The organism is Paraburkholderia sp. 40 (assembly GCF_050434105.1).
GTDB classification, from domain to species: Bacteria; Pseudomonadota; Gammaproteobacteria; order Burkholderiales; family Burkholderiaceae; genus Paraburkholderia; species Paraburkholderia tuberum.
Genome location: NZ_JBNPVY010000003.1, coordinates 1,260,821 through 1,317,214 on the forward strand (window position 1 = coordinate 1,260,821; position 56,394 = coordinate 1,317,214).

General features: G+C 62.3%; 56 protein-coding genes and 3 pseudogenes (2 of these 59 only partly in view). 29 read left to right on the top strand and 30 right to left on the bottom strand.

Annotated elements, in window-relative coordinates:
- From OKW28_RS21395 to OKW28_RS21415, 5 genes are all read left to right on the top strand, one after another.
- Window positions 1-519 carry the 3' portion of a RecT family recombinase gene (locus OKW28_RS21395; protein WP_429448626.1) on the top strand. 594 nt of this gene lie to the left of the window's left edge, so 519 of the gene's 1,113 nt are visible here — the last part of the coding sequence; its start codon lies off the left edge, out of view; it ends in the stop codon at window positions 517-519.
- Window positions 520-523: 4 nt separating this feature from the next.
- Complete coding sequence (locus OKW28_RS21400; protein WP_429448627.1) at window positions 524-781, top strand: hypothetical protein; 258 nt, start codon at window positions 524-526, stop codon at window positions 779-781.
- Window positions 778-1,293, top strand: coding sequence for a hypothetical protein (locus OKW28_RS21405; RefSeq protein ID WP_429448629.1), 516 nt, complete (start codon window positions 778-780; stop codon window positions 1,291-1,293). The genes OKW28_RS21400 and OKW28_RS21405 overlap by 4 nt, the downstream gene beginning before the upstream one ends.
- Entirely contained in the window at window positions 1,290-1,523 is a 234-nt protein-coding gene (locus OKW28_RS21410; protein WP_429448631.1) for a hypothetical protein, read from the top strand. Before OKW28_RS21405 ends, OKW28_RS21410 begins: the two co-directional genes overlap by 4 nt.
- A gap of 97 nt (window positions 1,524-1,620) precedes the next feature.
- Complete coding sequence (locus OKW28_RS21415) at window positions 1,621-1,899, top strand: hypothetical protein (protein WP_429448633.1); 279 nt, start codon at window positions 1,621-1,623, stop codon at window positions 1,897-1,899.
- A 48-nt stretch (window positions 1,900-1,947) separates the two neighbouring features.
- On the opposite strand, the gene OKW28_RS21420 is transcribed toward OKW28_RS21415, so the two are convergent.
- The 5 genes from OKW28_RS21420 to OKW28_RS21440 all read right to left on the bottom strand — a co-directional run bounded on the left by OKW28_RS21420 (window position 1,948) and on the right by OKW28_RS21440 (window position 11,177).
- Window positions 1,948-3,663 (bottom strand): recombinase family protein, encoded by a 1,716-nt coding sequence (locus tag OKW28_RS21420; protein WP_429448635.1) that lies wholly within the window; start codon window positions 3,661-3,663, stop codon window positions 1,948-1,950.
- Between the two features lie 41 nt (window positions 3,664-3,704).
- Window positions 3,705-5,432, bottom strand: a complete 1,728-nt coding sequence (gene treF, locus OKW28_RS21425) for an alpha,alpha-trehalase TreF (protein ID WP_429448637.1) — start codon at window positions 5,430-5,432, stop codon at window positions 3,705-3,707.
- A gap of 353 nt (window positions 5,433-5,785) precedes the next feature.
- Entirely contained in the window at window positions 5,786-7,282 is a 1,497-nt protein-coding gene (locus OKW28_RS21430) for an alkaline phosphatase family protein (RefSeq protein ID WP_429448639.1), read from the bottom strand.
- Between the two features lie 349 nt (window positions 7,283-7,631).
- Window positions 7,632-9,548, bottom strand: a complete 1,917-nt coding sequence (locus OKW28_RS21435) for a potassium transporter Kup (RefSeq protein ID WP_429448641.1) — start codon at window positions 9,546-9,548, stop codon at window positions 7,632-7,634.
- A gap of 360 nt (window positions 9,549-9,908) precedes the next feature.
- Entirely contained in the window at window positions 9,909-11,177 is a 1,269-nt protein-coding gene (locus OKW28_RS21440) for a glycosyltransferase (protein WP_429448643.1), read from the bottom strand.
- Window positions 11,178-11,543: 366 nt separating this feature from the next.
- On the opposite strand from OKW28_RS21440, the gene OKW28_RS21445 reads away from it, so the two are divergent.
- The 5 genes from OKW28_RS21445 (at window position 11,544) to OKW28_RS21465 (ending at window position 16,865) form a co-directional block, all read left to right on the top strand.
- Window positions 11,544-12,239: a TetR/AcrR family transcriptional regulator gene (locus tag OKW28_RS21445; RefSeq protein WP_429345838.1), complete on the top strand. Its 696-nt coding sequence runs from the start codon at window positions 11,544-11,546 to the stop codon at window positions 12,237-12,239.
- Window positions 12,236-13,201: an HlyD family secretion protein gene (locus OKW28_RS21450; RefSeq protein ID WP_429448644.1), complete on the top strand. Its 966-nt coding sequence runs from the start codon at window positions 12,236-12,238 to the stop codon at window positions 13,199-13,201. Before OKW28_RS21445 ends, OKW28_RS21450 begins: the two co-directional genes overlap by 4 nt.
- A complete protein-coding gene (locus tag OKW28_RS21455; protein ID WP_429448646.1) occupies window positions 13,198-14,178 on the top strand; it encodes an ABC transporter ATP-binding protein in 981 nt (326 codons plus the stop codon). The genes OKW28_RS21450 and OKW28_RS21455 overlap by 4 nt, the downstream gene beginning before the upstream one ends.
- A 32-nt stretch (window positions 14,179-14,210) precedes the next feature.
- Window positions 14,211-15,326 (top strand): ABC transporter permease, encoded by a 1,116-nt coding sequence (locus tag OKW28_RS21460; RefSeq protein WP_429448833.1) that lies wholly within the window; start codon window positions 14,211-14,213, stop codon window positions 15,324-15,326.
- A gap of 81 nt (window positions 15,327-15,407) precedes the next feature.
- Window positions 15,408-16,865, top strand: coding sequence for an efflux transporter outer membrane subunit (locus OKW28_RS21465; protein WP_429448647.1), 1,458 nt, complete (start codon window positions 15,408-15,410; stop codon window positions 16,863-16,865).
- 1 nt (window position 16,866) lies between these two features.
- Here the strand turns inward: OKW28_RS21465 and OKW28_RS21470 are convergent, their stop codons facing one another.
- The 5 genes from OKW28_RS21470 to benA all read right to left on the bottom strand — a co-directional run bounded on the left by OKW28_RS21470 (window position 16,867) and on the right by benA (window position 21,941).
- Window positions 16,867-18,084 (bottom strand): benzoate/H(+) symporter BenE family transporter, encoded by a 1,218-nt coding sequence (locus OKW28_RS21470; protein WP_429448648.1) that lies wholly within the window; start codon window positions 18,082-18,084, stop codon window positions 16,867-16,869.
- Between the two features lie 165 nt (window positions 18,085-18,249).
- Window positions 18,250-19,041, bottom strand: coding sequence for a 1,6-dihydroxycyclohexa-2,4-diene-1-carboxylate dehydrogenase (locus OKW28_RS21475; protein ID WP_429448649.1), 792 nt, complete (start codon window positions 19,039-19,041; stop codon window positions 18,250-18,252).
- Complete coding sequence (gene benC, locus OKW28_RS21480; RefSeq protein ID WP_429448651.1) at window positions 19,038-20,060, bottom strand: benzoate 1,2-dioxygenase electron transfer component BenC; 1,023 nt, start codon at window positions 20,058-20,060, stop codon at window positions 19,038-19,040. The genes OKW28_RS21475 and benC overlap by 4 nt, the downstream gene beginning before the upstream one ends.
- Before the next feature lie 25 nt (window positions 20,061-20,085).
- On the bottom strand, window positions 20,086-20,577 hold the full coding sequence (gene benB / locus OKW28_RS21485) for a benzoate 1,2-dioxygenase small subunit (RefSeq protein WP_018422598.1): 492 nt from the start codon (window positions 20,575-20,577) through the stop codon (window positions 20,086-20,088).
- Entirely contained in the window at window positions 20,574-21,941 is a 1,368-nt protein-coding gene (gene benA / locus OKW28_RS21490) for a benzoate 1,2-dioxygenase large subunit (RefSeq protein ID WP_429448653.1), read from the bottom strand. Before benA ends, benB begins: the two co-directional genes overlap by 4 nt.
- A gap of 458 nt (window positions 21,942-22,399) precedes the next feature.
- Here benA and OKW28_RS21495 point away from each other — a divergent pair, with 458 nt between their 5' ends.
- The 5 genes and pseudogenes from OKW28_RS21495 (at window position 22,400) to OKW28_RS21515 (ending at window position 26,665) form a co-directional block, all read left to right on the top strand.
- On the top strand, window positions 22,400-23,317 hold the full coding sequence (locus OKW28_RS21495; protein WP_184069460.1) for a LysR family transcriptional regulator: 918 nt from the start codon (window positions 22,400-22,402) through the stop codon (window positions 23,315-23,317).
- A 287-nt stretch (window positions 23,318-23,604) separates the two neighbouring features.
- Window positions 23,605-24,378: an ABC transporter substrate-binding protein gene (locus OKW28_RS21500; RefSeq protein WP_429448655.1), complete on the top strand. Its 774-nt coding sequence runs from the start codon at window positions 23,605-23,607 to the stop codon at window positions 24,376-24,378.
- A gap of 83 nt (window positions 24,379-24,461) precedes the next feature.
- A pseudogene (locus OKW28_RS21505) lies at window positions 24,462-25,150 on the top strand (ABC transporter permease).
- On the top strand, window positions 25,147-25,860 hold the full coding sequence (locus OKW28_RS21510) for an ABC transporter permease (RefSeq protein WP_429448657.1): 714 nt from the start codon (window positions 25,147-25,149) through the stop codon (window positions 25,858-25,860). Before OKW28_RS21505 ends, OKW28_RS21510 begins: the two are co-directional and overlap by 4 nt.
- A 37-nt stretch (window positions 25,861-25,897) precedes the next feature.
- Window positions 25,898-26,665 carry an ABC transporter ATP-binding protein gene (locus OKW28_RS21515; protein WP_429448659.1) on the top strand — a complete coding sequence of 256 codons (768 nt, stop codon included), beginning with the start codon at window positions 25,898-25,900 and terminating at the stop codon, window positions 26,663-26,665.
- A gap of 100 nt (window positions 26,666-26,765) precedes the next feature.
- Here OKW28_RS21515 and OKW28_RS21520 read toward each other — a convergent pair whose 3' ends face one another.
- The 12 genes from OKW28_RS21520 to OKW28_RS21575 all read right to left on the bottom strand — a co-directional run bounded on the left by OKW28_RS21520 (window position 26,766) and on the right by OKW28_RS21575 (window position 36,764).
- Complete coding sequence (locus tag OKW28_RS21520; protein ID WP_429448661.1) at window positions 26,766-27,224, bottom strand: hypothetical protein; 459 nt, start codon at window positions 27,222-27,224, stop codon at window positions 26,766-26,768.
- Window positions 27,225-27,552: 328 nt separating this feature from the next.
- Window positions 27,553-27,885 (bottom strand): Rieske (2Fe-2S) protein, encoded by a 333-nt coding sequence (locus tag OKW28_RS21525; protein WP_429448663.1) that lies wholly within the window; start codon window positions 27,883-27,885, stop codon window positions 27,553-27,555.
- Window positions 27,886-27,888: 3 nt separating this feature from the next.
- A complete protein-coding gene (locus OKW28_RS21530) occupies window positions 27,889-28,200 on the bottom strand; it encodes a YciI family protein (protein WP_429345846.1) in 312 nt (103 codons plus the stop codon).
- 5 nt (window positions 28,201-28,205) lie between these two features.
- Complete coding sequence (locus OKW28_RS21535) at window positions 28,206-29,078, bottom strand: intradiol ring-cleavage dioxygenase (protein WP_429448664.1); 873 nt, start codon at window positions 29,076-29,078, stop codon at window positions 28,206-28,208.
- A gap of 45 nt (window positions 29,079-29,123) precedes the next feature.
- The gene (locus tag OKW28_RS21540; protein ID WP_429448665.1) at window positions 29,124-30,191 is read right to left on the bottom strand and encodes a maleylacetate reductase; all 1,068 of its coding nucleotides are present in this window, start codon (window positions 30,189-30,191) and stop codon (window positions 29,124-29,126) included.
- A 7-nt stretch (window positions 30,192-30,198) separates the two neighbouring features.
- Complete coding sequence (locus OKW28_RS21545) at window positions 30,199-31,665, bottom strand: aldehyde dehydrogenase family protein (protein WP_429448667.1); 1,467 nt, start codon at window positions 31,663-31,665, stop codon at window positions 30,199-30,201.
- 46 nt (window positions 31,666-31,711) lie between these two features.
- Window positions 31,712-32,731, bottom strand: coding sequence for a hydroxyquinol 1,2-dioxygenase (locus OKW28_RS21550; RefSeq protein ID WP_429448669.1), 1,020 nt, complete (start codon window positions 32,729-32,731; stop codon window positions 31,712-31,714).
- Window positions 32,732-32,862: 131 nt separating this feature from the next.
- Window positions 32,863-33,357 carry a hydroxyquinol 1,2-dioxygenase gene (locus OKW28_RS21555; protein ID WP_429448671.1) on the bottom strand — a complete coding sequence of 165 codons (495 nt, stop codon included), beginning with the start codon at window positions 33,355-33,357 and terminating at the stop codon, window positions 32,863-32,865.
- Window positions 33,358-33,485: 128 nt separating this feature from the next.
- Complete coding sequence (locus tag OKW28_RS21560) at window positions 33,486-34,415, bottom strand: LysR substrate-binding domain-containing protein (protein ID WP_429448673.1); 930 nt, start codon at window positions 34,413-34,415, stop codon at window positions 33,486-33,488.
- A 144-nt stretch (window positions 34,416-34,559) separates the two neighbouring features.
- Complete coding sequence (locus tag OKW28_RS21565; protein WP_429448675.1) at window positions 34,560-35,831, bottom strand: MFS transporter; 1,272 nt, start codon at window positions 35,829-35,831, stop codon at window positions 34,560-34,562.
- Window positions 35,832-36,260: 429 nt separating this feature from the next.
- The gene (locus OKW28_RS21570) at window positions 36,261-36,476 is read right to left on the bottom strand and encodes a hypothetical protein (protein WP_429448677.1); all 216 of its coding nucleotides are present in this window, start codon (window positions 36,474-36,476) and stop codon (window positions 36,261-36,263) included.
- 6 nt (window positions 36,477-36,482) lie between these two features.
- Entirely contained in the window at window positions 36,483-36,764 is a 282-nt protein-coding gene (locus OKW28_RS21575; protein WP_429448679.1) for a DUF2817 domain-containing protein, read from the bottom strand.
- An 85-nt stretch (window positions 36,765-36,849) separates the two neighbouring features.
- Between OKW28_RS21575 and OKW28_RS21580 the strand changes: the two genes are divergently transcribed.
- Window positions 36,850-37,347, top strand: a complete 498-nt coding sequence (locus tag OKW28_RS21580; RefSeq protein ID WP_429448681.1) for a LysR substrate-binding domain-containing protein — start codon at window positions 36,850-36,852, stop codon at window positions 37,345-37,347.
- Window positions 37,348-37,572: 225 nt separating this feature from the next.
- Entirely contained in the window at window positions 37,573-38,478 is a 906-nt protein-coding gene (locus OKW28_RS21585; protein WP_429448682.1) for a cation diffusion facilitator family transporter, read from the top strand.
- Window positions 38,479-38,487: 9 nt separating this feature from the next.
- Here OKW28_RS21585 and OKW28_RS21590 read toward each other — a convergent pair whose 3' ends face one another.
- A complete protein-coding gene (locus OKW28_RS21590; RefSeq protein WP_429448683.1) occupies window positions 38,488-38,760 on the bottom strand; it encodes a hypothetical protein in 273 nt (90 codons plus the stop codon).
- 302 nt (window positions 38,761-39,062) lie between these two features.
- Here OKW28_RS21590 and OKW28_RS21595 point away from each other — a divergent pair, with 302 nt between their 5' ends.
- Window positions 39,063-39,878 carry a class I SAM-dependent methyltransferase gene (locus tag OKW28_RS21595; protein WP_429448685.1) on the top strand — a complete coding sequence of 272 codons (816 nt, stop codon included), beginning with the start codon at window positions 39,063-39,065 and terminating at the stop codon, window positions 39,876-39,878.
- A 24-nt stretch (window positions 39,879-39,902) separates the two neighbouring features.
- Here the strand turns inward: OKW28_RS21595 and OKW28_RS21600 are convergent, their stop codons facing one another.
- From OKW28_RS21600 to OKW28_RS21610, 3 genes are all read right to left on the bottom strand, one after another.
- Window positions 39,903-40,208, bottom strand: coding sequence for an acylphosphatase (locus OKW28_RS21600; RefSeq protein ID WP_429448686.1), 306 nt, complete (start codon window positions 40,206-40,208; stop codon window positions 39,903-39,905).
- Between the two features lie 109 nt (window positions 40,209-40,317).
- Window positions 40,318-41,406 (bottom strand): hypothetical protein, encoded by a 1,089-nt coding sequence (locus tag OKW28_RS21605; protein WP_429448688.1) that lies wholly within the window; start codon window positions 41,404-41,406, stop codon window positions 40,318-40,320.
- Window positions 41,407-41,428: 22 nt separating this feature from the next.
- Window positions 41,429-41,869 carry a hypothetical protein gene (locus OKW28_RS21610; protein ID WP_090810764.1) on the bottom strand — a complete coding sequence of 147 codons (441 nt, stop codon included), beginning with the start codon at window positions 41,867-41,869 and terminating at the stop codon, window positions 41,429-41,431.
- 459 nt (window positions 41,870-42,328) lie between these two features.
- Between OKW28_RS21610 and OKW28_RS21615 the strand changes: the two genes are divergently transcribed.
- Together OKW28_RS21615 and OKW28_RS21620 are read left to right on the top strand one after the other, a co-directional pair.
- A complete protein-coding gene (locus tag OKW28_RS21615) occupies window positions 42,329-42,568 on the top strand; it encodes a hypothetical protein (RefSeq protein ID WP_429448690.1) in 240 nt (79 codons plus the stop codon).
- 317 nt (window positions 42,569-42,885) lie between these two features.
- A complete protein-coding gene (locus OKW28_RS21620; RefSeq protein WP_429448692.1) occupies window positions 42,886-44,520 on the top strand; it encodes an NADP-dependent glyceraldehyde-3-phosphate dehydrogenase in 1,635 nt (544 codons plus the stop codon).
- A 250-nt stretch (window positions 44,521-44,770) separates the two neighbouring features.
- On the opposite strand, the gene OKW28_RS21625 is transcribed toward OKW28_RS21620, so the two are convergent.
- The 3 genes from OKW28_RS21625 to OKW28_RS21635 all read right to left on the bottom strand — a co-directional run bounded on the left by OKW28_RS21625 (window position 44,771) and on the right by OKW28_RS21635 (window position 46,422).
- A complete protein-coding gene (locus OKW28_RS21625; protein WP_429290767.1) occupies window positions 44,771-44,950 on the bottom strand; it encodes a hypothetical protein in 180 nt (59 codons plus the stop codon).
- 10 nt (window positions 44,951-44,960) lie between these two features.
- Window positions 44,961-45,137 carry a hypothetical protein gene (locus OKW28_RS21630; protein WP_184005448.1) on the bottom strand — a complete coding sequence of 59 codons (177 nt, stop codon included), beginning with the start codon at window positions 45,135-45,137 and terminating at the stop codon, window positions 44,961-44,963.
- Between the two features lie 838 nt (window positions 45,138-45,975).
- The gene (locus OKW28_RS21635) at window positions 45,976-46,422 is read right to left on the bottom strand and encodes an SRPBCC family protein (protein ID WP_429448694.1); all 447 of its coding nucleotides are present in this window, start codon (window positions 46,420-46,422) and stop codon (window positions 45,976-45,978) included.
- Between the two features lie 340 nt (window positions 46,423-46,762).
- On the opposite strand from OKW28_RS21635, the pseudogene OKW28_RS21640 reads away from it, so the two are divergent.
- The 5 genes and pseudogenes from OKW28_RS21640 to OKW28_RS21660 all read left to right on the top strand — a co-directional run bounded on the left by OKW28_RS21640 (window position 46,763) and on the right by OKW28_RS21660 (window position 51,557).
- Window positions 46,763-47,790: pseudogene (locus OKW28_RS21640) on the top strand (IS110 family transposase).
- Window positions 47,791-47,934: 144 nt separating this feature from the next.
- Window positions 47,935-48,525: pseudogene (locus tag OKW28_RS21645) on the top strand (DDE-type integrase/transposase/recombinase); the annotation flags it as partial.
- A gap of 184 nt (window positions 48,526-48,709) precedes the next feature.
- Window positions 48,710-49,570 carry a sterol desaturase family protein gene (locus OKW28_RS21650; RefSeq protein ID WP_429448696.1) on the top strand — a complete coding sequence of 287 codons (861 nt, stop codon included), beginning with the start codon at window positions 48,710-48,712 and terminating at the stop codon, window positions 49,568-49,570.
- On the top strand, window positions 49,570-50,724 hold the full coding sequence (locus OKW28_RS21655) for an acyltransferase family protein (protein ID WP_429448697.1): 1,155 nt from the start codon (window positions 49,570-49,572) through the stop codon (window positions 50,722-50,724). Before OKW28_RS21650 ends, OKW28_RS21655 begins: the two co-directional genes overlap by 1 nt.
- Before the next feature lie 98 nt (window positions 50,725-50,822).
- Entirely contained in the window at window positions 50,823-51,557 is a 735-nt protein-coding gene (locus OKW28_RS21660) for a haloacid dehalogenase type II (protein ID WP_429448699.1), read from the top strand.
- On the opposite strand, the gene OKW28_RS21665 is transcribed toward OKW28_RS21660, so the two are convergent.
- Entirely contained in the window at window positions 51,540-52,139 is a 600-nt protein-coding gene (locus OKW28_RS21665; protein WP_429448701.1) for an NUDIX domain-containing protein, read from the bottom strand. The two genes, OKW28_RS21660 and OKW28_RS21665, sit on opposite strands and share 18 nt — an antisense overlap.
- 79 nt (window positions 52,140-52,218) lie before the next feature.
- Here OKW28_RS21665 and OKW28_RS21670 point away from each other — a divergent pair, with 79 nt between their 5' ends.
- From OKW28_RS21670 to treA, 4 genes are all read left to right on the top strand, one after another.
- Complete coding sequence (locus OKW28_RS21670; protein ID WP_429448703.1) at window positions 52,219-52,974, top strand: DeoR/GlpR family DNA-binding transcription regulator; 756 nt, start codon at window positions 52,219-52,221, stop codon at window positions 52,972-52,974.
- Window positions 52,975-53,029: 55 nt separating this feature from the next.
- Window positions 53,030-53,668: a substrate-binding domain-containing protein gene (locus OKW28_RS21675; RefSeq protein ID WP_429448835.1), complete on the top strand. Its 639-nt coding sequence runs from the start codon at window positions 53,030-53,032 to the stop codon at window positions 53,666-53,668.
- 136 nt (window positions 53,669-53,804) lie between these two features.
- The gene (locus tag OKW28_RS21680) at window positions 53,805-54,605 is read left to right on the top strand and encodes a transporter substrate-binding domain-containing protein (protein ID WP_018422645.1); all 801 of its coding nucleotides are present in this window, start codon (window positions 53,805-53,807) and stop codon (window positions 54,603-54,605) included.
- Between the two features lie 362 nt (window positions 54,606-54,967).
- Window positions 54,968-56,394: the 5' portion of an alpha,alpha-trehalase TreA gene (treA, locus tag OKW28_RS21685; protein WP_429448705.1), read on the top strand. Its footprint extends 247 nt past the window's final position; only the first 1,427 of its 1,674 coding nucleotides appear in the window; it begins with the start codon at window positions 54,968-54,970; its stop codon lies off the right edge, out of view.

Below are 56,394 nucleotides of genomic sequence, written 5' to 3' on the forward strand. Positions count from 1 at the left end.
ACGCCCGAGGAACTGGACTTCGATCCGGGACCACGCAACATGGGAACGGTCGACGAAGTGCCACGCGTGCTGCCTTCCGCATCACGTACCGACAGCGTGAAGCAGAACCTGAAGAAGAACGCCGCAGGCCGGCCGGTCGCGCTCGATGACGTGCTGCGCCAGATTCACGACGCGTCGAACGCGGATGAACTGACGGCGGCCGGTGAACTGGCTGGCAGGCTGCGCACCGATCGCGACAAGGAGATTGCGCGCACCGCCTATGCCGACCGGCTGAATGCAGCACGCGCAGCCGCGCATCAGGCCGCGAAGAAAAGCGACGACGAGGCGGGCGCACCGGCTGCGACCGAGCCGCCGCCGATGATGTCGTTCGCGCAGGTAATGGACGCATTGCAGGCGGCGACGACGACCGACGCGCTCGACGTGGCGGCCGACCTGATCCGCAGCGTACCCGAAGCAGGTCAGCGCGACGAACTTGAGGAGCATTACGTCGCCAGGCGCAAGGACATGGAAGGAGCATGAAGTCATGGACAACATCAGTATCGGGGACGGCTGGCAGGACTTCGCGGCCAACGTAATCCCGCTCGATGCGTCGCCGGGTCAGTACACCGACATGCGGATTGCCTTCTATGCGGGCGCGGTGCTGATACTGGAAACGACCGCGAAGATCGCCGAACTGGACGCAGCAATCGGCGTCGTGCTGCTGGAGCGCCTGCACGAAGAAAAGCGGGCGTTCCTGCGTGAGATGAAACAGCGCCAGCAGGTACCGCGAGGAACGTCATGATGAACTTCGACAACCACGAAGTGAGGCTTGAACACATCAACACGAGGATGGAACAGCACGGCGACGATGAAGTCCTCGCGCTCGATCTGAAGATCTGTTTCGATCTGGCGAACCGGTCGCTCGACCAGTTATCGCCGACGCTGCGCCACTCGTTATACGACCCCGACGACACGGGCGACATGCTCGACCCGGACAGCACCCCGCGCCTTCGTAATCCGCAGCTGGGCACGCTCAGATGGGTCGGTCGCTATGCGCCCGTGCTGTTCGTGTTTCACGATGGCGACGGCGAGGACGACGATCTGCGCTTTACCGATGCGAAGCTCGACCGGATCACGTTTGAGGCGAAGGACGGCGGCACCTGCACCTATACCACGCGTATTCAGGTCTATCCCGAAGACAGCAGCGTGACCGCGCGCATTGTCGATCTGCTGCACCGGCCGGATACGCGCGGCACGCTTGAAGCATCGGACGAAGCGCTCAACGGCAACAGCAACGGCGATGGGGACGAATGATGTCATCGCGCAGCAGGAAGGCACGCGCGAAGCCGGCGCCGGCCGCGCCATCAGCGGATGATGAAACGACGCTCGACGCGTTCCAGCCGGACTACGGCGCGACGTGCGAAGTCTGCGGACAGTCGCCGTGCGTGACCGGCGTCAAGGATGGATGTGTCATATATGCGTCCGGGATGTGCGGCGTCTGTACATTCGGTACGGCCGAAGCGCTCAATCCGGCCAACTGGTAGCCGACGCGCTACGCTTGCAAACCAGCCAGGACGCTCGTTCTGGATCGGGTCTGCGACGAGAAATGAGGTATAAACCGGTACATGGGAGGAACGAGTCATGAAAGAACCCACGCGAGACCCGAGTGCCCCGGTTCTCAAACACTGCACGGTGAGCGCACTTCAATGGGAAGGCTACACAATTACCGGTGAGGATGGCAGACCCGCGACACTCGCGGTTATTGACCAAGATGGCAAAGTCCTCGACGCGGGGCCAGAAGTAGCACAAGAAATCTGGGACTTGGCTATCCTATCGTACCGACAGGTCCTTGTCGGCGAAAGCCTATTACGGATCTACTCTACGCCCGAAGGACTCTTGCAGGATAGCGACGACGAATAAAAAGCGGCCCACGATAGGGGCCGCCTTATTATCCGAATTCGCTTGCGCTCATTTCATTCGAGGCGTGCGCGCCGGTTTGGGTAGTGGTTTCGACTTGCGCGTCCTTGTTGCCTCAATCAGTTCTCCGGTTCGCCGGTTAAATTCGAAGCCCATGACGACGCCGCGCTTCGAAGTTACCCGAACGGCCATATGCTCGCCATCGCATTCGAACCCCTTCGAGAAAACGTCGATGCGTTCGAACGTCTCCTGTACTAACCTACGGGTCTTCATCCTGGCATCGTAATCGAGCGCCATGACGTCCGAGACGAGGTCGGCCCACGTCTCAGCCGGTGCGGGTTGCGCAGCCGAATTGATGGATAGCTCGCGCTCCAGCTTCGTGATCGCCTGCATCAGCGTTCGCTTGTTCGTCTCAAGCTCGCGCAAGACTTCGCGAAACGTCGACGGTAGCGCGTCGCCATTCAGCATCTCGTCCTTGATACCCTTGAGCTTTAGGTCTGTCTTCGCGAGCGAAGCCCGCTTCGCCGTCAATTGCCTCATGAGCGGATCTGACTTGTCGTTGCCGGTGAACAGATGATTAAGATTCATCTGGTTTGCGCAGAACGTCATGATCGCCTTCTCAACCGGGACGCCGCTACAGCTCGCGCCGCCTCGACAGTCAGCCGCTCGATTGGCATACGAACCGCAGCGCAAGCGACGAAAGTTCTGATGCGTTGTTCCATCTGCTCGCGTTGTCGTAAGCGTCTGCCCGACCATAAGTTGGCGGCAGTACCCGCAATAGCACATCTTCATACCCGTCAGGATGGCAGGGACTTTACCTTTGCCTTTGCGGACGCCCCTCTTGTCGACGAGCAACTGTAGTTCGTCGAACTCGGTCTCGGTTATGAGCGGCGGATAGTAGCCCTTGAGCGTATAGGTCTGGCCGTCTACGACGACTACCTTATCGCCTTTCAACGCGGGATAGGTAATGAGCTTGTGGATTCTGACGACCGCGCGCTTGTCACTAATCGTTAGCCCTTCGGTCTCCATGCGGCGCGTGATCTCGACCGAACCGTGGCCCTGCCTATAGAGATCGATGATTCGTTGCATTGCAGCAGCCTTCTCGGGTACAAGCTCGAAACGCTTCGCTTCCGTATCGTAGAGAATCCAGATCGGGTCTGTGCCTTTGATCAGCTTTCCGTCCGATACGCGAATATGCCTCGGCTGTCCGATCAGTCCGTGATACTCGCCTTTAAGCCAGCGCTCGCACTTGTCCCGATACGCCCCGCGAGCGTTCGACGACTTGCGACTGCTCTCGTCGTACGCTCGGACCATGACCGCAAGCGCAAGGAATAGCGGCGATGGATCTCGCGCTAGTTCTTCACGGTTGTAGCGTACGCCGTCGTGCATCGTGACGATATCGACGCCGTAGGTATTCACGATGGCGTTGAACTGCGTCTGCGCGTTCTGCGCGCTCTGGCGGCTCAGGCGGTCGAGGTTTTCGACGATCAGCGTATCGCCGGGTACGACGTCACCGGCCTTGATACGCTCGATGAACGCGCCGAGCGCGCCGCCCTTCTTTACGTGCTCGCCCTTGTGAGCGGACTTGCCGCGGTCTTCCATGCGTAGCGAGCGATCGAGTATCAGACCGTGCTGTTTGGCCCACGCTTCGGCGTAGGCATCCTGCCGTGCGATCGAGCTACCGTCTGCCTGCTGTAAACTGGAAAAACGGGCGTATGTATAGATTCGTGGCGTGTTGCTTATCGCGCTTTGCGCTTTCGTTGACATTGTTCATCTATCCTGTGGCGTACTAGGTGTATTGAGCAAATCTATTCGCGGCAATCGAGCTTCGTTGAACTCATCGCGTCCGGATAGAGTTGCATCAGCACGCCTAGCACACCTGCGGCCGAGCCTTCGCTTCCATTCGGCTGAAGCCCTTGCTGGACGGAGCCCTGCGGACATTCATCTATTGTACTTTGAGGTCCAACGAGCTTGCCGGTGCGCTGGTAGTACGCGACGTCGGTGCGGATCCAGCGTGTCGCGATATCGCGCGCGAGCTCCGGCTCGCTATAGCGGCGCAGCCCGATCACCGCGAGGTACTGCAGCGGCGCCCAGCCGTTCGGTTCGTCCCACTGCTGGCCGGTGTTGGTCCGCGTCGTCGCGAGACCGCCCGGACGCAGCAGATCGCGCCGGATCGTCTGCGCCACTTCGCGCGCGTCGTTGCGTGTCGCGACGCCGGCGTAAAGCGGGTACACCGTCGCGGCAGTAAGCCGGTGCGTGAGCGTGCGGTGCACGAAGTCGTAGTCGCCGAAAGCGTGCAGTTGCGGATCCCACAGCACCCGGCGGATCGCATCGGCGCGCACCCGGGCACGTACTTCGAAATTCTCGGCGCGGCCTGCATCGCCAGTCACACGGTAGGCTTTCGCGAGCGTGCGTTCGAGGTCCACCATCAGGCAGTTCAGGTCCACTGGCACTAGCGAGGTCACGTCGATGCTCGCGAGCGTCCTGCCGTCGGCGAACCAGCGCGAGCTGAAGTCCCAGCCGGTTTCGCCGCCCGCGCGCAGGTTGCGCCACAAATCCTGCGCATCGCGTTGCGGCATCCGCTGCGCCGTCATCACATCCTCGCGGTACGACTCGTCGCGCGGCGCCGCGCGCTCGTCCCAGTAGCGATTGAGCAGCGTGCCGTCGGCGAGGCGCACGAGATGGTGCGCCGCGTTGCCCGGCGCGAGATGGTCGCTGCCGGCCATCCAGTACGCGTATTCACGGCGCAGCTCGGGCAGATAGCGGGCGTAGACCTGATCGCCCTCCTTCCGCGCGACGAGCTGCACCATCTGCGCGAAGAACGGCGGCTGCGAACGGCTCAGGTAATACGTGCGATTGCCGTTGGGGATGTGGCCATAGCGGTCGATCAACGTCGAGAAATTGTTCAGCTCGTCGTCGACGAGCGCGTGCTGGCCGCTCGCGTCGAGCCCCAGCAGGATGAAGTACGAATCCCAGTAGTAGATCTCGTCGAAGCGGTCGCCCGGCACGATGTACGGCGACGGCAGCGGCAACAGCGACGAGTACGGGCTCGCGCTCGCATCCGGTTCGCGACGCAGCACGTTCCACAGCGTATCGATGTGCGCGGTGACGCTCTCGTCAGGATCGGACGCGTAGCGCTTCGGCGCGCGCGGGGGCAGCGTGAAGCGCTGTTCGACAAATTGTTTCAGGTCGAAGCGCGGCTGAGCACGCTGGCTGTCGTAGTCGGCGATGACCTGGGCCGGCGGCTCGCCTGGCGACATATCGGCAAACGTCTTGCTGTCCGGGTAAAGATGCGCGAGTTCGACGTCGCGATACAGCTCGCCGTACAGCTCGGACGGCGGCGTCGGCACGACCGGCGACGGCTGCGCGTGATCCGTGTTTTCGACGTGCCGGTCCGCGGCGCTGCCGGCGGTATTCGCGGCGGCGGCCGATGCGGGCGGCGTAACGGCCGGCACGGCCGGCTGGGTCTGGGCGACCGTCGGCGCGGATTGCGCAATGACGCTGGTGCTTGCGGCGAGCGCCAGCGCGGCGGCCACGTTGGCTACAACGCGGCGGTATGGCCGCTCGCGGGAACACCAAACGGGAAGATCGTAACGAAATGGCATCGGCGGACCCGTTGAGGACGACGCGGTGACGTCGACGTAGGCGGCCCGCCGCGCGCGCCGATGACATGCTGCACGCTACCGCGGGGCTTCGAGACGGTCTCGCCAGCAAGTGCGGGACCCGCTTCGCAAAACGATGGCGCGCGCAAGCGTTTCTCACCAAACTGCGCTCAAGGCTTGAACCTTCATCAGGCCGTGCATCCCGCCGTGCGCGCTGGCATTCACAATCCAGCGCGGCCCGGTCCGGCGCCGGCTTGCGGCCCGCTCATTTTAAGCGGAAACCCAGCTTAGCCTCCGGTCCGGAATCCTGATGAAGCTGCCTTCGCGCGCAGTGCCGCGAAGGGGTCCGCCGCCGGGTTGATCGCGCGCTGTTGCGACTGATCGATCGCCGATACCGAGCTGGACGGCGCAGGCGCGATCGCCCCCAGGCACGCGCCGGCGAACGGCCCTTGGGCGATCGTGAACTTTGGGGCGTCGGTGCGCGGCGCGTCGGTGAAATCGAGCGCGTAGGCGAGATTGACCGTCGCCGGATCGCTGCCGCGCACGCCGAGCGGCTGCAGACCAAAGCGCCATTGCAGCAGCGCGTGAATCGAGCTGGGGTCGAACGGATAGCGCGTGACCGAGCCTGCGCGCACGCGCGGGCCAAGCAGCGCGAGCGGCACGCGAAAACCGAGCTTGCCGTCGTTGCCGAGTTTGAGCTCGTCATTGCTGATCGGCCTCGTGGGCGGCACCACGTGCTCCAGAAACCCGCCCCATTCGTCATAGACGATGATCATCAGCGTGCGGCTCCATGTCGGGCTCGTGCGCAGCGCCTCGTAGACCTGGCCGAGAAACGCCTCGCCATCGCGGATGTCCGCATGCGGATGATCGTCGGTGGAAACGCCTTCGGGCTCGCCCGTGAAAGACGGCTCGACCATGCAGAATGACGGCAGCGTCCCCGTCGACGCATTCAACAGGAACTCCGCGAATGGGCGCGAAATGCCGAGATACTTCGTGCCATAAAGCGCCGTGAACGGCACGTCGTGGTAGTAGTAGTTGCAATCGACATTCGCGTCGCTCAGCTTGTCCCAGATCGTCGCGAGCGAGGACGTATCGGTGCGGTCATCGAGCCGGTCCGTCGCACCGCTATGCAGGTAGAGGCGATTGGGAAACGTGCTGGTCAGGATGCCACTGAAGTAGAAATCGCCGATCGTGTAGCTGCTCGCCACGGCTTTGAAGAATGGCAGATCGGCCGAGGTGTAGTAACCGATAGGCAGCAGGTCGCCCTGGTGCAGGCTCGTGCCCGGCGTGAGCAGCCAGCCATTCATCGCACCCGAAGCCAGTTGCGTGCGGCCCCCTGCGAAGCCGTGATTGGGGTCCACGGAGGCGCACGCCTGATAGCCGTACGCGGAATTCGCCGCGAGCGAAAACGGCGTTTGCGTCGCGCCGAACGCGTCCTTGAACTGCTGGTTCGCGGGCCTGCCCTCGGCGCCCGGCACCCAGCCGAGGAAATGGTCGAAGGAACGATTTTCCATCGTGACGAGCACGATGAAGTCGATGCCCGAGCTGGTCGGCGCGGGCAATGCCGGGCGCGGCAGGCTGTAGCGGTCGGCGGCGTTGGGCGATGGAATGTCGGTAATCGAGGACACGGGTTCGCTGGCGCGCCCGCCGCCCGGTTGGTCGTCTCCCCCCAATCCACCGCCGCCTCCGCAACCCGATAGCGCAAAGCTGCCGGCCACCGCCGCCACGCCCGCAAGAAAGCGGCGGCGGTCGTGTCCGTGATTCTGGTGAGTCTCGTCGCCCATGACACGTCTCCTCGTTGGATGCGGCGCGGGCATCCGACCATGCCGGCCCGCAGCGAAGCAAAACGCGCGCGCCGATTCGAGCGGCGGGTTGGTCGTGGGCAGCAAGTTTCGAACCCGAGGTATCCGAGGGCCGTTGCGAAGCGGCGCTCAATGGTAGCGTGGGACAAGGGCGATTCGCCTCCGCCTCGCGTGCTGACTACGCAGGCGCGGCGGTTACGGTGCTCACGCAGCCGGGTCACGCCAACCAGACTTACGAACTTACAGGAGACCACTCCTACTCGATGCCCGAATTGGCCGAGGAGTATCGAAGCAGGCCGGCCGCTTCTCCACGCTTGCTGAACGGCGCGCTCTAGATCTCCACGCGCGCGCCGACTTCGATCACGCGATTGGCCGGTAGTTTGAAGAACGCCGCGATATTGCCCACGTTGTGCAGCATCACCGCGAAAAGCCGCTCGCGCCATAGCGCCATGCCGTGGCCGCGTTTGGGCACGACGTCCGCGCGGCTCAGGAACCACGATGTGTCGTCCAGGTTGAAGGTCAGTTCCGGCGTTTTGTAGGCGGCCAGCGTGCGCGGCAAGTCCACTTCGTCCTTGAATCCGTACTTCACCGTTGCGTGCCAGCAACCCGTGCACAGCGGCCTGATCTGCACGCGCTCGGTTTCGGCCACCCACGGCACGTTCTTCGTTATTACGCTCAGGAAAATCGTGCGCTCATGCAGCACACGGTTGTGCCGCAGGTTGTTGACGAGCGCGTGCGGCACCGCTTCGGCGTCCGGCGTCAGGAAGATCGCCGTGCCGCCCACGCGCGTCGGCGAACTTTCGAGCAGCGCAGCGAGGTACGGCTTGAGCGGCGTCTTTCCCGCCCGCACGCGCGCTTCGGCCAGCATCATTTCCCAGCCGCGTCCCCACGTCGCCATGACCGTGAACACGATCGCGCCGATCACGAGCGGGAACCAGCCGCCATCGACGATCTTGAGCAGATTTGCCGAGAAGAACAACGCGTCGATCACGAAGAAGAACGCGGTGGACAGCAGGCACAGCAGCCAGTTGTAGCGCCACGCGTAATGCACGACGAAGAACGTCAGGAACGTGGTGATGAGCATCGTGCCGGTCACGGCGATCCCATACGCGGACCCGAGCGCCGTGGACGAGCGGAAGCCCAACACCGCCGCAACCACGGCGATCAACAGGATCCAGTTGATGCCGGGCACGTAGATTTGCCCGATCTCGCGCTCCGATGTATGCACGATGTTCATGCGCGGCAGGAAGGAAAGCTGCATGGCCTGCATCGTCATCGAATAGGTACCCGAAATAACGGCCTGCGAGGCGATCACGGTGGCGATCGTCGCCAGCACGATCATCGGCACGATGGCCCACTGCGGGAACAGGCGGTAGAACGGGTTTTGCACCGCGCCGGGGTTCGCCAGCAGCAGCGCGCCCTGGCCCAGATAGTTGAGCGCGAGCGCGGGAAAAACGACGCCGAACCAGGTCAGGCGGATGGGTCGCTTGCCGAAATGGCCCATGTCGGCGTAGAGCGCCTCGGCGCCCGTCAGCGAGAGCACCACGGCGCCGAGCGCGACGAACGCGAGCCAGCGGTGATGCATGACGAAGCCCAGCCCTTCCAGCGGATTGAGCGCATACAGCACGACCGGCGCGGCCATGATGTTCGCGACGCCCGCCACGCCGATCACGACGAACCAGAGCACCATCACGGGCCCGAACACGGCGCCGATGCCGCCCGTGCCGTGCTTTTGCGTGACGAACAGAATGATGAGCGCGGCGAGCGTCACTGGAATCACATAGGTCTTGAGTGCGGGCTCGACGACTTCGAGCCCTTCCACGGCGCTCAGCACGGAAATGGCCGGCGTGATCACGCTATCGCCGAAGAACAGCGCCGCGCCCATCACGCCCACCACGAGGAGGCCGCGACGCAAACGCGGCCGCGACGCGATCGACGACGCCGCGAGCGCGAGCAGCGCCATGATGCCGCCTTCGCCATGATTATTCGCCCGCAGGATCAGGACGACGTACTTGAGCGAAACGACAATCATCAGCGACCAGAAGATCAGCGAGACGATGCCGACGATATTGAAAGCATTGAGCGTGAGACCGTTGCTGGGATCGAACACGGTGGCGAGCGTATAGAGCGGGCTCGTGCCGATGTCGCCATAGACCACGCCGAGCGCGGCCAGTGCGAGCGCTGGCAGAGCCGGCGACGCTTCGCCGTGGCCTTCCTTCGCCGGCGCGGCGGATGCGGAATGTGCCATGTCTCCCTCCTCATACGAATCGCGCGTGAGCCGTGAGGGCCGCGCCGCGGGTTCGCTTCGATTGTTTCGTTTCGTCGACGTGAATTCGTTTGGGTCGTACGGGCTGGATCGTGCCAGGTGTGCGCTAGAGAAAGTATAGAAATTTCCGGCGAAAATGCGCTTCGCGCGTGGATGTCAGCTGCCGTCCATTGTCAGCTTGACGTCAGTCGGAACGGCGAAAGCGAAGCGGGTCGCGATAGCGCATTGAGCGTTAGTGACAGTCTGCGAATGGGCACGCCAGATCGAATATTCAGTCAAGGGCTTATTCAGCGAAGCCGTCAAACGACAGAAGGTGCTGCTCACCGAGTCCGGCGCAGCGCGTCAGCAGACCGCCTCGTCGGTCCGCCTCGAAGGCGCCGTGCCGGCCTGCTCGCCGAGTTCCATGATTTCCGCGAGCCGCTGCTGGTAGTGCTCTGGCAGATACTCCGCGAGTGAATACCTTCTGCCCTTGTCCGCCAGATGCATCGCCAGTCGATCCAGTGCCAGCTTGAGGCTCTCCGGCTGCGACCGAAATTTGATCTTGTTGCCCACCGCGTCGCCAGTCGATGCCATGCTGCCGCCGTCGTGGACGAGGGCAGGCAAGCCGAGCATGGCGGCCTCGATAATGACGAGCGGCGCATTTTCGGCTCCCAACGATGGCACGACGACCGCGTCGGCAAATCGCCGCATCTGCGGAAACAATACTTCTTGCGGCAATCTGCCGAAAAAAACCACCTTGCCGCGCTCGATATGCGACGTGAAGCGCCGCTCCATGGCACGACGATCCGGACCGTCCCCGTAAGCGCCTATTACGTCGATGCGATGAAAGTTCACGCTCTCTGCGAGTTCGATAAATTCCGCGAGTCCTTTTTCCTGTGAAATCCTGCCGACAAAGGCAATCTTGAATCTTTGCCTGCCAGCAGCGCTCGAAGGCTGAAGCGCGACCGGTACTGAAGAGGGATTAAAAACGACCCTCGTATTCGTGATGCCACTGCGATGCAGCGCTTCTTCCATGAAAGCGCTTGGACATACGATCGTCTCGAAGATCTCCGTGGGAGGGAATGCCTCGCGTACTGCGTGCCAGTAACACTTCGTCATCAGGTCGTGCACAAGGCCTTTCGTCGTCGACCGATGGGTCAGCGCTGCGCGCGTGCCCAACACCTCCAGCGGCAGAATCACCGGGCGCCTCTTATCGAAGTATTGCAGTGCCGGGTTGTAATAGACGAGATGGTAGTCGTGGCTCGTGTGATATGCGCGAAAACCGAGCTTTCGCTTTTGACGCGCGATAACGCTCAGTATCGAATTCGACAGCGCGTTATGGTAGTTGTGCACCATCACTCGATGCGGACGGAAACCGACAATGGTCTCTTCGAGCGCACGCGCGGCCGCGATATTCCAGGACCTGGACCACTTGGTGGTTCCAACCGGAAAGCGGGTGTCGTCGAAGCGTTCAACTTCGACCCCGGGCAATCGACTCAGAAGGTCTGCCGATTGTTGATAAACAACTTCCGCGCCGCCCATCGACGCATAATCGTTGACTACCAATACCCTGCAGCGCTTCATATCGAGGCCCGTTTCTGGTGCACGACTCACGACGTCGAGTACATGCATGATGGTGGTCAATTCGTCGGGAATTTTATGAAGTCATTTTCGACGACTGTGTGTGAGAACGCACCAAGCAAGTAGCCATTCTCTTACCGCGTCTTACAGGCCAGGATCATTTCAGAAGAGTTAATACGCTGCGAAAATTGAGAATGCCAATTAACGGGAAAATGGACAGTAATCGTTAAGCTTTCGGCCAGCGTATGGACGAACCGCAAGCGCTGAAAGATCAGCGTCTATCCAGAGAACAAAGGCCGCCCGCCGCCAGGGTTTCCCCTCCTTCGCCATACCGGAAAATATCCTAGTATCAATGAGTTAAAACTAACTAACTCATCAATTAGTCCAGTGTCCGTGCAGCAACCCGCCCGTTCCCGAATGGGTCGCCGTCCTCATCCGCAGGACTTCGACGCACGCGAACATCTGCTCGATGTCGCGGTGGCGCTGTTCGCCGAGCGCGGTATCGCCAACACGACGGTTGCGCAGATCGCGGCGGCGAGCGGCGTGACGTCCGCGATGGTGCACTACTGGTTCCAGACGCGCGAAAAGCTGCTCGACGCGTTGTTCGAGGAAAGGCTCGTCGCCGCGTTCGGCGCGATCTGGGACCCGGTCGATCCCGAACACGACGAACCGCTCGCGCTGACGCAAGGCATCGTCAAGCGCATGTTCGATGTCACTGAAACCATGCCGTGGCTGCCTTCACTCTGGCTGCGCGAGATCGTCAACGAAGGCGGTTTGCTGCGCGAGCGCGCGTTTGCGCGCATCCCCGTGCAAAAGCTCGCCGCGTTCGGTCAGAACATCGCGCGTGGCTGCGCGTCGGGTCAGTTGAACGCTCAGCTCGAACCGTTGCTGCTGTTCAACTCGGTGCTCGCACTGGTGATGCTGCCGCAGGCAACCGCGAGGATCTGGCAGCGCCTGAATCCGCGCACCTCGTTCGATCGCGCGACGCTCGAACGCCATGTCGTCGCGCTGCTCGCGCAGGGTATGAGCGCAACCACGGCGGTCGAGACCAACGCCAAGGCCGGAACCGGGGCGACGTCCACCGCACGCCGCGCGAAGGGAAAGCCGTCATGATCGTGTTCGCCAGCTCATCCCGACGTGCCGCGTTGCTCGCTCTGTGCATCGCGTGCGCAAGCTGTTCGCGACCACCGGCGAACACGTGGCAAGGCTATGTGGAAGGCGAGTTCCTGTACCTCGCGTCTTCGCAGGCGGGACAGTTGACCGAGCTCGCGGTCTCGCGCGGGCAGACCGTCGCGCAGAACACGCCGCTCTTCGCGCTCGAAGCGCAGAACGAAACCGACGCCGTCGCGCAGGCGGGCGAGCAACTGCGCTCGGCCCGTGCCCAGCTTGCCGACCTTGGAACCGGCAAGCGTCCGCCGGAAGTCGATGTGACGCGCGCGCAACTCGTGCAGGCCGAAGCCGATGCGACGCGCGCCGCGACGCAGTTCCGCCGCGACCAACAGCAATTCGGCGCGGGCGGCATCGCGCAAAGCCAGCTCGACGACTCGCGCGCGAACGCGTTGTCGAGCGCCGCGCACGTGCGTGAGTTGCAAAGCCAGCTGGCCGTCGCGCGTCTGCCTGGGCGGATCGAACAGATCCGCGCGCAGCAGGCGCAGGTCGACGCGGCGCAGGCCCAGCTCGGCCAGGCCCAATGGAAGCTCGATCAGAAAAGCGTGCACGCGCCGCACGCCGGCCTCGTGTTCGACACGATCTATCGCAGCGGCGAATGGGTGCCGGCCGGCAGCCCCGTCGTGCGCATGCTGCCGCCGGAGAACGTCAAGGTGCGCTTTTTCGTGCCCCAGGGAGTGGTCGGTTCGCTCGCGCCGGGCCGTCGCGTATCGATTCATTGCGACGGTTGCGCGGCCGATGTGCCGGCCGTGCTCAGCTTCATTTCGGACCAGGCGGAGTTCACGCCGCCGGTGATCTTCAGCAACGAAAGCCGCGCGAAACTCGTGTTCATGGTCGAAGCCCGACCTCAGACCGCCGATGCGCCGAAGCTGCGGCCCGGCCAGCCCGTCACGGTCACGCTGCAATGAGTGCGCCCGCGCCCCCCGGCAATGCCAGCGACCCCGTGTACGCGATCGACGTGCAGGGGCTGAACAAGCATTTCGGCACCAGGCACGTGGTCAACGATGTCACGATGCGCGTGCAGCGCGGTGAGATTTTCGGCTTTCTCGGCCCCAACGGCAGTGGCAAGACCACCTGCATCCGCATGATGTGCGGACTGCTGACGCCCGACTCCGGCAGCGGCACGTGTCTCGGCTACGACATCGTGCGGGACAGCGCGCAGATCAAGCGGCGCACCGGTTATATGACGCAGCGCTTCTCCTATTGGGAAGATCTGACGATCCGCGAAAACCTCGACTTCGTTGCGCGCATCTACGAGATGAAGAACCGCCGCGAGGCGGTCGATCGCGCGCTCGAACAGCTTGGCCTTCAAAGCCGTGCGAAGCAGTTGGCCGGCGCACTGTCGGGCGGATGGAAGCAGCGTCTCGCGCTGGCCGCGTGCATGCTCCATGAGCCGGAACTGCTGCTGCTCGACGAACCGACCGCAGGTGTCGACCCGAGCGCGCGCCGCGACTTCTGGGAAGAGTTGCATCGCCTCGCGGCGCGCGGCATCTCGGTGCTCGTCAGCACGCACTATATGGACGAAGCGGAACGCTGCCACAAGCTCGCTTATATCGCCTACGGCAAGCTGCTCGCGCAGGGCACGTCGAAACAGGTCATCGATTCGCAAGGGCTCGTGACGTGGGCCGTGTACGGCCAGAATCTCGTCGAGCTCGGCGACCGGCTGCGCCGCTCGCCCGGCGTCGAGCAGACGGTGGCGTTCGGTTCGTCGCTGCACGTGAGCGGTCCCGACACGCCCGAGCTCCACGCCACGATCGACCAGCTGGCTCATTCGGACCCAGCGTTGCGGATCGAACGACAGGAAACCGGCCTCGAGGACGTGTTCATCTTCATGATGAACCGCTCGACCGACAATTACGCCACCCCTTCGGGCAAAGCATCGTGAATTCCGCGCGCCGACTTCCACGCTTTTCGCTGATGCGTTGGTGGAGCGTCGTGCGCAAGGAGTTTTTGCAACTGAAGCGCGACCGCATCACGTTTGCGATGATGATCGTGCTGCCGATCATGCAGATGGCGCTGTTCGGCTTCGCGATCAATACCGACCCCAAGCATCTGCCGACCGCCGTCATCGCCGCCGATCACAGCGAGTTCACGCGCAGTTTCCTGATGGCGATGCGCAACTCCGATTACTTCGACATCTTATCGACGCTGCCCGACGAAGAATCCGGTCGTCGCGCGCTCGCACAGGGCAAGGTGCTGTTCGTGCTGAATATCCCCGTCGGTTTCACGCGCGATCTGGCCAAGGGCGCGCGGCCATCGCTGCTCGTCGAAGCCGATGCGACGGACCCCACCGCGGTGGGTACCGCGCTCGGCGCGCTGCCGTCGATCGCGCAGTCGGTGTTGCAGAAGGACCTCACGGGTCCGCTGTCGACGCTCGCGGTCGGCCCCGCCGCTTTCGACGTTCAATTGCACCGGCTCTACAACCCCGAAAACCTGACCCAGTACAACGTGGTGCCCGGCCTGATGGGCGTGATTCTGACGATGACGATGGTGATGATGACGGGCCTCGCGATCACGCGTGAACGCGAGCGCGGCACGATGGAAAATCTGCTCGCCACACCGGTACTGCCGCTCGAAGTGATGACCGGCAAGATCGTGCCTTACGTGGCGATCGGCCTGGTGCAGGTCAGCATCATTCTCGCGGCGGCGCGCTTCGTGTTCAACGTGCCGTTCGAAGGCAGTCTGATCGCGCTGTATCTGTCCGCTCTATTGTTCGTCGCGGCCAATCTGACGATCGGCATTACGCTGTCGTCGCTCGCGCAGAACCAGTTGCAGGCCATGCAACTGACGATGTTCTATTTTCTGCCCAACATCCTGCTGTCGGGTTTCATGTTTCCGTTCGCGGGCATGCCGAAGTGGGCGCAGTACATCGGCAACCTGTTGCCGCTCACCTACTTCAACCGGCTCGTGCGCGGCATTCTGCTCAAGGGCGTCGGTTGGGCCGACATGTGGCCGCATGTATGGCCGCTGCTGATCTTTCTGTTCGTCGTAATGGGTATCGCCGTGAAGTTCTATCGGCGCACGCTCGATTGAGGAAGGCCTGCAATGTGTTCCGCTCCTGGCTTTCGTGACGTGGTTTTTCATCGCGCGGCTTGTTGGTTCCAGCGTTCCGCCATGCGCCGGCTGGCCGCCTTCTGCGCAAGCGCGGCATTGTGCGCGTGCAGCGTCGGTCCGGATTTCCATCGACCCGACGTGACCAGCGTGTCGAGCTATACCGCCGCGCCGCTTGCGGCGAGCACCGTCGCAGCCGATGGTCCCGGCGGCGCCGCGCAACACTTCGTGCCGACCGAGGTGCCCGGCGACGGCTGGTGGCGCGCTTTCGGCTCGCCGGCGCTGGACGCGCTCGTGCAACAGGCGCTCGACGATAGCCCGAGTCTCGCGCAAGCCCGCGCGAAACTCGACGAAGCGCAGCAGGACTATCGCGCGCAGGCGGGCGGCACGCTATGGCCGCAAGTCGATGCGAACCTGTCGACCACGCGCGAGAAGATCGATCCCGAGGCGCTCGGCTTCGGTCAGCTGACGCAGGGCCGCGCGTTTGCGCCGTTCACGCTGTACAGCGCACAGGTCACGGTGTCGTACACGCTCGATCTGTTCGGCGCGAATCGCCGCGCGCTCGAAGCGGTGGCCGCGCAGGTCGACTATCAGCAATACGAACTCGAGGCCGCGCGTTTGACGGTCGCGGGCAACGTCGTGACGGCGGCGATCCGGCGCGCGTCGCTTGCGCGGCAGATCGCCCTCACCGAAGCGCTGCTCGCCAACCAGATGCAGCAACTCGATATCGCCGAACGCCGCTATGGTGCGGGCGGCATCTCCGAGGTCGATCTGCTGAGCCAGCGCACGCTCGTGCAGCAAACCCGCGCGACGTTACCGCCTTTGCGCACGCAGCTTGCGCAGACCGATCATAAACTCGCGATCTATCTGGGACGCGCGCCGGCGGAATTGGCCACCACCCACGACCTCGCCGCGCTCGACCTCGACACGCTAGTGCTGCCGGCCGATCTGCCACTGACCTTGCCGTCGACGCTCGCGCGGCAGCGGCCCGACATACGCGCGTCCGAGGCGCTGCTGCATCAGGCGAGCGCGAACATCGGCGTCGCGACCGCGAACCTGTATCCGCGCATCACGCTGTCGGGCAGCGCGGCGACCGAACGCGTCAACGTGTCCGATCTGCTGAAGGGCTTCAACGTGTGGAATTTCGGTGCGGGTCTCACGCAGCCGCTGTTCCACGGCGGTGAACTGCTGGCGCGCAAGCGCTCGTCGGAGGCGGCCTGGCAAGCGGCGCTCGCCGTCTACAGGCAAACCGTGCTGCAGGGACTGCAACAGGTCGCCGACGCGCTGCGCGCGCTCGATCAGGACGCGATTGCATTGCAGGCGCTCGACGCTGCGCAGCGCAGCGCGCAACACAGCGCAGGGATCGCCAGCCAGAGGTATGCCGCGGGCGGCATCAGTCAACTAACCCTGCTCGATACGCAGCGCCAGGAATTGCAGACCGGACTCGATCGCACCAAAGCCGCCGCGCAGCGTTATGCCGATACCGCCGCGCTCTATCAGGCGCTCGGGGCGCGGCCCTGAGTCATCGGTTTGCAGGTGTCTCGCGCCGCACCTTGTTCAGCACGAGGTACGCGAACGAGCCGATCACGATGCCCCAGAACGCGGAGCCGAGCCCGAGGAACGTCATACCGGATGCGGTCGCGAGAAACGTGATGACGGAGGCCTCGCGATGGTCTTCGTCCTGGATCGCGCCCATCACGTTCGACGTGATCGCACCGATCAACGCGAGGCCCGCCAGAATCGCGACGAACTCCTTCGGCAGCATCGTGAACAGCGCGACGATCGCGCCGGCGAACGTGCCGCCGATCAGATAGAACACGCCGTTCGCAATGCCCGCGATATAGCGCTTGTCCGGGTCGTCGTGCGCATCCTTGCCCGTGCACAACGCCGCCGTGATCGCGGCGATCACGATCGTGATGCCACCGAAAAACGCCACGCCGATCGACGCGATGCTCGTCGCGGTGATGATCGGCCGGGCCGGCGTGTGATAGCCGGACACGCGCAGAATCGCCATCCCCGGCAGAAACTGCCCGGTCAGACTGACGACCACGAGCGGCAACGCAAGACTCAGCGTCGAACTCAGCGTCCATTCGGGTTTGATGAAGATTGGCCGCGTGACTTGCAGCGGCAGCGCACCCAGGTGCGCGGCGCCGAGCGCGATGGCGAGCACCGTGCCCGTCAACAGCACCAGCACGATGCAATAGCGCGGCAGCAGGCGCCTGAACACGATGTACGCACCGATCATGCCGAACGCCAATGCAGGCATCGACGCCGCCGCCTTGAACGCATGCGTGCCGAACTGCAGCAGAATGCCGGCCATCATCCCGCAGGCGATGCCCTTCGGAATGCTGCGCACCATGCGGTCGAAATAGCCCGAGATACCGATCAGCAGAATGATCACGGCGGCGGTCAGATACGCGCCCACCGCCTGATGCAGCGTCAACGCGGGAAACAGTCCGACCAGCAGCGCGGTGCCGGGCGCCGACCACGCGGTCACGACCGGCACTTTCAGCTTCCAGCTCGCGAAGATGCCGGAGACGGCCGCGCCGATCGAGATGCCCCATACCCACGACGCGACCATCTCGTTGGGCATGTGGGCCGCTTGCGCCGTCTGGAAGAAGATCACGAGCGGGCCCGCGTACGAAATCAGCACGGCCAGAAAGCCGGCCACGACGGCGGACACGGACCAGTCGGCCGCAACGGCGCGCGTGGTCGGCGCCTGGCTAGGGGTGGGATTCATCGTCGATGTGGGTCAGGGCGGCCCGCTGTCGGTGACGCGCGCCTCGCGGCGCAGGTTGCCGCTGGTCGCCGCAAGTCACCGTCAGAGCGCGGCGTCATTCCGGGCCGATTGTATGAAGGACGATCGCCGCGCGGCCTGTCGGCATTGTTCAGCCGCAGCCGCTCGCTAGCCCTGATCGCCGCCGCCGACCGGCAGCACGGTGCCGGTGATATACGACGCTTCATCGGAAGCGAGGAACAGGATCGCGCCGACCTGTTCGTCGATCGTGCCGTAGCGATGCATCAGGCTCGACGCGATCGTTTGATCGACGATGCCCTGATACCACGTCGCTTCCTGCTCGCTTTGCGGTGCCGTATTGCGCGGCACGCGGCGCGGCGGCGCTTCGGTGCCGCCGGTCGCGACCGCGTTGATGCGGATGCCGTGTTCGGCATGCTCGAACGCGAGGCTCGCGGTCAGCGCGTTGACGCCACCCTTCGAGGCCGCATACGGCACGCGATAAATGCTGCGCGTCGCAATCGACGACACATTGACGATCGCGCCGCTCGCGCGCTTCAGCATCGCGGGCAACACCGCGTGGCAGCACCACAGTGTCGGGAACAGCGAACGCCGCACCTCGGCCTCGATCTGGTCTGCTTCATATTCCTCGTACGGCTTCGCCCAGATCGTGCCGCCGACGTTGTTGACGAGCGCGTCGATGCGGCCGAACGCCTCGATCGCGAAGGCCGTCATCGCGGCCGCGCCCACATAGGTTTCGAGGTCGGCGATGAACGCGCGCGCTTCGCCGCCTGCGCACGTGATCTCTTCGGCCACCTCGTGCACGATCGGCGAACGGTCGACCAGCACCAAAGCCGCGCCCTCGCGCGCCGCGCGCAACGCGACGCCACGGCCGATGCCCTGGCCCGCGCCGGTCACGACGAGCACCTTGCCCTTGAAGCGATCGGTAAAGGTCGAAGTCATGCTACGTTGCTCGCCGAGAATTTTTCGTAGTAGAAGTTCACGGGCTCGACGCTGCTGTCGCGCAGCCAGCCCTGCACCGCTTCGACCATCGCGACCGGGCCGCATAGGTAGACGTCGACGTCGCCGTCGTTCAGCCATTCGCCATCCACATGAGCGGTCACGTAGCCCTTGCGCTCGTGGCTGCTCGCGGAATCGACGACACAGGTGCGATAGCTGAAATTCGGCAGCGAGCGCTGCGCCTCTTCGATCTGTTCGAGCGCGACCAGATCGATGTCGTTGGTCACGCCGTACACGAGGCGTACCGGCTGCAGGTTGCCGCTCGCCTTCAGCACGTCGAGCATCGACAGAAACGGTGCGATGCCGGTGCCGCCCGCGAGGAACAGCACCGGACGCTGCGGATCGCGCAGATAGAAGCTGCCATACGGACCCGTGAAACCGATCTGCTGACCAGGCTGCGCATCGTTGCTCAGAAAGCCGCTCATCTTGCCGTCCGGCACGTTGCGCACGACGAACGCCGCGCGCGTCGCGCCCGGCGCCGAGCTGAACGAATACGACCGGCTCTCGCCGCTCGCGCCCGGAATCTCGACGTTCACGTATTGACCCGCGAGAAAGCTCGGCGCGCTCGCGCCGTCGATATCGATCGAGAAATGGATCGTCGAATCCGACAGCCGTTCGACCTCCGCGAGCGTGCCTTCGAAACGCGACACCCCGGTCTTGCACGCCGCCGACGACGCCTGCACGCGAATCACCAGATCCGAGCGCGGCCGCGTCTGGCACGCGAGGATATAGCCCTGGCTCGCTTCCTCGGGGGTCAACGCATCTTCGACGTAGCTCGACTCGGGCATGTCGTACGCACCCGATTCGCACAGCCCCCGACAGGTGCCGCACGCGCCTTCGCGGCAATCGAGCGGAATGTTGATCTTCTGCCGGTAAGCGGCATCCGACAGCGTTTCGTTCTCACGGCAGCTGATGAAGCGCGTGACGCCGTCTTCGAACTGAAGTGCAATAGTGTGTTCCATGACCTGTCTCCTGCAACCGCACCGGCTAGATGTGGTAGATGTCGATGACCTGATTGATGTAGTCGTTCTTCAGCACGACGTACTTGCTCAGGATTTGCGGCTGCGCGCCGTTGAAGTCGATCACGTAGCGCGACATGCCGAAGTAGCTGTAGTTCGTCTTGTAGCGATGGCTCAGCGTGTGCCAGTTGAAGCGCACCGTGTACACGCCGTTGTCCGCGCTCTCTACTTCGACGTTGGCCAGGTTGTGGCTCGTGCGCGTGTCGGGCATCGTCGCGCTCGAACGCTCGGTCTTGATGCGGAACACGCGGTCTTCGAGGCCCTGGCGGTTCGGATAGTAGATCAGCGAAATCTCGCGCTGCGGATCGGTGACGAGCTTGTCCTCGTCGTCCCACGACGGCATCCAGAACGACGCGTCCGGGTGATAGCAGGCGAGCCACTCATCCCATTGCTCGTCGTCGAGCAGGCGGCTTTCGCGGAACAGGAAAGCCTGAATATCGGTGATGGCGATGTTGCTCATGCGCGGCTCCCCGGCGCATTCAGCGCCTTTTTCATCGTGTCGATCCAGTAGCGGTGCTGCACCGTGTAGAGGCCCTCGTCCTCGGTCTTCACACCGCTCATCACCGGGTTGAGGCCGATCTTTTGCGCGGCTTCGTCCGCGCCGCCGATCCAGTGCTTCGAACCGCGGCACATGTCGTTCCATTCGACCGCGCGGCCCGCATAGCCCAACTGGCAGGCGCGGAATTCCTCGAGGTCGTCGGGGGTGGCCATGCCGCTTACGTTGAAGAAGTCCTCGTATTGACGGATGCGGCGCGAGCGCGCTTCGTCGGACTCGCCCTTCGGCGCGATGCAGTAGATCGTCACCTCGGTCTTGTTGACCGACAGCGGCCGCAGCACCCGAATCTGCGAGCCGAACTGGTCCATCAGATACACGTTCGGGTAGAGGCATAAGTTGCGCGAGTTCTGGATCATCCAGTCCGCGCGCTCGGCGCCGCAGCGCGCGGCGAATTCCTCGCGGCGGCTGAAATTCGGACGGTCTTCGGGATTCGCCCAGCGCGTCCACAGCAGCATGTGACCGTGCTCGAACGCGTAGAAGCCGCCGCCCTGACGGCCCCAACTGCCGGCATCCATCGCGCGGATCTGGTCTTCGCGCGCGTTCTCTTCCTTGCGATGATTGGCCGTTGCCGCATAGTTCCAGTGCACGGCCGACACGTGATAACCGTCCGCGCCGTTTTCGGCGGTCAGCTTCCAGTTGCCTTCGTACGTATAGGTCGACGAGCCGCGCAGCACTTCGAGACCGTCTTCCGACTGGTCGACGATCATGTCGATGATGCGCGCGGCTTCGCCGAGGAATGTCTCGAGCGGCGGCACGTCATCGCTCAAGCTGCCGAACAGGAAGCCGCGATAGTTGCCGAAGCGCGCGAGCTTCTTCAGGTCGTGCGAGCCTTCCTTGTTGAAACAGTCGGGATAGCCGGCGTCCGCGGGGTCCTTGACCTTCAGCAGCTTGCCGCTGTTGTTGAAGGTCCAGCCGTGGAACGGGCACGTATAGGTCGCCTTGTTGCCGCGCTTGTGGCGGCACAGCATCGCGCCGCGATGCGTGCACGAGTTGATGAACGCGTTCAGCTCGCCCTGACGATTGCGTGCGATCACGACCGGCTGACGTCCCATGTAGGTCGTGAAGTAATCGTTGTTGTTCGGAATCTGGCTTTCGTGGGCCAGGTAAATCCAGTTGCCCTCGAAAATGTGCTGCATTTCGAGCTCGAACAGACGCTCGTCGGTAAACGCGCTGCGATGCAGGCGGTAATCGCCGCGCTCGCTGTCTTCGACGAGAAAGTCGTCGATGTTCTTCAGTTGCGGAGTGTGATCCGGGTAGATCGGAATCATGCGTGTCTCCTGATTCGGACTGTCGGTATGCGTGCGACGCACGCGTGTAGGGAGCGGCCTGCCTGCCGGGAGGCCGGTGGCCGGTTGGTCTTTCACGTCGGGGAGCGGAGGCGGTGCGCCTCCATATGGCGTCAGGCCGTGGCGCGCAAGCGCTCGACCTTCGGCACGGGAGGCGGGACCTGGTGCCTGAGGGAATCGGTGGACAACCCTTGCATCGGGGTTGCGATATCAGCATGTCTCATTGCTGCTCCTGAACTCTTTCTAGGTCTTGGATCCCATGCGCGAGGATTTGCCTGCGCCGTCTCAAGGGGCCGACCGACGCTTCAGACCGGGCCGAGTTATCGATGCTCGGGAGGTATAATTTTGTGGGGCGTCTACGGTAACTGAAGGATAGTTCTACGCCATTTGCATCGTCCAACACTGATTTGGTATCGCGACGATACTTAAAAGGTATTTCTATGGAACTGCGCCATCTGCGCTACTTCGTGGCCGTCGCCGAGGAATGCAATGTCACCAAGGCCGCCAAACGTCTGCATATTGCGCAGCCGCCGCTGAGCCGGCAGATCCAGCAGCTCGAAGACATCCTTGGCGTGCAGTTGTTCGAGCGCAACTCGCGGCCGCTGAAGCTGACCGAGGCTGGCCGCTTCTTCTATTCGCACGCCGTGCAACTGCTCGCGCAAACGACGGAAATCGAGGCGATGACGCGGCGCGTCGGCAAGATCGAGCGCAGTTTGTCGGTGGGCTTCGTCGGCTCGACGCTGTACGGCATGCTGCCGAAAATCATCCGGCGCTTTCGTACCGAGAACAGCACCGTCGAGCTGAGCCTGCACGAGATGTCGACGATGGATCAGATCAAGGCGCTCAAGGAAGGCCGCATCGACGTCGGCTTCGGCCGCATCCGTCACGAAGACCCGAGCATCCGGCGCGTCGTGCTGCGCGAAGAACGGATGATCGTCGCGCTGCCGCTCGGCCATCCGCTGATCGCTGCGAAGCCGGTGCTGTCGCTGCATGACCTGACCGGCGAAACGCTGATCATTTTCCCTAAGGCGCCACGGCCCAGTTACGCGGACCAGGTGCTCGCCGCGTTTCACGATCGCGGTCTGAAGCCGCAGCGGCTCTACGAGACGCGCGAATTGCAGATCGCGCTCGGCCTCGTCGGCGCGGGCGAAGGCATCTCGATCGTGCCGGCGAGCGTGTACGGCTTGCAGCGCGGCGACGTCGCCTACAAGGACCTCGACGATCAGAACCTCGTGTCGCCGATCATCATGAGCATGCGCATGCTCGACGAATCGGCCGACATCCAGCGCATGCTCGAACTGATCTACGCGCTGTACGACGAAGAGCACATGACCTATCTGCCGCCTTCGCATTCGTAGAGCGGATTGCGCGGTTCGCGACCCGACGCTCAGGCGGGACGTCGCCGTAACGAAGTTGTATGGACAAGATATCCGCCACGGTATAGACCGCGGGTATACGCGAAAATTCCGGCTGCGCCCGCAGTCCTTCAATTAGCCTTACAAGCTTGTCCACAAAGGCTTTCACGCCAATTACCTGTCTGCTGCCCGGGTGCCCGTAAGCACTCACCCTGATTGCCGCTCATCGCTCGCACGGGATAATTTGTCTATACAACATCGCACCTCGCAGCATCCCTCCCGGAGACTTTATGAAGAAACTCGCCTTGTCCCTCGCCCTCGCGCTCGCTGCCACCGGCGCCTTCGCCAAAGATTGGTCCACGGTTCGCTTCGGCGTGGATGCGAGCTACGCGCCGTTCGAATCGAAAGCGACCGATGGCAAGCTGGTCGGCTTCGACGTCGACCTCGGCACCGAAATCTGCCGCCGTTTGAACGCGAAGTGCGTGTGGGTCGAGCAGGACTTCGACAGCATGATTCCGGCACTGAAGGCAAAGAAGTTCGACGGCGTGTTGTCGTCGATGTCGATGACACCGCAACGCGCTGAGCAGATCGCCTTCTCGTCGAAGCTGTTCAACACGCCGACACGTCTCGTCGCGAAGCAGGGTTCGGGCATCCTGCCGACCGCCGATTCGCTGAAGGGCAAGACGGTGGGCGTCGAACAGGGCACGATCCAGGAAACCTACGCGAAGACCTATTGGGAGGCCAAGGGCGTGAAGGTCGTGCCGTATCAGAACCAGGACGCGGTCTATACCGACCTGCAGTCGGGCCGTCTGGACGCAGCGCTGCAGGACGCCGTGCAGGCTGATCAGGGTTTCCTGAAGACGCCGCGCGGCGCGGGCTTCGACTTCGTCGGCAAGACCATCGACGATCCGAAGATCCTCGGCAACGGCGCGGGCATCGGCATGCGCAAGGAAGACGCCGATCTGAAGACGAAGGTCGACCAGGCGATCGCCGACATGATCAAGGACGGCACCTACAAGAAGATCGAGCAGAAGTACTTCAACTTCGACGTGTACGGCAGTTAGGTCCGCCCCCACAAGCCCGCTCCACCCGCTCGCCAGGCCCCGCGCGCATGCGCGCGGCTCGCTCCTTCAACAAGGACACTCCCATGCTGTTTCAAGGCTTCGGTCCGCTGCTCCTCGCGGGCACGTGGGTAACCATCAAGCTCGCGGTGCTGTCGCTCGCGGCATCGTTTGCGCTGGGACTTCTCGGCGCCGCCGCGAAGCTGTCGACCAACCGTGCGATCTCGCGCATCGGCACGATGTACACGACGCTGATCCGCGCCGTGCCCGATCTCGTGCTGATGCTGCTGCTGTTCTACAGCATCCAGATCTGGCTCAATGATCTGACCGACATGTTCAGCATGGAGCAGATCGACATCGATCCGTTTCTCGCCGGTGTGATCACGCTGGGCTTCATTTATGGCGCGTACTTCACCGAAACCTTCCGCGGCGCGTTTCTCTCCGTGCCGCGCGGGCAGATCGAAGCGGGCTTCGCGTACGGCATGAGCGCGCGGCGCGTGTTCACCCGCATCCTGTTCCCGCAGATGATGCGCTCGCGCTGCCCGGCATCGGCAACAACTGGCAGGTGCTCGTGAAGGCCACCGCGCTCGTGTCGATCATCGGTCTCGCGGACGTGGTCAAGGCATCGCAGGACGCCGGCAAGAGCACGCAGTCGTTCTTCTTCTTCACGCTGGCGACCGGGGCCATCTACCTCACCATTACCACCATTTCGAATCTGGTATTGAACCGCCTCGAGAAGCGCTACTCGATCGGCGTACGGAGGGCCGCGCTGTGATCGAACTGACTCGTCAATATTGGCAGAACTACCTGTTCACGGACGGCTTCAACTACACCGGCCTCGTCATCACGCTGTGGTTGCTGGTTGCGTCGATCCTGCTGGGTTTCGTGTTGGCCGTGCCGCTCGCGATCGCGCGCGCGTCGCGCAACCGCTACATCTCCGGACCCGTCTGGCTTTACACCTACATCTTCCGGGGCACGCCGTTATACGTTCAATTGCTGTTGATCTACACGGGCCTCTACAGTCTGCATTTCGTCCATTCGCACCAGATGCTCGACAGCTTCTTTCGCAATGCGATGAACTGCACGCTGCTCGCGTTCGCGCTGAACGAATGCGCGTATGCCACCGAGATCTTCGCGGGCTCGATCCGGGAGACCTCGCACGGTGAAATCGAGGCGGCCCAGGCTTACGGCATGTCGAAGTTCAAGCTGTACACGCGTATCATCCTGCCTTCGGCGCTGCGCCGGGCACTGCCCTCGTACAGCAACGAGGTGATCCTGATGCTGCACGCGACGACACTCGCGTTCACGGCGACCGTCCCCGACATTCTGAAAGTGGCGCGCGACGTCAACTCCGCGACCTACGCGACGTTCCAGGCGTACGGCATCGCGGCGATCCTGTATGCGGCGATCGTGTTCGCGCTGATCTGGGGCTTCCGCAAGATGGAAATCCGATTGCTCGCTTATCTGAAACCGCAAGCGCATTAAACCCGGACGCATTCGCGTCCTGATGGAGCATACGAGCATGTACAAGCTGACGGTCGACGACCTGCACAAGAAGTTCGGCGACAACGAGGTATTGAAGGGCGTCTCGCTGAAGGCGAAGGCGGGCGACGTGATTAGCCTCATCGGGTCGAGCGGCTCCGGGAAAAGCACCTTCCTGCGGTGCATCAACTTTCTCGAATCGCCGTGCTCCGGGCGCATCACGCTGAACGGAGAGGAAATCAACACGAGCAGGGATCGCAACGGCTCGCTACGCGTGACCCATCCGAAGCAGTTGCAAACGATGCGCACGCGTCTGTCGATGGTGTTCCAGCATTTCAATCTGTGGGCGCATATGACGGTGCTCGAGAACATCATCGAGGCGCCGATCAGCGTGCTGGGATTGAGCCGCGCGCAAGCCGAGGAACGCGCTCGGAAGTATCTGACCAAGGTCGGTTTGCCGGCCAGCACGGAGAAAAAATATTCGTCGCATCTGTCCGGTGGTCAGCAGCAGCGCGTCGCGATTGCTCGCGCGCTTGCGATGGAGCCGGAAGTGATGCTGTTCGACGAACCGACTTCGGCGCTCGATCCCGAACTCGTCGGCGAAGTGCTGCGTGTGATGCAGGCGCTCGCCGAAGAAGGCCGCACGATGATCGTCGTCACGCACGAAATGGGCTTTGCGCGCAACGTGTCGAATCATGTCGTATTCCTGCACAAGGGCAAGATCGAGGAGCAAGGGCATCCGCATCAGGTGCTGACGAATCCGCGCAGTGAGCGGTTGCAGCAGTTTTTGGCGGGGCGGTTGAAGTAGCGGCGGCGGGGTATGGCGCGTCGTTCAGCCTCGCGCCTTACCCCGAATCATTTCCAGAACGACTGCGCCACTCACCAGATTGCACTGGTCTCCGCGCGGTTCACAGATACACCGTGGGTTCGCTCTCGCCCTCCCGGAGCACGAGGATCACGCCTGACTCGTGTGACCGCGCCTCGAGGCTGCCCGCATCGCGCAACGCCGGCCATTGCCGTAAAGTCAGCGGCAATCCTGCTTTGACGCCATGACTTCGGATCCGAAGGACATCGCCGCTGCGCGTCACGCTCACTCTCGTAATCGCCGCACCGTCCGGGCCGCGCAACGTCACGCTCGCCGCTTTGCCCGAATCCAGCTCGAACAGGTGCAGCTCGCTGCGCAACGCGTAGTCGTAATCGGGACGCTGGTTCTCGGTCCCGATCGCAAGCAGCGTATTCGGCCGCACGTACAACGGTAGACTCAGAAATCCGTGCCGTTCGCGCACCCACCTGCCGCCCTCGAGCTGCTTGCCGGTGAACAGATGGGTCCAGCGCTGGCTCGCGGTTGAGCGCGAAATACGGGCCACGGTCGAGCGCGCCGGAAAAGTGTTCGACGCGCACACCGATCACGCCGCTTTGCGGCGAAAAGAAGCGCCACGTAAAGAGCCCGGTATCGAGCTGTCGTTCGCGGTTCGATACGTCACGCGCCGCCACGTGCACGAGCAGTTCGTCGCCGACGATCTCCACGCTGTGCGGTGCCGCCGAATACGACACGTTCAGGCCGTCACGGATCAACCAGTTGCCATCGCGAAGCGAGCCCGATGCGGCAGGCCATAACGGTACGTCACCGGAGGGCTGCTGTCGAGACTCGGTCGAGACGGCTTGAATGTCCTCGACAGGTCAGGCGAGCGTCGACTAAGGGTTCAACACGACCCACGCATTCCCGTCGACCGCGATCTTCACCGCATCGAGGTTCGCCCCCGCGCACGGTCCCTCGATACAGCGTCCATCTTCGAAGCGGAACAGCGCGCTGTGATGCGCGCACATCAACACCTGCGCGCGATAGCACAGCACATCGCCGGGCTCGAAATCGAGCGGCACCGAAAAATGCGGGCAACGGTTCGCGTAAGCCCACACCTGCTCGCCACGCCGCACGACCACGACGGGCACGCCGGCGGCCGTAGCTTCGACGACCCGCGCGCCGCCATCGGGCACGTCGGCAAGCGGGCACAGCGGTGTTTCGTTCATCGCTCAGACTCTCCGTTCCGGATTGCCCAGGCTCCAGTCCCACGGACGGATCTCGACGCAATCGAACAGCCCCGCCTGCATATACGGATCGTTGCTGACGAACTCCATCACATCGTCGATACGCTCCGCTTCGACGACCAGCAACGTGCCATTCATCGCATCGCATTGCGGCGCGAGCGTCGGACCGCCGAGGCGCACGAACACGCCACGATGCGTATTGCCGCGCAACCACGTCCGATGCACCGGACGCACCCGTTCGCGCACTTCGCGCATGCCGGGCTTGTCGGTCGCGAATACCGCGAAAAAACGTGCCATCGTCGTCAACTCCGATCGAGGATGAAGTCGTAGCGCGCTTCGCGGAACGGTCCATCGAAACCGAAGCGGCGCGTGAGTTCGTGATCCGCGCAGCACTCGCGATAGTCGACCATCAGCGAAGGTTTCACGCCGAACACCGCGTCCGAACCCAGATACGGATCCTCGCGATCGAACACATGCGTGACCAGTGTCCGATGCCCCGGCGCATCTATCATGAAGTGCAGATGCGCGGGTCGCCACGGATGCCGTCCAGTCGCTTCGAGCATGCGGCCGACCGGGCCGTCGGTCGGAATCGGATAACTGACTGGCACGATCGTCGAAATCGCGTAGCGGCCTTCGGCGTCGGTGCGAAAACGTCCGCGCAGATTGCCGTGCGGCTGCTCGGTGTCCTGCCCCGAGTACATGCCGTTATCGGCGGTCTGCCACACGTCGAGCACCGCGTTGGCAAGCGGCTCACCGTCCGTCGACAGCACGCGCCCATGCACGAGTGCGGGCGTGCCCGGCGTGAACGCGATGTTCTCGCCGTACGCGCGCTCGGGCATGCCGCGAATATAGAACGGACCGAATACGGTGGTGTCGGTCGCGCCCGTCGCGAGACGGTGATTGATCGCGTCGACGAGCATCGATACGCCGAGCGTATCCGACAACAGGATGAATTCCTGACGCACGAGGTCATCGCACATCTTGCCAGTGTCGGTCAGAAAGCGAATGGCCGACATCCATTCGGCCTCGGTCGGCTCGACTTCACGCACGAACGCATGCATGTGCCGCACGAGGCTTTGCATCAGCGTGCGCAGCCGTTCGTCGGGCGTGCCCGCGAAGCTTGCTACCACCTGCTCGGTCAGGGCCTGCTCGGCCTCTTTGCTGTCTGTCGACATGTCTTCCTCCATCGATTGTTCTGGCGGCGCTGCGTTGGCCAATGCTCAGGCGGGTTCGGCGCCCTGCCACGCACGTTGCAGCAGCGCGCGGACCGCGTCGCGCTCCACGGGACGCGGGTTCGCATACGGATTCTTGCACGCGAGATCGGCCGCTTCGTCGAGTCCCTGCTCGGGCATGCCGATCTGTGCGAGCGCCATCGGAATGCCGAGCGCGCGGTTCAGTTCGAACAGCAGCGGACCCGCGTCGGCCGCGCGCTTGCCGCCGAGCGCGCGTGCGACGCGCGCGAGCGCATCGGACGCGGCGCCGTGGTTGTAGTGTGCCGTATGCGGCAGCATCGCCGCATGCGTTTGCGCATGCGGCAGGTTGAACGTACCGCCCAACGTATGACACAGCTTGTGATGCAGGGCCATCCCGACCGCGCCCAGACAGGTGCCTGCGAGCCACGCGCCGTACAGCGCGCTGCTGCGCGCGGCGGCATCGTCCGGTGCGCGCACGATCGCGGGAAGCGCTTCGCCGAGCGCGCGGATCGCTTCCTCGGCCATCAGGCTGATCACCGGGTTCGCGTCTTCGGCATACAGCGCTTCGACCGCGTGCGCCATCGCGTTGATGCCCGAGGCCGCTGAAATGCCCGCCTGCAACGACAACGTCAGCGACGGATCGTAGATCACCGTGCGCGGCAGCACGCGCATGTCGCGGCCGGTGCGCTTCAGTCGGCCCTCGGTGAGGCCGTAGATAGGCGTCATCTCGGAGCCTGCATAGGTGGTGGGTACCGCGATGATCGGCAGCGACGATTCGAGCGCAATCGCCTTGCCGAGGCCGACCGTCGAGCCGCCGCCCACCGCGACGCAGCAGTCTGCATCGAGCGCGGCAGCCGCATCGCGCGCTGCTCGTGCGACTCCGATCGGCACGTGCATCACGGCTTGCGCATGCACACCCGCCGCGCGCGCCCCAAGCACCTCCGCGACCCGATCGGCCAGCGCGTGCTGCTCGGGCGTCGCGAGAATCAGCGCGCGCTTCGCGCCGAGCCGCTCGAGCTCCGCGGGCAGCGTCGCGAGGCCGCCCCATTCGAACACCACACGCGACGGCGTGCCCTGATAGACGAAGCGCTCCATGCGGTCCTCAGCGTTTGAAATGCGGCGGCACGTTGCCGTCGACGTTGACCCACACCGAGCGCGCTTCAGTGTAGTCGTGCATCGCCTCGAAGCCCATCTCACGACCGTAGCCCGACTGTCCGACCCCACCGAACGGGCTGCCCGGATTGACCCGCTTATAGCAGTTGACCCAGCACATGCCCGCCTGGATTCGCGCGGCCATCGAATGCGCGCGCGACAGATCGCGCGTCCACAGGCCGCTGCCGAGGCCGTAGTCGGTGCCGTTGGCGATCGCGAGCGCTTCGTCGTCGGTACGGAAACGCAGCACCGTGACGAACGGGCCGAACACTTCCTCCTGCGCGACGCGGTCGTCCGGACTCGCGGCCTCGACGACGGTCGGACGCACGTAGTAGCCGTTCGCGAGCGTTGCGTCGCTCGGCGCGGCGCCGCCGGTCAGCACGCGACCGCCCTGCTGGCGCGCGATGTCGACGAACGCGAGCACGCGCTCCTGATGCTGCTTCGACGTGAGCGGACCCATCTCGGTGTCGGCATCGAGCGGATTGCCGAGCCGGATCGACGACGCAAGCGACACGAAGCGTTCGAGGAACTGATCGGCGATGCGCTCGTGCAGGATCAACCGCGAGCCCGCGATACATGCCTGGCCCTGGTTGTGGAAGATCGCCCAGGCGGCGCCGTTGATCGCGGCGTCGAGATTCGCGTCGTCGAACACGATGTTCGCGCCCTTGCCGCCGAGCTCGAGCTGGACGCGCTTCAGATTGCCCTGCGAGGCCTCGACGATGCGCCGTCCGGTCGCGGTCGATCCGGTGAAGGCGATCTTGCCGACGCCCGGATGCCCGGCGAGCCGCTGCCCTGCCGTATGACCATAGCCCGCGACGATGTTGACGACGCCCTCGGGAACACCGACTTCGGCCATCAGCTCGACGATGCGCAGCGTGGACAGCGGCGTGATCTCCGACGGCTTGAGCACGACCGTGTTGCCGGCCGCGAGCGCCGGGCCCATTTTCCAGCTCGTGAACATCAGCGGGAAATTCCACGGCACGATCTGTCCGACCACGCCGATTGGCGCGCGCTGCACGTAGTTCAGAAAGCCCGCTTCGACCGGAATCACCGAGCCTTGCAGCTTGTCGGCCATGCCGCCGAAGTAGCGGAAGCATGCTGCCGTACGCGGCACGTCGAGCGAGCGCGAATCGCGGATCGGGTGGCCCGTGTCCAGCGATTCGAGTTGCGCGAGTTCTTCGGCGTTGGCCTCGATCGCGTCCGCAAGCTTCAGCAGCAGGCGGCCGCGTTCGGCGGCGGGCAGCGCGGCCCACTTCGGGAACGCGCGCGCGGCGGCGTCGACAGCGAGATCGACATCGGCGGCGGTGGCCGCGGCGATCCGCGTGATCAGCGAGCCGTCGTGCGGATTGAGCACGTCGATCGTGCCGCCTTCGACGGCGTCCGTGAAGCGGCCGTCGATGAACAGTTGGGTTTGCATGAATGATCCTCGGTGAATGCGGGCGCGGGACTCTTCGATCGAGCCTTCAGAAATCGACGGGGTACGGCTTCAGCTCGCCGCTCTCGTAGCGTTTCGGCAGATTCGGCGTCGCGTTCTCCCATACGAGCAGCATCGAGCGCTTCGTCGAATAACCCTGATGGCGGATATCGGCTGGCATTGCGCAGATGTCGCCCGCGCGCATCGTGATCCGGGCGCGCGGCGCGCCGGTGTTCTTGTCGCCGATATCCCAGACGATTTCATCGGACAGTTGCAGGAACCACTCGACGCGATCGTTGCCGTGAAAAACCGGCAGGATGTATTCCTCGGTGGTCGGGCAGAACAGGCTCTGGCCGCACACCGACGTGACCGACGGATTCCACGTGACGTCCGAGCGCGACAGATACTTGAACAGGCTGAACGCGTGCAGCTGGCCCTCGAAGCCAGGCTCGACGTGCACCTCCGGATCGTCCTGCGTGACGTCGGCGAACGCTCGGTTCACCGGCAGATCGTCGCGCAGCGGCGAGTCGTCTTCGAGGCCCGGCATGCGGCGCGTCGCGATGCGCGTGCGCTCGATCGCGGCGTCGTTGTCGCCATGCTTGCGACCGAACGCGGTGCCGGTTTCCTCTGGGGCGGCGAATGGGTCGAAGCCTTCGTTGGTCCAGTCGTGCAGGATCGCCTTGAAGGTCGCCATGATCGTCGGCGTCTCGAAGGTCTCCACGTAATCGACGCCCGCGTCCTTCATGATGCCGTTGAACGAGCCCGCATACACGTCGACCTTGCCGTAGTGATTGCGCGTGCCGAACACGTGGTCGAAGTTGACCCAGCCGTAGAAGAAGCCCCAGGCGACGTCGCGCATCATCGCGCGCAGGAACGCATCGGCCGGCACCGCGTGGGTGCGGGTCTGGCCTTTCGCGGGCCAGTTGATCTTGACGAAGTACTCGTCGCGCAGGAATTCGAACGCGCCGAGCGTGAAGCGGCGATAGCCGGTGACCGCGTCGGGTTCGCTGGCGCGCACGGTGTCGGCGGCGAAGCCGGCCGGGTGATCGAGAGTTTCGAGGGATGCCATGTTTTGTCTCCTGTGTCGACCAGAGTTGGCGCTTTAGCTGTCGACCGGTGTTGGCGCTTTAGCGCCTACTCCGGTCCATGCAAAGCTCTTACTCTGGTCCCATGCAAGGTACTTGCTAGGTAGTCTGCGTATCAGTGCAGGCAGATGTCGGCCCACTTCTCTACCGACAATTCCCCGAGCATCGTTTGCACGAGCGCGACGCCGGGTTTCTGCGCGGTGAAGCGATATGCGCAGCCGGCCGGCAGCAATGCCTGATGACCGCGACGCAGCACCACGTGGCCCATCGCGCGGCCGGCGGGTTGCGCTCCCGCTGCGACGGTGCCCGTGCCGCTCTTCGGCGGGTTGTCGAGCTTGATGAAATCGATGCGCACCTCGCCGTCCATCAGAATCGCGAACTCGTCGTGCGCGCAGGCGAACCATTGCGATTGGCCTTCGGTGCGCAGCGCCTCGATCACGTAGTCGAGGTTCTTGCCGACCACGACCTTTTCGTACGGCGCGGCTTCGGATGCGACTTCGAAGATGTTGGAAAACACGTAGTGGCGCGCTTCGCCGCTCGTGATTTCGATTTCGCCTTTGCGGTAGCCGTCGAGCGAGCCAAAGACGGTGTGGAATGACTGTTCGGTCATTGCTGTCTCCTTGTTGGAAGCGGGTGCTGTCGGAATCAACTTTAGAAGCGCAACAGGATGGCAACAACCGGCGATCGGGCGATTACAGCATTTGCACTTTGCAAATAATCGCCGCGCGAGCAGCCGCCTTACGTCACCCAGCCGCGCTCGATAAGCGGCCGGTCCCACGCGGGTTCGGGACCCAGGTACTCGGCCAGAAACTCGACCAGCGCTTTCACCTTGAGCGCCTGTCGTTGTGTCGCGGGATACACGGCCGCGAAGTTCAGCGGCGACAGCGTGTAGTCGGTCAGAATCGGCACCAGCGAACCGTCGAGCAGCGCGGCGCTCGCGACGAGCGTCGGCAGACAGACGACGCCGCCGCCCGTCAACGCATAGTCGCGCAGCAAATGCACCGAATTCGAACGGATCATGCCCGGCAGCTCCATTTCGACGACCTCGTCGCCGTGCGCCATGGTCCAGCGATTGCGCGACGGGTAGCCCGAATACAGGGCCGTGGTGTGTTGCAGCAAATCGCGCGGATGCTGCGGCGCGCCATGCTCGGTCACATATGCGGGCGTCGCGCAGAAAAGGCGCCGCACTTTGAACAGCCGTCGCTCGATCAGCGATTCGGCGATCGGCGGAAAAATCTGGAAGGCGACGTCGAAGCCCTCTTCGATCGGATCGACCACCCGGTCGTTGACGATCACGTCGAGCTGGATGCCCGGATAGCGCCGATTGAACTCGGCGAGCGGCGCCCCGAAATGGCCGAGCGCGAAGCCCGGCAGCATCTGGATGCGCAAGCGGCCCGTCGGTGTAGCGCGCAACTCGCGCATCTGATCGGTCAGTTCGTTGACACGTCCGACCACCTCCGCGCATTCGCGATAGAACGTCTCGCCCACTTCGGACAGGCGCACGACCCGCGTGCTGCGATGAAAGAGCGGCGCGTTGACGAACTTCTCCAGCTGCTGGATGCGCGTCGTGATCACCGAACTCGTCACGCCCAACTGCCGCGCCGCTTCGGCGAAGCTGCTCGTCTCGGCCACGCGTACGAAGGCCTCGATGCTCAGAAAACGGTCCATGCTGCGTCCTTGTCCACTCGTCCAGCCTGTCAGTGTATCTGGGCTGGGGCGCGTGAACGCGCCGCTCGGTCGGCGACAACGGTCTTGTCGTAGAGCTCGGCGCCCACTGCGTTGCCGAGCGCCGCGCCGACCGGTTGCAGCGCATCATTCCGGTTGCTCACCGGCCGGCAGGTCGAGCGATGGCGTGAGCCTCTGACGACGCACTCGGGCCGGCGCGGTTTCCTCGAGCAGCAGGCTCACACCGATGCCGAGCAGCACCGCGCAGATCGGCAGCCACAGGATGTGCTGGATGCCGAAGTGTGTCGCGACGAAGCCCGCCAATGCCGGCGCGATGCCGCCGCCAAAAATCTCGCCCGCGCCGACGACGACGCCGATCGACGTCGAGATCATGCCGATCGGCGCAGCTTCGGTCGCAACCGGACCGGACAGCAGCGACACGAGTCCGAGCGTGAAGAACGACGCAACGAACAGTACCGCGAACAGCTGCACCGGCTGCGCGCCCAGTCCGCGGAACAGGTACAGCATCACCGCGGTGCCCGCAAAGCCGACGATGCTCGCCGCGCGCCGCCCGGTCAGGTCCGACAGCCCCGGCAAACCGAACTGGCCGATAAAGCCGCCAAAGCCGATCGCGGAGACGACGACGCCCATGCGCTGCGTGTCGAGCGACAGATACTCGGTCAGGTACAGCGGCAGCATCGCGCCGAGCACGAACACGCCGGTCATCGCGCAGAACAGCGCGGCCATCGCGATCGGGATGTTGCGGCTCTTCAGCACGTCGCGCCAGTTGCCGTGTTCGGCCGGGCACGTGGCGCGCTTCGGCGTGGCTTGCGGCGCAGCTTTCGGTTCGCGAATCACGAAGAACATCAGCACGCCGAGAATCAGACCCGGCACCGACACCAGCGCGAACACCCAGCGCCACGTGACCACGCTGAGCAGCTGCGTCGCGATGATCGGCGACAGCGCGAGGCCGAACAGCGCGAAGCCGCTTTGCTGCAGGCCGAGATTGAAGCCGCGGCGTTTCGGATGCGATGCATCGGCGGTCGCGGCGAAACTGGTCGGGCAGAACGAGCCTTCGGCGACGCCCATCAGCGCGCGCACCGCGAGCAGGCTCATCAGCCCGCCGGCGAGCCCGGAGAAACCGGACAGCAGCGAGAACGCCAGAATCGCCGGAATCAGCACCTTGCGGCGCCCGATCCTGTCGGAGATGCCGCCCATCAGCGCCGCGAAAATGCCCCACGACAAGCCGAGGATGCCGATGCAGTTGCCGACGTCCTGCGCGGTCAAATGCAGGTCCTTCATGATGGCCGGAAAGAGCGGCGCGATCAGCCACCGGTCGAGTCCCACGAGGCCGAAGCCGAGGGCCAGCAGCACGACGGCCTTCCATTCGTAGGCCACGTCCCAGTCGTTCGATTTCATCTTTGTCTCCATAGGCCGGCCGCTTTGCGCGCGGACGGCATTCGCTGGCGCGGAGGCGCGCCGCCGGGTTCGTCGAATTCAGCAATGGGTGTCGTGCCGCGCGTCGTCGGTGCGGCAGCGACGCGGCCAAGATTGGCGCAAGTGCGGCGGCTCAAGTACGGGACAAGCGGCGAATGCGGTATTCGTGAATCGCAAATAATCGCGATGGATGGCGCGGCAGCGAGCGTGGGCAAGGCTCGGCGGTATGCGGCGGGAGCGAATCGCATGCGCGTGAGGACACCCCAGGACAAGCCCGGGTAGACGCGCGGATGGGCCGCGGGCGGGTGGGGTGCGGGTCACCTGATGTAATACGTTCGGCTACCCGCGTTTGGATCGAATGCCTGTTTGGAGTCGGCTCGCTATTGGTCGGCGAAGACTGCAGCGCGGTGCCTATGCGGCAGACGATTCCCGCGACAGCTCAACAACCGCCTGCAGGATCGCGGCGCGCGCCTGACCGAGAATCAGCCCGCGCCACACGTGGTCCTCGCAGTAGAAGCCGGCGCGGATCTCGGCGCGAATCGCGTCGATCTGTTGCGGGTCAGCGTCGGGATGCCGACGCACCCACGCATCGGCGCGCAGCCGGTGCAGCATGTCGACGAGCTGCACCGCGCCCTACTCGATCGCAATCGCCGTCGTACGCGCGTGCGTGCAGGTGCGGAGCAGCGTATCGAGGACCGGACCCGCGACGTTTGCCGCGACCGACGTCAGCACCCGCAGACGGCGCGCGCTGGCCGGACCGATGCGCGCGACGTCGGTGGCGAGCTCCTCGTTGCCGAGGCCACCCAGACCCGCTATCACGTGACTTTCGACGCGCGCCGCAGCAGCCGCGGCGGACCGCAGACAAAGCCGCCGCGCCTCCCCGTACGACGACGCGAAATACGACGGTGGGTTCATCGAAGCTCCGGAAAGTTATGCAGGCGTCAGGAAGGATTCGGTCAGACGCACCCAGTAGGTCGAACCGAGCGACAGCACGTCGTCGTTGAAATCGGTCGATCTCGCCGCGCGCGTCGATTCGGGCGAAATCGACGCGGCCGTGATCATCGACACGCCGGGCCGCCGCCCGGCCAGTGCCCAGTGGACGCCGGTCTATTCGGAGCCGCTCGTGCTGCTCGTCAATGCGAACGTGGCTGAAGCGCCGGTGGTCGAGTTATTGCGCGCGCGGCGCTTTCTGCGTTTCGATCGGACGCAGCGCACCGGCGTGATCATCGACCGTGCGTTGCGCAAGCAGCGCGTGAAGGTCAACGAGTTTCTCGAACTGAATTCGCTGGAAGGGATCGCCGAACTCGTGCGCCAAGGGATCGGTATTGCGGTGGTACCGCTGCTGCGCCGCTGCTCATGGACTCGCGATGACGCATTGCGCGTCGTGCCGCTGCCCGACGCTGGCGTGCGGCGCAACGTGGGAATGCTGGAGCGCGCGCAGCATGGAAAGATGAGCGTGACGGCGGCGATCGTTCGGCAGTTGAAGGAAGTGATCTGAACACGTCAAACCCTCGAGCAACTGCTCTTGCCCGTCGCCAGATCGGCGTTGCGACGCCGAGCCGCATCGGAAACCGGGGATAACTAACCGCGCAGGCTCCCGGCCGGCTTGACAGTTAGTAGCGTTTTACAGCTGTCAGCCGAGCCGGGATAGTTCCGGCCAGTCGCGCCCGATATACTCCGTTCACCCCTGAACGTCTTTCAGCCACGGGCGATCACTCGGACCATGAAAGCAACGGACCTCGAACAGCGCATCCTCAAACAATCGCTGCTTTGCACTGCGCTGATCGCCGGACTCGGCATCGCGGCCGGGATTCTGAGCGGCTCGCTGGCGATCATCTTCGACGGCATGTTCTCGGCTCTCGACGCCGCGATGTGCAGCCTGTCGCTGCTCGTCACCCGCCTGCTTCGGCAGGAGAGCAGTCGACGCTTCCAGCACGGCTTCTGGCACATCGAGCCGCTCGTGCTCGTGTTCAACGGCAGTCTGCTGTCGGTGCTGTGCTTTTACGCTTTCATCAACGCGGTCAAAGGTCTGCTCGACGGCGGCCACGAGCTCGAGTTCGGCTGGGGTGTCTTCTACGCAGTGGTGGTTGCCACGTTCGCCTTCGTCATGTTCTTGCGCGAGCGGCGCGTGAATCGCGCGATCGACTCCGAACTGATTGGGCTCGACATCAAGAGCTGGCTGATGTCGGCGTGCGTCAGCGCGGCGCTGTTGCTGGCGTTTTCGATTGCATGGCTGCTCGAACGAATCGGGCACGGCCACCTGACACCGTACATCGACCCAGGCGTGCTCGCACTACTGACGCTCGTCCTGATTCCGATGCCGATCGGAACCGTGATCGACGCGGTCAAGGAAGTGTTGCTGATCACGCCGCTGGATCTGGAGCGCGAACTGCACGACCTGATGCAACAACTGACCGCCGACTACGGCTTCGTCAAGCACTCGCACTACGCGACGCGCGTCGGCCGCGGCCTGTTCGTCGAGGTGCATATCGTGCTGCCCGAAGCGATGGAGCACGCCGGCGTCCGCCAGTTCGATCAGATTCGCGACAGGATCTCGCGCGCGATCGGCGAATCGGGCCCGGACCGCTGGCTGACGGTGGCGTTCACGCGCGACCCGCGCTGGTTGTAACTTTCGCGGCTAGTCCCCGAACGGGTTGCCGGTGTCCTTCACTTCGGTACTGAGGTTGTATTCCGCACGCATGGCCTTGAGTACGCCCTCGATGTCGCGCTCGAAGCCAATCGCGTTACCGAAGTGGGTCATGTTCCAGTTGCAGCCTGTCTTGTCAGCCTCTTGCAATTGCGGCCGCGGCACGCGAATCTTCACGCCATCCTCGACGATTTCCTGCAGTCGATGGATTCGCCGATTGACCTCCTGCTGAAGCTGCGAGGCATTAAGCGTCTTGCGTATCATCCAGGTCTCCTCCCGGTTGCTCGAGCCAGTCTAACGCAAGTGATGCGTTTCGCGACCTGGCGCTGAAATGCGAAGCGCCAGAGAGAAAGCAGGCGTATCGGTTCGTGGGGGTGCGTCAGCCAGCGCCGACGCGCGCGAAAGTCTGGCGGCTTTAGACGACGATGGTTGTGCATCGCACCACACATTCGTTCGCGTTCTCTGTCGCCGGCCTGGATTGTTTCCCCGATAGCCAGACATACGGATTACGAGGAACATAGGCATGCGCTAAAAGTTGCCAACGTGTAAAACCGGTGGGGGTAAGCATGGGACAACTCGACTTCAGTACCTTCGAGCACGAAGGTTGGGAGCGGGTCGCGCAGGCCTATCATGAGTATTTTGGTGATTTGACCGCCCAGTCGAACCAGGCCATGCTCGAGACCCTCTGCATTCGGCGGGGAGCCCGTTTTCTCGACGTCGCCTGCGGCCCGGGCTACCTCGCGGCGGCCGCCGCGCGCAGCGGCGCGGATGTCACCGGCGTGGATTTCTCGGTCGCGATGGTCGACAAGGCGAGACGCGTCTTTCCGGCACTTGAGTTCCGCGTCGGCGACGCGGAGGATTTGCCATTTCCCAACGCAAGCTTCTCGGCAGTGGGGATCAGCTTCGGAATGTTGCACTTTGCGCACCCCGAGCGCGCACTCGCGGAGGCGTTTCGTGTACTGCAACCTAACGGCAGAATCGCCTTCACGGTATGGGCGACACCGAACAAGGCGGTTGGCTTCGGCATGGTGTTGAAGGCGATCGAGGAGCACGGGACGACCGACGTACCCGTCCCGCCGGGACCACCCTTCTTCCGATTCAGCGATTGGGAGGAATCGAAGCGCCTGTTGCTCGATGCCGGGTTCGTCCAACCGGAGGTGCGGGAGTTGGACCTCACGCTCGTGCTTCGTGCTCCCAATACACCTTTTCATGCACTCCTGCGTGGTGGCGTGCGGGTTTCCGCATTGCTACACGCGCAGACGCCGGCCGCGCTAGCGTCTATTGAACTGGCCGTCGCACACGACGCGCAGGCGTATCGCAGCGATACTGGGGACCTGCGGCTTCCGATGAGCTGCGTTCTGGCTTCCGCACTCAAGCCTTAGGGCGAGTGGGCTGACTCAACTCACCTAGACCGTCGCGGCGAGCTTGAATTCATCGAACCTGGCTACTGGTGGCGATAGTTCCTGGACTTCCAGACGGTCCACCAGAGTTGCATGCGCACCGTCAACCAGCCAATGGCAGATTCGCTCGAGTTCTTCAGCGTGTCCTTGCAACACAGCCTCGACCGAACCGTCCATCCGGTTGCGCACCCAACCCGTGATGCCTCGAGCCGTGGCCTCGTTGATGCAAGCCTGCCGGTAACCTACACCCTGCACGTGGCCATATACCCTGACCAGTCTGGTCCGTAAATCGGTATCGAACTGTGGCGTCATGATGCACGTAACTCCAGGCCGGATAAGACGCAGCGCGGTTGCCTCTGGTCACTGTCGCTGTCAGTCCGGAAACAAAAGCTCTGCTCGACACGAATCGCGGGTTCGACAGTCAACCTCCACGCACCTCGTCGCTTTCGCCTGCCGAGTCTGTCGCCTCCCAATCCGCCTTCGTCGTTGCTGCTGGCGTCACCGGCTTGATACGCGTCCACCACGCGGTATTTGCCGGTGCATGGAAGCGGAACTGCGTGCTCCATGCCGCCCAGAACTCCCGCTGTGCGGCCTGGGACGTCGGGAGAACAAAACCTAACTTCTCAGCGAGCGCCGGCAGATAAAGGTCAAACGCTGATTTAACAACGTCGCCCCAGCTTCTTGCCTCAAGAATCGCAAGCCGATACGCAATTGCCGCAATGGCGGCCGCAATCGCAGCGTTCTGAAAAAGATCCGCCAACAGGTAATTACCGGCCAGTCCGTCCGCAAGCCAGAGGTCAATCGCTCGCACAAAGGTAAAGATGGACGTAAAGGTACCCAGAACGACGAGTCCGACCAGAAAGTCAACTGGAGCTCTCGCATCCGCAATGATTGCTTGATAGTCCTTTGGGATGACTGCAAGAAGACGCGGCCATACGAATATGCTGTCAATCTTATAGACTTCGCTCGAGTAACCCTCGAATGCACGCAACGTGTTCCCAAAGGCCGTAGGAAGAACGAGATTTTCATACCGGGGGAAATCACGGGCGTTCCGCTCCTGGTTGCGGTACAGCATCGCCCTTACGGTGGCTCGGTTCAATTCAGCCTTTCTGTATTCCAACGATTCCTTTGAGGCTTTAAGCCGCTCGATTGTACTGTTCTCTGTAGCGAGTTCCGTACGGAGGCGTTCTATGAGGTCCAGCTGACGATTGCGGCGATTTCGCTCATCGCGCTTCCAGGCCTCGCGATTGAATGGCCATTTGTATCCTTCGAGGACCTGATAAAACCAGTTGTTCAATACCAACAGGATCAGCGATAGGACCCATACGATTATGAGGAAAGAGAACAAGCTTCCAACCTTGTCGCTGTCCGAGGTCGCCTTGTGTAGCAAATCGCAAAATGCCGGGATATCGGCGTTTGCCGCGAGAAAGCCTGTAAAGCCAAGCAGGGCCGGCAAAAAGAAGCCGAGGATAAATGCTTTGTCCAGCAGTTTCGATAGGCCCGAGAGCATCGGAGATTATCCCTTGGCAAATTCAGCGACGCACTGGCGGTGGGTTGTCGTCATCTGGGTCCTGCTGCGACTGTCCCGGAAGACCTCCGAATTGAAGAGCCCGGTGAACGGCATTCAAATCGATGCTTGCCAGTTTGCTCGGAGGCGTTGCTGAGCCGGAGTCGTCTACAAGATGTTGATAGAGGAAATCGACAACCGCACTGAGGGCATTGAGGGCGCTCGCGTAATCTCGTGCAATCGCCAGGTCGTGGACTTCTACGGCCCGCCTCATTACCAATTCGCGTAGCGGTTCCGGTGCTGATTCGTATTGGCGAGCAAACGCGGCGTTCCGTTTGATCTCTTCAAGCCGGTCAATCGCTTTTGAGGCACTGCGGCGGCTCTGCCCCCTAGGTACATGCGTGGCGCTGCGCCCGACCACTTTTGTCAGCAGTTCGACGATTTCACGAGATGAGTTTTCTTTCATCCTGGCTCTCCAAGGGGAAAACACACTCGCCTCCCCGGCCCCGCCCGGTCGTCAATGCTCGAACCGTTACTCGATGTTAGTACAGCTGTTCGGTAGGAGGAAACAGTATATCGGTGCGCAGGCCGCAGAAGTGTCACGTGAACTTCGCAACAAGTGAACTATCGCCGGGTTCCTCGCTGCCTCGCACATACGGTTGTTCAAGCGAGCGGCACCGGACAATCCCTGAACGCTTGCCGGGCAACGTTCAGGAACATGCGGGCGCAATTCTCCGCAGCGAAATGTTGGTTTCGGACCGTCGCTGCGCGGTCAAAGTGTAGGGTGAGTCCCACCACCGAGTCCACGCCGCCACTGTCACGCGAGCATTCAACGCCTACGCAGCGGGTTAGCGGCACGCTTGCCTGACAGCCCCTCCGTCGGCACGGCCCTTGCGTCCAGAAACTGCGTCAACCGGAGATAGCCATGATGCGATGTTTTGCGGACTTCGCTCCCAAGCAAGCGCTGCGCGGCAGTGCAGCCGCAGTTGCTGCCACCATACTCCTGGCAGCATGCGGGACGGGAATGGCGGCATTCGCCGGACTGCTTCCGAAATCCGACGGCGTAGCGACTGCAGTGACCGCTACGCCGTTGGTCGAACTGCAGACCACGATGACGAATCTAATCCAATCCGGTTTCGAGGACATTTCCGCAGCTGCTGACTAAGCTCGCCCGCAAGCTCGGCGGTGCCGCGCCGCGCCGCGTGATATCACTGTCGGAACCGACTTCACCGTTCATCAGGCGTTGAACACGGTTCGTCTTCAACTCTGTTCTCTGCCATTAGGTATGCTTCTCTCTGTGTCTTGCGCCCACCGCGAAGCACGGCCACCAAACACCGGCACAGTCGCTTGCGCACGACCCAATGATCGGTCCGACAGGTACCGTTACGTCACCAGCGGGCAGGCACGGTCGCATTGATTGCGTTCGAGCAATCCCCAACACCTGGCGGGCCACCGCGTACTGCACGAACATAGGAGCGAAACGTGGCAAGTATTGACTTCGAGAACCTCTGGCAGTTGTTTCCAGTCACCGACGATATTCCCGAGACCGCCCGCCTCGCGGAGCCGATTCATCAGCGCGTCTCGCTCGTCGATGGAGAACTGAAGGCGTGGGATGGCGCCTGCAAGAACGTGCAGTCGCCAGTCTGCGTGCGACAAGCCTCCGGCGACGCTGAACAGGTCGTAATTGGCAGTTATCCGGTCATGGGCGAGGTCGAGAGCGATGCCGCGCTGAACGCGGCCGTGCGAGCCTACGATCACGGCCGCGGCGAGTGGCCAACGATGACAGTCGCGCAGCGCATCGGCTGCATGCAAGACTTCATTCGTCTCATGGCGGCCAGGCGCCATGAGATTGTGAATCTGATCATGTGGGAAATCGGCAAGAGCCTTGCCGATTCGCAGAAGGAGTTCGACCGCACCATCAGCTATATGCAGGACACTATCTCGGCGCTCAAGGAGCTAGACAATAGCAACTCGCGCTTTGTCATCGCCGAGGGAACCATCGGCCAGATTCGCCGCACCCCGCTGGGCGTCGTACTGTGCATGGGGCCTTACAACTATCCGCTGAACGAAACGTTCGCGACGCTCATTCCCGCATTGCTGATGGGCAACACCGTCGTGTTCAAGCCGCCCCAATATGGCACGCTACTGTTCTTTCCACTGCTCGAGGCTTTCCGCTCTGCTTTCCCGAAAGGCGTCGTCAACACGATTTATGCACCGGGTGCGGTGGTGGTGCCACACATGCTCGCCTCAGGAAAGATCGACGTGCTTGCCCTCATCGGCTCAAGCAAGGTTGCAGACCACCTGAAAAAACAGCACCCAAAGTCGCATCGGCTACGCGCCGTTCTCGGCCTTGACGCCAAAAACGCCGCGATTGTGTTGGCTGACGCCGACATAGACCTCGCCGTGAAGGAATGTCTGCTCGGTACGTTGTCGTTCAATGGTCAACGGTGCACAGCGCTCAAGATATTGATGGTGCACCGCTCGATCGCCGATACGTTTCTTCAGCGCTTTAACGCAGCGCTCAAAAATCTCAAGGTCGGCATGCCGTGGGAACAGGGTGTGTCCATTACACCGCTGCCGGGCATGCATCGCACGGCCTACATGACCCAGGCAATTGACGATGCGAAAGCGAAAGGCGCGGCGGTCGTGAACGAAGGTGGTGGCGTGTTCTGCAAAACTCTTTTCTATCCGGCCGTGGTGTATCCCGTGAAGGAAGGGATGATGCTCTATCGTGAGGAGCAGTTCGGACCGATCATCCCAGTCGTGCCGTTCGATGACATTGATACACCACTCGAGTATGTCATCACTTCGGACCACGGTCAGCAGGTCAGCATTTTCGGCACCGACGCTGCCCAAATTGGCTCGCTGATCGACCCACTCGTCAATCAGGTGTGCCGCGTCAATCTCAACAGCCAGTGCCAGCGAGGCCCAGACGTCTTTCCGTTTGCCGGCCGCAAGGATTCTGCGGAAGGTACGCTATCGGTCACCGATGCATTGCGCGCGTTCTCGATTCGCTCCATGGTCGCGGCCAAGGAGACCGACCTGAACAAGACGCTGCTCGATACGATGGTCACGAATCATCACTCGAAGTTCGTGAACACCGGTTTTATCTTTTAGCGGCTCGATGGGTATCGAGCTCGAGTCCCGATGCGGAGATTCAGCGCGCGATGCCGTAAAGGTCAGCGCATCGCGCGCATGTTGAGTGAAAGGGTCCATTCTTCAGTTGGCGCGATTTCGCGCGACGTCCGGCCAGTCGATGCCCGTAGAAAAGCATAGGTCTAAAAGCGACGAATATTTGCGACGTCCTATGGCGCTGCTTCATGCATCGACCCAACGCTTTTCCCCGGTGCAGGATGCGCGGAGCGGGTCACTGCGGGTCCGGATGAGCCAAGCCCGCTTGCTCGATAATCTGTTCGTATTGTTCCACACCGACTACGGCTCGGTACTCCTGCATCAGCCGGATGAGCGCCTGCGACGTCCTGGAAATCACACCGTAGACTTCCAACTGCTCAGCGTGCACCAGGGCCTGCCCCAAAGTCATGGCCACGTCAGTCTCCTTATTGCAGTTGAACAGCGAGCAAGTCGTTGGCGAACGCGGGCCGGGCGGAGGCGAACTCCATCAGGTCGAGGAAGCCCTCGCTGACCGCAAATTCATGCAGCGCATCATCGCCGCTGTCAGCTTTGATGCGACCGTAGCTTTCGACCATTTTCAGGTCGGTAATCAAGTACATCATCTCAACCTCTTTCTGTCTGGGAATGCCCCGAGTTGTCGCGCCCATACCTCGACGGAAAGAATGCGCCCCGTCGGGCCGTTGTCGTCTCATGCTTCGGTCCGAAGAGTACGTAGCGTGGCTTAATTCAAGCTTAAACAATGCCAACGATGAGAACGCCTCGCCGGAACGGAAATTCGGCGGCGCCCAATCGGAAAACCTCGCGGAATAGCATTCAATCCGTCGCGAAGCGGTTGAACATTGGACGGTCGTTTGGCGGGGAGAATAAAGTGCCCTCGGGTCACTGCGGTTCACAGCGAATATTGCTGCATCGCACTACGCAACATGTCGGTTGGCAACAACCTAATCGTTAATCAGGTAGTGAAAACGGTTTGACGCGGACTTTCTTGTGTCCCATTAGCCGCGTGAAAATCTGCCTTGTCCTGCATCTCAGCCGGTAAAGTTAACCTACACGCCAGGCGCCTCGGCACCGCGGCCTTGCCCCCGGTGCGTCTGCCGAAATCGCGCGACGCGTGCAACCGGTGAGGACTCGCCGCGGCCCGCACAGGAGAAGAACATGCGCGCGCTCGACATCATGACTTCTTCGGTCATTACCGCCAGAGCCATCTGGAGTCGCCGAGTGTGATTGCGACGATGTAGCTGGCGCACCGTGTACGTGCCGAACGTTCCCAGCTTGACTGCGGGCGGCGCGGTTTAAAACCGCGCCGAGTTCGACCATTTCCTGATCACGATTTGAAGGTCGCCAATTGAGCAGCAAGTGGGACGAAGGATGCGATCGTCCCCGCTGCGCGTTGCGAGGAGATACTTGCTCGATGGCGGAGCCAGCGGCTGTTATTGAATGTCAGTCCGCAATCTCCGGCTCGACCAGCTTTGCCAGTTGCGCGAGCGACTCCTGCCAGCCGAGGTAACACATCTCGACCGGAATCATCTCGGGGATGCCTTCCTGCATGATGTTCAGTTCGGTCCCGCACGACACCTGCCGCAACGAAACGGTCGTGTGCATCTGACCGGGCAGATTCGGGTCGTCGAAATGGTCCGAATAGCGGATCTTTTCGAACGGCACCAGTTCGATGTACTCGCCGCCGAACGAGTGCCCCTTGCCCGAGCCGAAGTTATGAAACGACATCCTGTAGGTGCCGCCGACGCGCGCATCCATCTGATGCACGTCGCAGGTGAAGCCATACGGCGGTAGCCATTTCGCCATCGCGGCGGGTTCGAGGAACGCGCGATAGATACGCTCGGGCGTCGTGCGCAAAACACGGTGGAATTTGACGGTTCCGGTAGCCATGATGAGTATGCCTTTCACTGGAGGGGTTGAACATACTGTCACGACGCGCCCGCGTTGCGGGAATCGACACGCACGAGACCAGGCAAAACCCGTAGACGGTTGACACTCGTTTAGCAGATGTATCGCCCCATACGGACTGCGTTGCGGTCGAAGCGTCCCTGGTCGCCATAGCGTCCCCGTCCGTTTTAGATGATCGATGATTGCAACCCGCGCCTTCTTTTCGCCTAGAGAGAATCAAAGGGACTTCCCCGTCCCGAGGCTACGGCGGAAGCCGCGAGTCGGCATCAATGTGCCAAGATGAAGTTGCGAATGTTCATCGACACCAGCGAGAAGGGAGTCCATGCCTATTGTCACCATCGCAATCGATCTTGCCAAGAATGTATTCGCCGTTCACGGTGTGGACGAGACCGGCAAGGCGATGCTGATCAGGCCGCGTGTGCCGCGCGATCAACTGGCGACGTTGATTGCACAGCTGCCAGCGTGCCTCATCGGAATGGAGGCTTGCTCCGGTGCGCATCACTGGGCACCCGTGTTCCAGCAGCACGGCCATACCGTCAAACTCATGGCGCCCAACCTTGTTGCGCCTTATCGCACGTCCGGCAAGCGCGGCAAGAACGACGCGGCGGATGCTGCTGCCATCTGCGAAGCAGTGACGCGTCCGAGCATGCGTTTCGTGCCGCTGAAGGACGAACATCAGCAGGCGACGCTTTGCGTGCAACGGACACGACAAGGTTTCGTCCAGGAGAGGACCGCGACTTACAACCGGTCGCGAGGCCTGCTCCCGGAATTTGGCGTGGTGCTGCCACAGAGCCCGGAGAAGTTGCGCAGGTACATCACCGAACATCTGGACACATTGCCAGGCTGGGCGAAGCGCAGCATCAGCGATCTGCTTGAGCATGCCGGCAATATCGAAGATCGCCTGCTCGGATACGACCGTGCGATCGCCAAGATCGCGCGTGAGGATACACGCAGCAAGAGGCCAATGCAGTTGCGCGGCATCGGCCCAACCACGGCCAGTGCGTTGCTCGCCAGTATCGGTGCCGGGCACGACTTCAGAAACGGCCGGCAGGTGGCAGCCTGGATCGGACTGACGCCCGGTCACAATACAGCAGTGGCAGTAAGGCGCGGCTGGGAAGCATTACGAAGGCAGGCGACGTCTGTTTGCGCGGCCTGCTGGTCAACGGCGCCCGCGCCGTCATTGCCAGTCTCGGCGAGAAACAGGATCGCTTCAGCCGGTGGGTCCGAACCTTGGTCGAGCGCCGGGGCTACTGGCGGGCCGCCATCGCGATTGCTGCAAAGAACGCGAGATTGGCGTGGGCCTCACTGAAATATGGCGATGACTTCAAGCTCGAACCAGTGACGGACTGATCTCGATTTGGATTTATCGATCACTCGGCAATTGGACACGGACGCGGACATCACGAGCACGTAGAAACGATCACTTTGCACTGCCAGCGGTGATGTGAAGCGGGTGGGACCCGCGCGGGGTGGACAGCGTCAAGCAGCACGGCCTCCTTCCTGCTACAGCGCAAAGCGCTCCCTCCACGCCCGCAGCGCCGGCATGATGGCAAGGTCGCGGTGGCGAAGAGCAACCAGCGCTGGTGCTCGGACGGCTTTGAGTTTCGTTGCGACAACGGTGAGCCGCTGCGTGTCACGTTCGCTCTGGATTGCTGTGACCGTGAAGCGATGAGCTGGGTGGCGACAACTGGTGACCACAGTGGCGACGTGGTGCGTGACGTCATGCTGGCAGCCATCGAGACGCGCTTTGGCAACGTCTCGAAGGCACTGGCTGAAATTGAATGGCTGACGGACAACGGCTCAGGCTACACGGCGGAGAAAACCAGGACCTTGGCGTCCGACATTGGTTTGAAACCGTTGACCACACCGGTGTGCAGCCCGCAAAGTAACGGCATGGCAGAAAGCTTCGTGACAACGATGAAGCGTGACTATGTCGCCTTCATGCCGAAGCCAGATGCCGCAACCGCCGCGCGCAATCTCGCCGTCGCGTTCGAGCATTACAACGAGCAGCACCCTCATAGCGCGCTGAAGTACCGCTCGCCACACGAGTTCAGGCGCAGGACCGATTCATCAACTCAAGTGTGAGGCGGTGTCCGGAGGTACAGGGGCAAATCCACGTACGGCCATAAAACATAATTCGTATTACATTTGGACAAGACCCGCTGCATGATGGCCGAAACTGACGGTGTGATGCGCCCCCGAGAGCACCCCTGTCCCACTATTCTCATCGTCATGGCAGCGTTCTCCACATCTCGAATGGGAGAAAATGATGCAAATGTTCGATGTGTTGACTTATGTTGCTCATACCTTGCGTGCGGGAGAGCGCGTAGCTGCTGCCTCTATTCTCTGCGTCGCCGTCGAGATAATGCTGCCGTATGGCAAGGTGTCGTTTGCATCACGCGCGCGCGGCATTCTATTTCACATTTGTTATTTGTTTATAGGTGGGCTTTTCTTCGAACTTTATCATTCTGTAATCGTCGCACTGCATCTCCGACCGCTTTTCTCGATATCGCTTGACGGCGTATTGGATTCGCCGCAGCCAGTCTGGCGCGCCACCGGCATCGCCCTTGCTATCGCTGGGACGATACTGATTGGTGATTTGCTGTACTACTGGTTCCATCGCGCGCAGCATACGTTCGGTTTCTTATGGCGGTTCCACCAGGTCCACCATTCGATTCGCGAGATGAATGCGTGGAACTGCAATATGCATGTATCGGAGGAGTTGCTCCGTCCCCTCGTTGTCACGCTTCCAATGGCACTACTGATCGACTTCCATCCTCCTTTCCTATGGTCGTTGGTTGGCATGGTGATACTCATTCAGGGCACCTTTGAGCACGCCGATACACGCATCAGCTTTGGCCCGATTTCCTATCTGTTCGCAGACAATCGGTTTCATCGAATTCATCATTCAGTCGAGTTGCGCCATTACAACCGAAATTTCGCTGCAGTCGTGACCTTATGGGACGTATTGTTTGGGACCGCACACTTCCCGAAGAAAGGCGAATGGCCCGAGGTCGGTCTTGACTACACTGATGAACCTGACGGTCTGGTTGATTATCTGCTGATGCCATTCACCGTCAGGCTACCCGCCACCGCTGTACAAGACCCATCCCCACGGAGTACGGAGTGATGTCCCCACTCGCAACGACACTCGGATCGCGGCTTGCCGATGCGAAAAACAGGCCATCGGGTTTCGACTACTTGCGTCTCGTGCTCGCCGTCCTCGTGGTCGCGAGCCACACCATTAACGTCTGTTATGGTCACAAGTTCACTCAAGCGGTATGGTCCGGGCCTGCACGAGCACCGCTCGCGCTAATTTTGCCAATGTTCTTCGCTCTGAGCGGTTTCCTGGTTGCTGGCAGCTTCGAACGTTGCCGCACAATCGTTTCCTTCTGCGGACTGCGGGTGCTGCGGCTGCTACCCGCATTGGCGGTCGACACGCTGATCGCCGCATTGCTGATCGGGCCGTTCTTTACCACGCTTCCACTTCATCAATATTTCACTGATCCCGGGTTCCGGGCGTACTTCCTGAACATTCTCGGAGACGTCCATTTCGCGCTGCCAGGTATGTTCGCCAACAATCCCTGGCCGGATGCAATCAATCAGCAATTGTGGACGTTACCCTACGAACTAGCCTGTTACGTCGCATTGACTATTGCGTCGTATGCCGGCATGGCACAACGACCGCATCTTTTACTCGCCGCATCGATTGGTGCGAACGTCTTACTCGTTGCGCTTGCGAACCGTTCCGGTTCGGCTGGTACGACCGTACACGGACCGATGCTCGTTCTCTGTTTCTTCTATGGCGTTTGCGCGTACCAGTTCCGCAACCGGATCGTCTGGAGTTCATGGCTCTGTGTGCTATCTGGCCTCGTCGCAGTGATTTGCCTATCCGTTCGCGGCGCGGATTACTTCGCGGCGCTGCCCGCCGCCTATCTGACCGTCTTTCTCGGACTCACGCAACCAAGACGCCACCGCTTTGTCGCAAGCGGTGACTACTCATACGGCATCTTTCTTTACGGTTTCCCGATACAGCAAACTGTGGCCGCGATGCTTGCCCCGGCCGCCCTCACCTGGTACGTTCATTTTCCGATTTCCCTCGCCCTCACACTTCTCTTTGCAATGATGTCGTGGCATGGCGTCGAAAAGCGTGCCCTGAAACTGCGCGGCTTGCTAGACCGTATCGAAACCGGTGCGTTGCATATTGCCACCGCCGTGCCGGGGGGGCGATATCTCGTACCGGCGCCCGCGGTCCGAATCACGAAGTCGCCGACCCTCGAATGATCGTCAGAAGGCGGGGAGAGGTAGCCGCAGAGATTCAGGTGGGGCAAGAGAGAACTATTGGAAGGACCGCGAAAGGAGGAGAGCCACAAAGGAAGGTCATGGGCGTCGACTCGACACATCAAACTGCAATCAAAGCTTTCGTATTCGATGTCTTCGGAACCGTGGTTGATTGGCGAAGCGGCGTCGCGCGCGAAGCGCAACCGTTTCTGCAGCGGCACGCACCAAATCTCGACGCATCCGACTTCGCGGACGCATGGCGACGCGAGTATTCGCCCGCGATGGAAGAAGTGCGTAGCGGACGCAGACCGTATGTGCGTCTCGACGTGCTGCACCGGGAAAACCTCGTCAAAGTGCTGGCGCATTTCGGCATCGCCAACGTTCCCGTGCCGGAGATCGATGAGTTGAACCTGGCCTGGCATCGGCTGGACCCCTGGCCCGATGCCGTCGACGCATTGCAGCGCCTGAAGGCGCGCTTCATCATCGCACCGCTATCCAACGGCAACATTCGCCTGATGGTGGACATGGCAAAGCGTGCCGGTCTGCCTTGGGATGCCATTCTCGGTGCCGAAGTCGTCCGCGCTTACAAACCCTCGCCGCTGGTCTATAGCGAAACGGCGGAAATTCTCGGCATTGCGCCACGCGAATTATGCCTCGTGGCCGCACATAACAACGATCTCGCCGCTGCCCGGCGCGTCGGCTTGAGCACCGCGTTCGTCGTGCGGCCCACCGAGCATGGCCCTCAACAGACGAGCGATCTGAAGGCGGACGAGGCGTGGGACTTCATCGTCGACGATCTGCACGAACTCGCGACGCAACTAGGCTGCGCGCGCTGACGCAAACCCGCGCAAGGCGACGTACTGCAACAGCATGATCGTCTTGCCGTCGATGATTTCCCCTACGTCGACCGCTCGCAACGCGGCTTGCAACGGCATTTCGATCACCTCGAGATCTTCCCCTTCATCCTCGACGCCGCCGCCGTCGTTGACCCGCATCGACGCGTCGTACTCGCCGACATAGAAGTAGAGCTTTTCGGTTACGGATCCCGGGCTCATGTAGGCCTCGAAAATCTTGTGGACCTGACCCACGCGATACCCCGTTTCCTCCTCGACTTCGAGCCGGATGCGTTCTTCCGGCGAAGCGTTGTCGAGCAACCCGCCCGGCGCTTCGATCATCATGCCGTCGTGACCGTTCACAAACGCGGGCATGCGGAATTGTCGCGTGAGTATCACGTTGCCGGTGCGCGGACTGTGCAGCAGGATCGTCGCGCCGTTGCCGCGATCGTAGGTCTCGCGGTTCTGCCGCTGCCATGTGCCATCGCGACGCAGGAAGTCGAACGTCACCTTCTTCAGCGTGTACCAGTCGTCGGATAGCAAGGCCGTTCCGACGATGCGAACCCGGTCTTTCGTTGCGGTCATGGCGCCTCCTGTCGATCATCGACAATGATTCATGGTATCGTGCAACTTCGTGCAATTTCAAGATATTTCGTGCAATGCAATGTTGACGACCCAACGCAAGAAAGCGATCCTCGACGAACTCGCGCGCAACGGGCAGGTCCTGGCAGGCGAGCTGAGCGCGGCGTTTGGCGTGTCGGAAGACACGATCCGCCGCGATCTACGCGAACTGGCCGCGGAGGGGCGCTTGCAGCGGGTCCACGGCGGCGCGTTGCCCGCGTCGGCGGCGCTCGCGTCATTCGAGCAGCGTCAGGACATCGAGACGCTCGCCAAGCGGCGCATCGCTCGGCGAGCGGTCGAGCTGATCGGGCCGGGGCAAACCGTGATCGTCGACGGCGGCACCACGTCGGCGCTATTGGTCCAGGAGTTGCCGTCCGATTTGCACGCGACCATCGTCACGCATAGTCCGAGCGTCGCCACGGCGCTTGCCGCGCATCCTTGTGTCGAGGTGATCCTGATTGGCGGCCGGCTTTACAAACATTCGATCGTGGCCGTCGGCGCCGCGGCGATGGAAGGCATTTCGCGCATCCATGCCGACCTGTACTTCATGGGGGTGACCGGCGTGCATCCCAGCGCTGGGCTGAGCACCGGTGACTTCGAGGAAGCCGCGATCAAGCGCGCGCTCGCCGCACGGGCGGCGGAAACGGTCGTGCTCGCGTCGTCGTCGAAACTGAACGCCGCATCGCGGTTCGTGATCGGCGAGATCAAACTCGCGCAGACCATCGTGGTCGAGAAGAAGACCAGCGCGGAATTGACGAAGCCGATCGAAGCGGCTGGGGTGACTGTGATGAGAGCGTAGGGGTGGCGAGGTCGCCACCCGGCGCGCTCAATCATCCATCGGCCGATCGTTAGGCATTACCGAGCTGATCGCGCTGACGTTTCTGCGCCGCCTCGTGCGCGAGATCAGGCTCGCGTATCCGGCGGTGTCGTTCGAGCCGGAAATCGACGTCAGCACGAAACTGACGTCGCGACTCTTCGCCGGCGAAATCGACTTCATCATCGCGCCGACCCCGATCCGCACGCCGCGCTTCACATCGATACCGCTGCGCAAGCTGCATCTCGCGTGGATGGCCAGTCCGTCGCTGGTCGGCGACGCGCGCACGTTCTCGCTCGACGAGAACGCCGCGTGGCCGATCCTGATGCAGGCCGGCACGTCCGGCGTCGATGCGATCTACGAGCGCTGGTTCGAGTCGAACAATGTATCGATACGCCGTGCCTTTGCGGGCAATAGCCTGATCTCGCTGTGTTCGTTGACGATCGCGGGAGTCGGCGTCAGTTATCTGCCCGCGCTTTATTTCGCCGAATTCGTCCGGCAAGGCGAGCTCGCGGTACTGTATTCGCAGCCGGAACTGCCGCCGGTAAGGTACTACGCGGTCTATCGCAACGACGGGCCGCAGCGGCTCTATTCGCACGTCGCAAGCCTCATGCGGGAGTTCTGCGATTTTTCGAAGCCGGCGTTTCATCCGCGCGCGCCCGCTTCCGAACAAAGATAAAACAGGCGACTTTTGAAGTGCTAGGATGACGCGCGCAACCCGGCCTGTTCCACGAAGCGACACTGCCGGGTTGCCGACACGATGGTGAAATCGTTGCGTTGTGCAGCCTGATACTCAAGTACAGAGGAGACACTCAATGAAACTTTCGAAGCTGCTTATAAACGCGTTGGCGCTCTCGGCTCTCAGCTTTACCGCGGTCGCGGCTCATGCCGAAGATCTGCTCGATTCGGTCAAACAGGCCGGAGTCCTGAAGATCGGTCTCGAAGGCACCTATCCGCCGTTCGACTCGCGCAACAAGGACGGCGAGCTCGAAGGCTTCGACGTCGATGTCGCGAAAGCCGTGGCGGCGAAGCTCGGCGTAAAGCCGGTATTCATTCCGACCGAGTGGAGCGGCATTATCGCGGCGCTGCAGAGCGGCAAATTCGACGTGATCATCAATCAGGTCACCATTACCCCGCAACGCAAACAGGTTCTTGATTTCAGCCAGCCGTACACGTACTCGGCCGCGCAGCTGATCCAACGGGCGGACGACAAGCGTGAGTTCAAATCGCTCGACGAATTCAAGGGCGACAAGAAGATCGGCGTGACGCTCGGCACCAACTACGACCAGATGGCGCGCGCGGTACCTGGCATCAACGTGCAAACTTATCCGGGTGCGCCCGAGAAACTGCGCGATCTCGCCGCCAGGCGTATCGATGCGACGATCGACGACCGGCTGATGCTGCCGTACATCATCAAGAACTCGCAGTTGCCGTTGCGTACGGGCGCGGTGCTGAAAGGCGCCGAGCAGGAAATGGGCATCCCGTTCCGCAAGGACAATCCGAAGTTCGCGAAAGCACTCGACGACGCGCTGACCCAAATGAAGCAGGACGGCACGCTCAAGAAGATCTCGATGCACTGGTTCGGCACGGACGTGACTCAGCCTATCGCGCAGTAATTTTCTCGTTGTTCTCGCGTACCCGCGCCGACCAGCCGAATGGTCGACGCAGGTACGCCGCTTGCTCGCTGGGCGGGTTTCTGCCGCGGAATCGCTCGCGATCAACGCTTCCATTGCTTCGAATCACGAAGCAAGCGCGGATACGCCATTACGCGCACCTTCTCCCTCGTTCATCACGTTTCATTCTTCATGCTGAATGCATGCACGCTCTGCTGCGCCGCAGTTGCCTGATGCTTCGAAAGCGTGCGATGCTTTCGGAGCCATTGATCCGGCCACCTCGTGTCGGACTCGCATGTCGCCGGGAGACGACCTCGAATGGCACGCGATGAGACCAGTGAAATGCCCACAACCTTGGAGGCATCATGAGCATTCAATCACTGTCTCGCAGCCGCACCGCATCAACCGCCCATCTCTTCCCCAGCTCAAGTAAGTACTTCGTGCCGCGGCGTTCGCCGATCACGCTCGGCGTCGCCTGCATCGCCTCGCTCGTCTTCGCATCCGCGAGCTGTCTGGCCGATACCCAGGTGGGCGCCACGCTGCCGCCGGCGCCCGACATTCTGTACGGCGATCTGTTCGTCGCCGTGCAAACCGCGCAGATCTTCGCCGACCAGAAGACGTTCGTCGACGCGACGCCGAATGGCAATCCCGCCGCGATCGTCCAGCTATACGAAACGCAGAAGAACCAGCCCGGCTTTTCGCTGCAGAAATTCGTCAGCCAGTACTTCACGCCGCCGCCCGATCAGAGCATCACGCCGCCGCCGAACCAGAGCCTGCGCGAGCACATCGACTGGCTCTGGAACGGCCTCACGCGCACGACGACGAGCGCGCCCGACTACAGCTCGCTGATCCCGCTGCCCAAACCATACGTCGTGCCGGGCGGCCGCTTTCGCGAAGGCTACTACTGGGATACCTATTTCACGATGCTGGGGCTGCAGGAGTCCGGACGTGAAGATCTCGTCGACGATATGCTCGACAACTTCGCGTACATGATCGACACGTTCGGCCACATACCGAACGGCAATCGCACGTACTATCTGAGCCGCTCGCAGCCGCCGTTCTACTCGTATATGGTGGAGCTCGCGGCGCAAAAGGAAGGCAACAAGGTTTATCAGAAGTACCTGCCTGTGCTGCGCAAGGAGTACGCGTACTGGATGCAAGGCTCGTCCAGCACGCCGCGCGGCGGCGCTACGCGCAATGTGGTCGTGCTCAACGATGGCACCGTGCTGAACCGCTACTGGGACGATCTGGACACGCCGCGCGACGAGTCGTACCTCGAGGACGTGCAGACCGCGCAGGCGAGCGGCCGGCCGGCCAACCAGGTCTACCGCGATCTGCGTGCGACCGCCGAAAGCGGCTGGGATTTCAGCTCACGCTGGTTCGGCGACAACCAGACGCTCGCAACGGTGCGCACGACATCGATCATCCCGGTCGATCTGAACAGCCTGTTGTTCCATCTGGAGACGACGATCGCGCGCGGCTGCTCGGAGACACGCGACTTCCGTTGCGTCGCGCAGTTCATCGGCTACGCGGCGCGGCGCGCGGAAGGCATCAACCGCTATCTGTGGAATCGCAACGGCTACTACGGCGACTACGACTGGCAACTCGGCAAGTCGCGCGACAACCAGACACCGGCGATGCTGTATCCGCTGATGGCCGGCGTGGCGTGGCCCGATCGCGCGTGGAAGACCGCCCGGACCGTGGAGAATGTGCTGCTCAAGCAGGGCGGCCTCACGACGTCGACCTATAACACCACGCAGCAATGGGACGCGCCGAACGGCTGGGCGCCGTT

Coding starts and splice junctions, on each gene's coding strand:
- OKW28_RS21400 (WP_429448627.1), top strand. CDS start 524: ATGGACAACATCAGTATCGGGGACGGCTGGCAGGACTTCGCGGCCAAC.
- OKW28_RS21405 (WP_429448629.1), top strand. CDS start 778: ATGATGAACTTCGACAACCACGAAGTGAGGCTTGAACACATCAACACG.
- OKW28_RS21410 (WP_429448631.1), top strand. CDS start 1,290: ATGATGTCATCGCGCAGCAGGAAGGCACGCGCGAAGCCGGCGCCGGCC.
- OKW28_RS21415 (WP_429448633.1), top strand. CDS start 1,621: ATGAAAGAACCCACGCGAGACCCGAGTGCCCCGGTTCTCAAACACTGC.
- OKW28_RS21420 (WP_429448635.1), bottom strand. CDS start 3,663: ATGTCAACGAAAGCGCAAAGCGCGATAAGCAACACGCCACGAATCTAT.
- OKW28_RS21430 (WP_429448639.1), bottom strand. CDS start 7,282: ATGGGCGACGAGACTCACCAGAATCACGGACACGACCGCCGCCGCTTT.
- OKW28_RS21435 (WP_429448641.1), bottom strand. CDS start 9,548: ATGGCACATTCCGCATCCGCCGCGCCGGCGAAGGAAGGCCACGGCGAA.
- OKW28_RS21440 (WP_429448643.1), bottom strand. CDS start 11,177: ATGCATGTACTCGACGTCGTGAGTCGTGCACCAGAAACGGGCCTCGAT.
- OKW28_RS21445 (WP_429345838.1), top strand. CDS start 11,544: ATGGGTCGCCGTCCTCATCCGCAGGACTTCGACGCACGCGAACATCTG.
- OKW28_RS21450 (WP_429448644.1), top strand. CDS start 12,236: ATGATCGTGTTCGCCAGCTCATCCCGACGTGCCGCGTTGCTCGCTCTG.
- OKW28_RS21455 (WP_429448646.1), top strand. CDS start 13,198: ATGAGTGCGCCCGCGCCCCCCGGCAATGCCAGCGACCCCGTGTACGCG.
- OKW28_RS21460 (WP_429448833.1), top strand. CDS start 14,211: ATGCGTTGGTGGAGCGTCGTGCGCAAGGAGTTTTTGCAACTGAAGCGC.
- OKW28_RS21465 (WP_429448647.1), top strand. CDS start 15,408: ATGCGCCGGCTGGCCGCCTTCTGCGCAAGCGCGGCATTGTGCGCGTGC.
- OKW28_RS21470 (WP_429448648.1), bottom strand. CDS start 18,084: ATGAATCCCACCCCTAGCCAGGCGCCGACCACGCGCGCCGTTGCGGCC.
- OKW28_RS21475 (WP_429448649.1), bottom strand. CDS start 19,041: ATGACTTCGACCTTTACCGATCGCTTCAAGGGCAAGGTGCTCGTCGTG.
- benC (WP_429448651.1), bottom strand. CDS start 20,060: ATGGAACACACTATTGCACTTCAGTTCGAAGACGGCGTCACGCGCTTC.
- benB (WP_018422598.1), bottom strand. CDS start 20,577: ATGAGCAACATCGCCATCACCGATATTCAGGCTTTCCTGTTCCGCGAA.
- benA (WP_429448653.1), bottom strand. CDS start 21,941: ATGATTCCGATCTACCCGGATCACACTCCGCAACTGAAGAACATCGAC.
- OKW28_RS21495 (WP_184069460.1), top strand. CDS start 22,400: ATGGAACTGCGCCATCTGCGCTACTTCGTGGCCGTCGCCGAGGAATGC.
- OKW28_RS21500 (WP_429448655.1), top strand. CDS start 23,605: ATGAAGAAACTCGCCTTGTCCCTCGCCCTCGCGCTCGCTGCCACCGGC.
- OKW28_RS21515 (WP_429448659.1), top strand. CDS start 25,898: ATGTACAAGCTGACGGTCGACGACCTGCACAAGAAGTTCGGCGACAAC.
- OKW28_RS21525 (WP_429448663.1), bottom strand. CDS start 27,885: ATGAACGAAACACCGCTGTGCCCGCTTGCCGACGTGCCCGATGGCGGC.
- OKW28_RS21530 (WP_429345846.1), bottom strand. CDS start 28,200: ATGGCACGTTTTTTCGCGGTATTCGCGACCGACAAGCCCGGCATGCGC.
- OKW28_RS21535 (WP_429448664.1), bottom strand. CDS start 29,078: ATGTCGACAGACAGCAAAGAGGCCGAGCAGGCCCTGACCGAGCAGGTG.
- OKW28_RS21540 (WP_429448665.1), bottom strand. CDS start 30,191: ATGGAGCGCTTCGTCTATCAGGGCACGCCGTCGCGTGTGGTGTTCGAA.
- OKW28_RS21545 (WP_429448667.1), bottom strand. CDS start 31,665: ATGCAAACCCAACTGTTCATCGACGGCCGCTTCACGGACGCCGTCGAA.
- OKW28_RS21550 (WP_429448669.1), bottom strand. CDS start 32,731: ATGGCATCCCTCGAAACTCTCGATCACCCGGCCGGCTTCGCCGCCGAC.
- OKW28_RS21555 (WP_429448671.1), bottom strand. CDS start 33,357: ATGACCGAACAGTCATTCCACACCGTCTTTGGCTCGCTCGACGGCTAC.
- OKW28_RS21560 (WP_429448673.1), bottom strand. CDS start 34,415: ATGGACCGTTTTCTGAGCATCGAGGCCTTCGTACGCGTGGCCGAGACG.
- OKW28_RS21565 (WP_429448675.1), bottom strand. CDS start 35,831: ATGAAATCGAACGACTGGGACGTGGCCTACGAATGGAAGGCCGTCGTG.
- OKW28_RS21575 (WP_429448679.1), bottom strand. CDS start 36,764: ATGAACCCACCGTCGTATTTCGCGTCGTCGTACGGGGAGGCGCGGCGG.
- OKW28_RS21585 (WP_429448682.1), top strand. CDS start 37,573: ATGAAAGCAACGGACCTCGAACAGCGCATCCTCAAACAATCGCTGCTT.
- OKW28_RS21590 (WP_429448683.1), bottom strand. CDS start 38,760: ATGATACGCAAGACGCTTAATGCCTCGCAGCTTCAGCAGGAGGTCAAT.
- OKW28_RS21595 (WP_429448685.1), top strand. CDS start 39,063: ATGGGACAACTCGACTTCAGTACCTTCGAGCACGAAGGTTGGGAGCGG.
- OKW28_RS21600 (WP_429448686.1), bottom strand. CDS start 40,208: ATGACGCCACAGTTCGATACCGATTTACGGACCAGACTGGTCAGGGTA.
- OKW28_RS21605 (WP_429448688.1), bottom strand. CDS start 41,406: ATGCTCTCGGGCCTATCGAAACTGCTGGACAAAGCATTTATCCTCGGC.
- OKW28_RS21610 (WP_090810764.1), bottom strand. CDS start 41,869: ATGAAAGAAAACTCATCTCGTGAAATCGTCGAACTGCTGACAAAAGTG.
- OKW28_RS21615 (WP_429448690.1), top strand. CDS start 42,329: ATGATGCGATGTTTTGCGGACTTCGCTCCCAAGCAAGCGCTGCGCGGC.
- OKW28_RS21630 (WP_184005448.1), bottom strand. CDS start 45,137: ATGATGTACTTGATTACCGACCTGAAAATGGTCGAAAGCTACGGTCGC.
- OKW28_RS21635 (WP_429448694.1), bottom strand. CDS start 46,422: ATGGCTACCGGAACCGTCAAATTCCACCGTGTTTTGCGCACGACGCCC.
- OKW28_RS21650 (WP_429448696.1), top strand. CDS start 48,710: ATGCAAATGTTCGATGTGTTGACTTATGTTGCTCATACCTTGCGTGCG.
- OKW28_RS21655 (WP_429448697.1), top strand. CDS start 49,570: ATGTCCCCACTCGCAACGACACTCGGATCGCGGCTTGCCGATGCGAAA.
- OKW28_RS21660 (WP_429448699.1), top strand. CDS start 50,823: ATGGGCGTCGACTCGACACATCAAACTGCAATCAAAGCTTTCGTATTC.
- OKW28_RS21665 (WP_429448701.1), bottom strand. CDS start 52,139: ATGACCGCAACGAAAGACCGGGTTCGCATCGTCGGAACGGCCTTGCTA.
- OKW28_RS21670 (WP_429448703.1), top strand. CDS start 52,219: ATGTTGACGACCCAACGCAAGAAAGCGATCCTCGACGAACTCGCGCGC.
- OKW28_RS21680 (WP_018422645.1), top strand. CDS start 53,805: ATGAAACTTTCGAAGCTGCTTATAAACGCGTTGGCGCTCTCGGCTCTC.